Source organism: Cyclobacteriaceae bacterium (genome assembly GCA_030584025.1).
Lineage (GTDB): Bacteria > Bacteroidota > Bacteroidia > Cytophagales > Cyclobacteriaceae > UBA2336.
In genome coordinates this window covers 2,422,199-2,479,869 of the sequence record CP129487.1, presented here as the reverse complement: position 1 = coordinate 2,479,869, position 57,671 = coordinate 2,422,199, and the positions used below count along the sequence as shown (strand labels likewise).

Here is a 57,671-nt window from a genome sequence, read left to right as displayed (position 1 = left end):
CCTGCGCAAAGAAGGCCATCAGAATGGCGAAGTCGAGAATGGTGCGCAGCAACCCGATCTGTTCCAGATCGAGAAAACGTGGGTAGAGGTATAACACATTGATGTAACCCAACACAATGCCCGCATAAGAAATTACGGTGGTAAAAAAACTTTGTCGGATTACAATGCCCATGGTGTTAACTCCGGCTAATGCGTTTGATGCGATTGGGGTTGGCCTTTAAAAATCCTTCCCACGATTTTGATTTTGGTTTCAGGTTGCCTTGCTGAAAGTGATGACACAACGCCACGGCTAATGCATCGGTGGCATCCAGCAGTTTAGGAATTTCTTTTATTTGAAAAACCTGCATCAGCATTTTGGCTACTTGTTCCTTGGAGGCATTTCCGTTTCCGGTAACGGATTGCTTTACTTTTTTGGGCGCATACTCAACAATCGGTATTTCGCGCGAAAGCGCTGCCGACATGGCCACGCCCTGGGCGCGCCCCAGTTTTAACATCGATTGAACATTCTTGCCAAAGAAGGGAGCTTCCAACGCCACTTCATCCGGATGATATTCTTTTAATAGATCAATTACCTTATCGAAAATCTTTTTCAGCTTGAGTGCTTGTTCACCGGTTTTTCCTAATCGGATGATGCCGTACTGTACCAGTTCAACTCGGTTACCGGTTACACAAATGATTCCGTACCCGGTAATATTGGTTCCGGGATCCAGCCCTAAAATAATCTTTTCACGTGGTGCCTTGATCACGCCACAATATAGAGCAATGCAAATTTGTTTTCAACGCAAAGGTTTATACCGTAAAAATCACAACTTGCAGTATGTGGTGGCTTATGGTCATGGTTTTTGGTGTCTATTATGTGCTGTTGATGTTTTTGTGCATCGGATGGTGGAGGTCTGTAAAACCCAGACGCTATAATAATAAGCAGGTTGACAAACTTTTTATCTCGGTCATAATTCCAGCGCGTAATGAAGCTGACACCATTACACGTTTGCTAGACACCCTTTCGAAGCAGGATTATGCTGCTGAAAATTTTGAGGTAGTGGTAATTAATGATCACTCTTCAGATAAGACCGAAGAGGTAGTGAATGTCTGGACGAAGGAAAATCCGGAGATTTCATTAACACTTTTAAATCAGGCTGCTGAACATCGGGGAAAGAAGGCCGCTCTAACACGCGGTATTGGTCACGCAAAAGGTGAAATAGTAGTAACTACTGATGCCGACTGTATTGTTCAATCGGGTTGGTTAACTTCAATCACTGATGCATTTGATCGGGATGTTCAACTCGTGGTTGGGGCCGTTGGTCTTCGCGATAATCATTCCTTATTTAGTAAACTTCAGGTAGTGGAATTTGCTTCGCTCGTTGGAACGGGCGTTGCTACTTTGGGTTGGGGCATACCAACCATGTGCAACGGAGCCAACCTTGCTTTTCGGAAGTCGGTGTTCGAAGAGGTAAATGGCTATCAGGGGGCCGAGCATATCGCTTCTGGTGATGATGAATTTCTACTTAGAAAAGTAGCCGCGTGTTACCCGAAGGGTGTTCAATTTAATCCTTTACCAACTGGTGTAGTAGAAGCGAAGGCTGCGACTTCGCTAAGGGAATTTTTTCAGCAACGCATCCGGTGGGCCGGCAAATGGAAAGCCCATGGTATTGGATTCTCGTCAGCCCTGGCATTTTTCATTTTCATTTTTCATGCTTTAACCATTTTATTGCCTGTTCTGGCTGGCCTGCAATTCTTGTCGTGGACGGTTGCATTATCATTGTTGATAGGAAAGCTATTGTTGGAGGCAGCCTTCCTCTTTCCGATACTCCGATTTTGTACCGGAAGGTTTTATCCCCTGATTTTTTTGTTGCTGCAATTCATCTATCCTTTTTACGTTGTAGGTTTCGGCCTGGCGGCCAATTTTTTACGGACGGAATGGAAGGGAAGAAAAATTTAAGACGGAAAGAAATTGAATTAGCTGTAACTTTAACCCCATGTCGGAGGTATCGCTTAAAAGCCAGTATGAAATCAAAGAGTTGGAACTCAACTCGTTACTGGAAGTAACGCAGGCCATAAACAATAATGTGCCAGAGGAATACCTGTATAAAATCTACAACTTTACCCTTCGCTCAAACCTGAAAATCAGGAAACTGGCGCTTTTTGTTTTGGATGAAGTGTGGAATTGTAAAGTGAACTTTGGTACGCAGCAATCCTTTACCAAAACCCGTTTGCCGGATTGCTTTAAAGACGTTAAGACTGTTTGTAAGCTTCAGGATTTTGAAGAGACGCCCTTCAGCGAATTTGACATGGTGATGCCGGTGGCGCATAAAGAGAATACCTTGGCGTTGGTATTTATTGGCGATCATTCACACGAGTCATCACATGATGGCCTGAAATTTCTACAAGCGTTGAGCAACATCATCATTGTGGCCATCGAAAATAAAAAGCTGGCCAGAAAGCAACTGGAGCAAGAGGCCTTCCGCAAGGAACTTGAAATTGCCAGTGATGTGCAGCAGTTTTTGTTTCCTGAAAAATTACCCAACACCGATTTATTAAATGTGGAGGCCAGCTACCTGCCACACGATGTTATAGGCGGTGATTATTACGATTACATCCCCATCAATAAAAACCAATTTTTGCTTTGTATAGCCGATGTTAGCGGCAAGGGCATACCGGCTGCACTTATGATGTCGAATTTTCAGGCATCGTTACGCACGTTGTTACGCCAAACACCGAACTTACGCGATATTATTGAGGCATTGAATTTTCAAGTGCTGGAAAATGCAAAGGGTGAAAAGTTCATCACCTTTTTCGCCTGCATCTATGACATCAGCTTGAAAACTTTGGTGTACGTAAACTGCGGCCATAATCCTCCGATTTTATGCGATCGCAAAAACGGAATCCGGTTGCTGGAAGATGGATCAACTGTACTAGGTGCCATGCACCCGCTTCCATTTTTAAATGAAGGTTTCATTACCGACCTGGAGCAGTTCCGGCTCTTTTGTTATACCGATGGCCTAACCGAAACCATCAACGAAGCAGGGGAGGAGTTTGGCATGGAGCGCTTGATGAAATATTTCCATGATGACAGCACCCGCGTTAAAGACATGCGCACCATTCACAACGACATCATCGTTGAGTTGGATAATTTCAAAGGCCGTAACGGCTACCACGATGATATTACCATGGTTTCTTGTCGGGTAGGTTAACCGGTTCTGTGTTATGGTTTACCGAACACCATTTTTTCTTCCGCTGCTGTACCCAAAACTTACGTGGAGAATTCCAACGGATAAAAAATCCATTTACCTCACCTTTGATGATGGCCCCGTACCCGGTCCAACCGATTTTGTGCTGGATGTTCTAAAACGTTATAACCTGAAGGGCACTTTTTTTTGCATTGGGGATAACGTGCGAAAGCATCCGGATGTATTTAAGCGAATTATAGCAGAAGGACATGTTGTAGGTAATCATACTTATAATCATTTGAATGGATGGAATACTCCGATCGATAAATACATTGAAAATGTAAACTTATGTGATGCGATGGTTGCCGGATGCCAGTTACCAGTTACCGGTAACCCGCAACCGGAAACCTGCAACTATTTCCGTCCTCCTTATGGCCGAATCACATCAAAGCAGATTAATGCATTGAAAGCGAACTATAAAATTATTATGTGGGATGTGCTTACGCAGGATTATGATCAGCGTATTTCACAAAACAAATGCTTAAATGGATCGATAGGCGCAACACGTAACGGCTCCATAACTGTTTTTCACGATAGTTATAAAGCAGATCGCAATCTTTCATTTGTATTGCCGCGTTACATCGAGCATTTTTTGGAAAAGGGATATTCGTTTAATGTGATTCCACAATGAAACGGGTACTGGTGGCGCCACTCGATTGGGGGCTTGGCCATGCTACCCGGTGTATTCCCATTATCAAGGTATTGCTTGAGTCGGGGTACGAAGTAATTCTTGCCGGCTCCGGTGCTTCACTCGCTTTATTGAAAACCGAATTTCCGGAACTGAAAACCGAAGAGCTTCCCGGCTATAAGCCAACCTATCCTGCATCCGGTTCTATGATGATTAAGTTGGCTTTGCAGGCACCAAAGTTTCTTCGCGCTGTACTGAAAGAAAATTCAGCGACAGAAAAGTTGGTTGAGAAACATCAAATCAATTTTGTCATTTCTGATAACCGATATGGGTGCTATTCCCGCGATGTACCTTCTGTTTTCATCACGCATCAACTCAAACTCATTGCGCCTGCCGGGTGGAGGTGGCTCGCTGCTTTGGCCAATTATGTGACGCATATTTTTATCAAACGATTTTCAGCATGCTGGGTGCCTGACTTTCCTGGATCAATATTGAGCGGGAAACTATCCCGAACAGAAAATCAACAATTAAAATTTATTGGGCCACTTTCCCGCTTAAATAAATTTCCTCAAACCAATACGTTCGATTTGCTTGCCATTATCTCAGGCCCAGAACCGCAACGTACGCTGTTTGAGCAATTGGTCATTCGGGAAATAATAAAATCTGGAAAGAAGGCATTGGTTGTTCAAGGCGTAATCGGCACAGCGCGTAAAATGATTGCCGATGGTGTAGAGGTTGTGGATCATTTGAATAGTGAAAAGTTAAGTGAAGCAATGGCTGCTTCTAAAATGATTTTGTCGCGTTCCGGTTACAGCACCATCATGGATTTAGCCAGGCTTGGAAAGAAAGCCATCTTCGTACCTACTCCCGGACAAACCGAGCAGGAATACCTGGCGCAACGGTTCAAGGAAATGCAGGTAGCGTATTTCATGGATCAAAAATCATTTTCACTGACCGATGCATTAAGGGAGTCTGAAAATTATACCGGATTCCAAAACTATTTTAGTGATGATGATCGGTTGATGCAGGCTTTAGCTTCATATTTGCCATCATGAATTTCTGGACGGACACACACGCGCATATTTATCTGGAGGAATTTGATGCCGATCGTGCGGATATGTTAGCGCGGGCAAAGCAGTCAGGTGTTGAAAAAATTTATCTACCCAATATCGACTCCACGTCAATTGACCGGATGCTTGAGCTTGAGGATAAGACAAAGGACACTTGCTTTGCCATGATGGGTCTTCATCCGTGCTCGGTAAAGAAGGACTTTGAAAAGGAACTCTATATAGTTGAGTCGTGGCTTTCAAAAAGGTCATTTGTGGCAATCGGTGAAATGGGAACTGATCTGTACTGGGATAAAACATTTTGGGAACAGCAACAAGAAGCCTTTCGCATTCAAGCCAACTGGGCGAAGCAGTATAATGTTCCGATTGTCATTCACAGTCGGGAAAGCTTAGACCAAACCATTAAGCTGGTAGAAGAATTACAGGATGGAAAATTAACCGGAGTATTTCATTGTTTCACAGGAACGGTTGAGCATGCAGAGCGTATTGCGAAACTTGGTTTTTATTTGGGATTGGGTGGGGTGGCCACATTCAAGAAGGGCGGAATGGATGAGGTGATACCGGAAATGGATATTACAAAAATTGTCCTGGAAACAGACAGTCCGTACCTGGCTCCGGTTCCGCATCGCGGCAAGCGAAATGAACCTGCCTATATTCCGCTTATTGCTGCTAAAGTGGCTCAACTAAAAAATATATCTTTGGAAGAACTTCAACGGATCACATCCCAAAACGCAGCAGCACTTTTTAAATCAGATGAAGGTTAAGCAAATTCAGGTAAGCGGAGTCCAATCTCCCGAAACGGCACGCGCACGTGTGCTCATTATTTATACTGGTGGCACGTTTGGCATGACTCATGATGCATCAGGTGCCTTAATTCCTTTTGATTTTTCTTCTATTGTAGAGCATTTGCCCACCATCCGTAACCTGGGATTGGCCTTTACTGTGTTTTCATTTGAGAAACCAATCGACTCGTCTAACATTAGTCCTGATCACTGGAAGTTACTGGCAGAAGTTATTCATGAGCAATATGCTGCACATGATGGCTTTGTAATCTTACACGGTACAGATACCATGGCGTACACAGCATCGGCATTGAGTTTTATGTTGGAGGGGCTGAATAAACCCGTTATTCTTACCGGAGCACAGTTGCCGATCATCGATCCACGATCGGATGCGCGCGAAAATTTGATAACCGCGCTCGAGATTGCAGCGGCAAAGAAAGATGGTAATGCAATTGTTCCCGAAGTTTGCATTTATTTCGATTATGAATTGCTGCGCGGCAACCGTTCAAAGAAAGTGGAGAGCATGCAGTTCGATGCGTTTGATTCGGGTAATTATCCGGCATTGGCAAAGGCGGGAGTAAAAATTGACTATAATTACAGTGCCATTAGGAAAATTGATAAACATGAATTGGTGCTTCATACCAAACTGGATTCATCAATCGCCATTCTGAAATTATTCCCGGGTATTTCCGAGCAGGTAGTACAATCGGTGTTCAGCAATACTGCCTTAAAGGCTGTTATTCTTGAAACGTATGGCTCGGGAAATGCGCCCACCATCCCTTGGTTAATTACTTCTTTGGAGCAAGCGGTTAAACGAGGCGTCATTGTAGTCAATGTCTCACAATGCCCAGGCGGCATGGTGGTACAGGGCAAGTATGAAACCAGCAAGGAGCTGATGAAGGCTGGGGTTTTAAGTGGAGGAGATATGACCACCGAAGCAGCGCTGTCTAAGCTCATGGTGCTGTTGGGGACTTATGATATGGAGACCTGTAAAAGATTGGTTGAGCAAAACCTGGCGGGCGAACTTTCGTCCTGATTTATGACAGCTTGGAAAGCCTGTATTTTCTTGATTTATTTGCGTTCCATTTCAGCTGGAGAGGTGTCCGAGTGGTTGTCCGAAGGACTCCTTTGGAGAAGGAGCATGCCTGGAAAGTGTGTATACCGGAATCAGTATAGAGAGTACTTCTCATTCTCTATATTCTCAAAACTAAAGCATGATGCCTGTTTATTATGCTTATATCCTGAAAAGCCTTTCTCACGGTACGTACTACTATGGGTCTACGAGTGATGTTGCGAAACGTTTGAAAGACCATAATCTCGGTAAAGTCAAGTACACGAAGGGCAGACGCCCATGGGTAGTTCATTACACTGAAGCGTTTAATTCACGAAGTGAGGCGGTTGTACGTGAGCGATTTTTTAAATCAATAGATGGTTATCGTTATTTAAAAGAACAAGGAATTATTTAGCGAGTTAGACTAGTAAAGAGAATCACTGATCTACCTTTGGCAACCCTTTGTGCATCACCGAGGAGTTCTTCGGCTTGGAAAGGGTATATTTTCTTAATTTATTTGCATCCCATTTCAGCCGGAGAGGTGTCCGAGTGGTTGAAGGAGCACGCCTGGAAAGTGTGTATACCGGAAACGGTATCGAGGGTTCGAATCCCTCTCTCTCCGCATATCTTTTTTAACGATCATTTTCTCTCGTTACCGGAGACGGTATCGATGGTTCTGCCGAAGGCATCCCTTTCGGGAGAATCCCTCTCTCCGCATATCTTTTTTAACGATCATTTTCTCTCGTTACCGGAAACGGTATCGAGGTTCTGCCGCAGGCATCCTCCACAGGAGTTCTTTGGACCCTCGGGAGAATCCCTCTCTCTCCGCATCAAATGATCCCGTGTCGAACGGGATTTTTCATTTTAGGTGGTTTTCAATTAGTTAGGGTTGACAATATTAACAGGTCAGGGCCGTGACTTTATTTGGCAAAAACCATTATTCACCTAAATCGATAGAGGTTTTTGCCGCCAGCATAAAAATTTTTTAAAAAATATCGATAAATCGACAAAACGTTTAATTTTGGCCTTTCCAAATAGTATTTTAAACCTGAAACTATGAAAAAACAACTCGCTATTCTTGCATTCTTAGGGGTACTGGCGACCTCTACTCTTTTCGCTCAGGGAGCAACTGATACTACAGCTGCAGAACCTACCCCTGAGCCTCAAACAGAAGCTGTTCAGCCTGCTGCGGTTGAAACTGAAGCTGCTGTTGAAGACGAATCCATGCACCAGGTTCTTAAAAATAAGTTTATCGAAGGTGATGTGACATTCATGACCCCGGTACTTATCTGTTTGATCTTAGGTCTTGCATTCTCTATCGAAAGAATTATTACCCTAAACCTGGCCACTACGAATACCCGTAAGTTGCTCGGTCAGATTGAAGACTCACTGGCAAAAGGTGGTGTTAATGCAGCGCTCGAAGTTACCCGTAATACACGTGGCCCGGTTGCCTCTATCTTCACACAAGGTCTGTTGCGCTACTCTGAAGGCGTAGACATGGTTGAAAAATCTATCGTTTCTTATGGTGGCGTTGAAATGGGTAAACTTGAAAAAGGTCTTATCTGGATTTCATTGTTCATTGCGCTTGGTCCCATGCTTGGTTTCTTCGGAACGGTTGTGGGTATGGTGCAGGCATTTGCTGATATTGAAGCTGCCGGTGATATTTCTCCTAACATCGTTGCACAAGGTATGAAAGTGGCCTTGACAACAACCGTTGGTGGTCTTATCGTAGGTATGGTGCTACAAGTATTTTATAACTACCTGGTGTCTAAGATTGATTCACTGGTAAATGAAATGGAAGATGCTTCTATTTCATTGGTGGATATTCTGGTTAAGCACAAGTTAGTTTCTCAAAAATAATTGATCATGAAAGGATTTATAGTTGTACTTGCTGCGATTGTACTGTCAGTGTTAGCCATTTTCTCGGTTGATGCGGGATTGTATACATCGTATGCATTACTGGGCATTGCACTTGTTGCGGCCATAGTATTGCCCCTTATGAATGCTGGTAACTCACCAGGCGCACTTAAGAAAGGGCTTATTTTTGTTGTGGGTATGATTGTATTGTTTGGGATATCGTATGGTTTAGCTGGCTCGGAATTAAATGCCGACCAGGTAGCTAAAGGTATTACCGAGAATACGTCAAAACTTGTAGGAGCAGGTTTGATCATGTTCTACCTGACAGCCGTGATTGCTGTTGTAGGACTGATCTATTCTGAAATCAATAAAGCGTTAAAATAATGCCAAGAGCTACACCCGATATTCCGAATGCTTCCATGGCAGACATTGCCTTCCTGTTGCTGGTATTCTTTCTTGTAACCACAACAGTTGCCAATGACCGTGGATTGCAAATCCAACTTCCGCCACCACCCGAAGCTTTGCCTCCGGATATGGATATTAAAATTCAGGAGCGGAATCTGTTCAAAATACAGGTAAACTCATTTGATAATGTGCTGGTAGAAGGAAATCCTTTTACAGGTACACCTGAGGATTTATCAGAGATGATTCGGGAGTTTGTTTTAAATAATGGAGCTGACCCGAATTCATCAGATAGCCCTGAGAAGGCAATTGTTTCCTATAAGACTGACCGGGGTACTAGCCATAAAAAATTCATTGAAATTCTGGATGCGGCACAACAAGCCTATTATCAAATTTACGCTGATAATGCAGGGGTTTCAGTGAAACGTTGGCTTGAGTTATCTTCTGATCTTATGGATCCGGAAAACAGGAGATTGTATGACATTGGAAGAGGTAAACGCCCTGACGGAACCCCTGAATACCCAATGAACTTATCAATTGCAGAACCTACTAAAGCAGGAGGAAATTAATATGTCGAAGTTTAAGAAAAAGGCGAACGTTAAGCAGGACATTCCCACTTCATCAATGCCAGATGTGGTGTTCATGTTGCTTTTCTTTTTCATGGTAACCACACAGATGCGGGAAACCAGCATTAATGTGAAGCAACAGCTTCCTGAGGCAACCATGTTGAAGAAACTGGCGCGTAAATCGTTGGTGGCTTACATGTACATTGGGGAGCCTAAAAAGACTGAAGAGTTTGGTAAAGAACCCAAAATCCAGGTTAACGATGTATTCATTGAGCCCAAAGATGTAATCCAGTGGGTTAACCAGGAGAAAGCCAAACTTCAGGAATTTGAGCGCGATCAGATGACTGTTTCCATGAAAGTTGACGTTGATGCAAAGCGAGGCATCATCGCAGACGTTGAAACGGAACTGAGAAAGGCGAACGCCCGCCTGTTGCTTTATTCCACCCTGCAAAAGCGTGTTGAAAACTAATTTTGTTTTTTCATAGAAGTTAAAACCCCATTCATAGCGAAGAATGGGGTTTTTTATTTGCCTGCTTTATGGCCCTTGAACTGAATAATCCAAAAACGCTTCGTGCCTGGTACATGTATGATTGGGCTAACTCGGTGTACTCGCTGGTAATTACCTCAGCTATTTTTCCGGTGTATTATCAGGCGGTAGCGGTAACGGAAACCGGAAGCGATACAATCTCCTTCCTCGGATACCCTATTGTTAACTCCGTGTTGTATTCCTGGTCGTTATCCGCTTCATTTCTGATCATTACCCTTATTCTCCCACTTCTTTCAGGTATGGCCGACTATACGGGGCGCAAAAAGTTTTTCATGAAGATTTTTGTGTACTTGGGTGGATTGGCCTGTATGGGGTTGTATTTCTTTACTGGAGTCGAGACCATTGAACTGGCCATTTTATTCAGCATGCTGGCCAGTATAGGGTATGCTGGCAGCCTGGTTTTTTATGATGCATACTTACCTGAGATCGCATCACCCGATCGATATGACCGAACCAGTGCCAAAGGATATTCATGGGGATATTATGGAAGTATTATTCTTCTGATTTTCAATCTGGTGCAAATCACATTTTATGAGTGGTTTGGATTCGCAACCGCTGGACAAGCTACTCGTTTTTCGTTTTTGCTTGTAGGCCTGTGGTGGATTGGATTTTCGCAAATACCTTTTGCTGTTCTTCCTGCTAATCCATTTGGGAGAAAGCCTAAACTAAGTGCATTGATTGGTGGCTATCGGGAAATTTTAAAGGTTTGGAATGAGCTGAAGATTCAAACCAATATCAGGTTATACCTGGCCGCCTATTTCTTTTTTAACATGGGCGTGCAAACCGTTATGTATCTGGCGGCAACCTTTGGCTCCAAAGAGCTACAGTTGGCCGATGAAAAACTGATTATGACGGTATTGATCATTCAGGTTGTGGCTGCTTTTGGTGCGTATGGGTTTGCTCGTTTCTCAGAAAAACGAGGTAACAAGCTTTCTTTGATGACCATGATTGCTATCTGGATTGGCGTTTGTCTGGCAGCTTATTTTGTTTACAACGAATACCAGTTTTATGCGCTGGCTTTTACCGTGGGATTGGTGATGGGTGGAATTCAGTCTTTATCACGTGCTACGTATTCTAAAATCATCCCTTCTGATACAGTTGATCATGCCTCTTACTTCAGCTTTTTTGATGTTACCTTCAACCTTTCGATTGTGATGGGAACGTTCAGCTATGGTTTAATTGAACAACTAACTGGTAGCATGCGCAACAGTACCCTTGTGCTGATGTCGTTCTTTGTCATCGGCATGTTTTTGTTAAGCCGGGTGAAGATAAAAAGTATACGGTTGGGCACTTAGTAGCGCAGGTGTTTCACCGTCATGCCATTGTTGATTAGCTGCTTTAGGGAAGCGATACCAATCTTCAGATGCAGGTCAACAAAATTTTTTGTTACTGATTGATCACTGACATCGGTTTTTACACCTTCTGGCACCATGGGTTGATCTGAAACCAGGAGTAATGCTCCGGCAGGTATTTTATTGTAAAATGCCGTGGTGAAGATGGTGGCCGTTTCCATATCAATGGCCTGTGCACGGATCTTTCTTAGATATGCTTTAAAATCCTCATCCCATTCCCATACCCTGCGGTTGGTTGTGTATACGGTTCCCGACCAATAATCTTGATTATAATCACGAATGGTGGTGGAGATAGCTTTTTGCAAGGCGAATGCTGGCAGAGCCGGAACTTCGGGCGGGAAGTAATCGGTTGATGTTCCTTCTCCACGAATAGCCGCAATCGGTAAAATCAAATCACCGATATCATTCTTCTTTTTTAGTCCACCGCATTTACCTAGAAAAAGGGCGGCTTTTGGTTTTATGGCGCTCAGGCAGTCCATAACAGTTGCCGCATTGGGGCTGCCCATCCCGAAATTGATAATGGTGATCCCTTCAGCTGTTGCATTCCGCATAGGCTTATCCACGCCTACAACCGGCACGTTGTGCAATTCGGCAAACATCTTAACGTAGTTATCAAAGTTGGTGAGCAAAATGTACTCTCCGAATTTATCCAATGGCTGTCCGGTGTAGCGGGGCAGCCAGTTTTCAACAATTTCCTGTTTCGTCTTCATATCTTCAGTTACTTTACGGCATGATTAAACTCAACCTTCCTGCTTTTGATTACAAACTCAAGAAAGCTGATGGAAAAGTATGGATTTTTGACGGCATAAGAAAAAAGTATGTAGTGCTTACCCCCGAAGAGTGGGTGAGGCAACATGTTGTTCAGTATCTGTTGAATCGCCTGAACTATCCAAAATCATTGATTAAAGTAGAGGCTTCCCTTAGCTATAATACCTTGGAAAAACGTGCCGATGTAATTGTATTTGACCGGGAGGGCAAACCCTGGATGATTGTGGAGTGTAAGGCTCCCGATTTAAAGTTGACACAAGTGGTAGCCATGCAGGTAGCAACCTACAATAGATCGCTGCAGGCACCTTTTGTAGTCATTACAAATGGGATGCTGGTCTATTGTTTTGAAATTCAACCAGAGATTAAGTCTCTGGCTGAATTACCAGTTTTTTCTTAAAGGAATTTCTTCACGTCTGTGTAGGGCAGATTGAACGCATCAGCTACACCTTTGTACACTACCTCGCCAAACATCACATTCAGGCCATTACGAAGCTCATTACTTTCCTGACAAGCCTTTTGCCATCCCTGATTCGCCAGACGAATCGCATACGGAAGCGTTGCATTGGTCAAGGCAAGTGTTGATGTATACGGCACAGCACCCGGCATGTTGGCTACACAATAATGCACAACATCATCAATAATGAAGGTAGGATTTTCGTGTGTGGTAGGGGTGCAGGTTTCAATACAACCACCCTGATCAACAGCAACATCAACCAGCACCGTGCCGGGGCGCATGGATTTCAGCATATCGCGGGTGATCAGTTTCGGGGCTTTCGCTCCGGGAATCAGTACGGCACCCACAATCAGGTCATGATCTTTGATCATTTCACGAATGGTGTATTCGTTTGACACAACCGTGTGCACATTTTTAGGCATCACATCATCCAGGTAACGCAGGCGGTTCAGGTTAACATCAGCAATGGTAACATCAGCACCCATACCGGCAGCAATTTTAGCTGCGTTGGTTCCAACAACACCACCACCCAGAATTAACACCTTAGCCGGTTTAACACCGGGTACCCCACCCAATAAAATACCACGACCTTTTAGGGGTTTCTCCAGGTACTTCGCACCTTCCTGAATGGACATTCTACCGGCAACTTCCGACATCGGAATCAGCAACGGTAAGCTGCCATCTATCCGTTCAACGGTTTCGTACGCCAAACAAACCGCGCCACTGCTAATCATGGCCTTTGTAAGCGGTTCGTAGGAGGCGAAGTGAAAGTATGTGAAAACGAGTTGGTCTTTCTTAATCAGTTTGTATTCCTGCTCAATGGGTTCTTTTACTTTCATGATCATCTCGGCAATCGAGAAAACTTCCTCAGCAGTTTTTAACATTTTGGCGCCCGCTTTGGTATACTCATCATCCGAAAATCCGCTGCCTACTCCGGCCGAATTTTCAACATAAACGGTATGTCCACGCTTTACCAGTTCTTGTGTGCCTGCGGGAGTAAGCGCAACACGGTTTTCATTGTTTTTTATCTCTTTAGGAACGCCAATAATCATAATTTCAATCGTTTTAACAGGCTGCAAAGATAATCGGCAATTATCAATAGTCAACCTGATCTGACGCAAGTCAGGTTGGCATTTGCCACCCGATTGGCTATTTTTGAGCACGAAAATCCGAGCATTTATCCATCAAAACTGATTAATCGTGAGTACAGTTAAGGAATCGAAGGTGAAGTATTCGCAAGCCCGTGTGAAGGAGATTTTGGCAGATTACCGGCTGGCCTGTGAAAGCCGGGAAGCTAGTTTAATTGGCCGGAAAGAGGTGTTTATGGGCAAGGCAAAATTCGGCATTTTCGGTGATGGCAAGGAGGTTGCGCAATTGGCTATGGCCAAAGTGTTCCGCAAGGGTGATTTTCGTTCGGGATATTATCGTGACCAGACATTTATGTTCGCCATAGGTGAGCTGAGTATTCAACAATATTTCGCTCAACTGTATGCGCATACGGATGTAGAGGCTGAGCCTGCTTCAGCAGGAAGATTAATGAACGGCCATTTTGCCACACGCATGCTTGATGAAAACGGTAAACTGAAAAACCTGACGGAGCTCAAAAACAGCAGCGCTGATATTTCACCAACTGCCGGTCAGATGCCACGGTTACTCGGGTTGGCGTATGCATCAAAATTATTTCGGAATAATCCGGCACTGAATCAATACACCAATCTTTCGATTAACGGAAATGAAATTGCCTTTGGTACTATTGGAAATGCATCAACTTCCGAAGGTATGTTTTTTGAAACGATTAATGCAGCTGGTGTTTTGCAGGTTCCAATGTTGATGTCAGTCTGGGATGATGATTACGGCATTTCTGTTCCACAGGAATACCACACTACCAAGAAAAGTATTTCTAAAGCGTTGGCAGGCTTCGCACGCGATAAATCAGATAATGGATTTGAAATACTAACTGTAAAAGGTTGGGATTATCCAGCATTGATTGCTGCGTACGAAAAAGCTGAGAAGATTTGCCGTGAAGAACATGTACCCGTGTTGGTGCATGTAACAGAGGTAACACAACCGCAGGGACATTCTACATCCGGATCGCATGAGCGGTACAAGTCAAAGGAACGATTGGCCTGGGAGGCTGAGTTTGATTGCATTAAGCAAATGCGCAAGTGGATTGAAGAAGAAGTGCTGGTACTGCCTGAGGAAATCGACATAATTGAAAAGGAGGCAAAAGAAAGTGCCAGAAAAGCTCGCGAGAAAGCATGGAAAGCATTTACCTCCGATATTCAGAAAGATCAATCCGAACTGATTTTAATTTTAAAAAAGTTCGAGGATGAAAGCATTTCTGAAATAAAAACGGAATTGGAGAAGACAATCAATCCGGCACGATTGGATGCTGTTAAAGCGGCAAAGAAAGTGTTGATTGCCCTGCGCGGAAAAGATAGTGATGCCAAAAGCGAATTACGGAATTGGATTAAGCGGGTAACCGAAGATGCAGAAGATCGGTATAGTTCACATTTATACAGCCAGTCTGATGAGTCGGCATTGAATGTTGATATCGTAGAACCTGTGTATGCTGAAAACTCTCCGGTAGTTGATGGGCGTGAAGTATTGCAAGCTTGCTTTCACGCTGCACTCCAGCGCGATGCACGCGTGTTTGCCTTTGGTGAAGATGTTGGTAGGATTGGCGATGTAAACCAGGGCTTTGCCGGCTTACAAGAGAAATTTGGAGAGCTTCGGGTGACCGATACCGGCATTCGCGAATGTACGATCATCGGGCAGGGTATAGGCGCTGCCTTACGTGGCTTGCGCCCGATTGCTGAAATTCAATACCTCGATTACTTTATTTATGCGCTTCAAACCCTTTCGGATGATTTGGCTTGTTTGCAATACCGTACCAAGGGTGGTCAGAAGGCACCTTTAATCATTCGTACACGTGGCCATCGGTTGGAAGGTGTTTGGCATGCAGGCTCACCAATAGGAATGATTTTAAATAGTTTGCGTGGCATTTACCTGTTGGTACCCCGCAACATGACACAGGCTGCAGGATTTTACAATACATTACTAAGATCAGACGATCCGGCAGTGGTAATTGAGTGCCTGAACGGATACCGGCTGAAGGAGCAATTACCCGAAAATGTTGGTGAGTTCACCATTCCGCTTGGCGTTCCTGAAATTCTTCGTGCTGGAGATGATGTTACGGTTGTCACGTATGGATCCATGTGCCGGATTGTAATGGAGGCAGCCGATACGCTTGAACGTGCAGGTATTTCCTGTGAGGTAATTGATGTTCAATCATTACTTCCTTTTGATCGTAATCATACCATTGTTGAATCGGTTAAGAAGACTAACCGGGTTGTATTTGCTGATGAAGATGTGCCGGGTGGAGCCAGTGCTTACATGATGCAACAGGTGTTGGAAGTACAGCAAGCTTACCAATACCTTGACTCACGACCGATAACCATTACGGCCAAGGAGCACCGCCCGGCTTATGCCTCGGATGGGGATTATTTTTCTAAACCGAATCCGGAAGAGGTATTTGAAAAAATTTACGACTTGATGCGTGAGGCGGAGCCAAACAGGTTTATTAAGATATAGTGACTACTTAATTCACCCGAATATCCGATAGTGTAAACTCTCTAGTTCGGACTGAGTCTTTATTGAGAGCGCGGTCTTCTATAATTATATCCAATTTGAGAGTTTTTATACTAAAGGTTGTCTCTATTCCTGCAGATCTCATTGCCCATTTAATTGTTCCTTCACGTGCACCTTCTTGATCAGACAAGATCGGTAGACGGCCATTAAGCGTTCCTCCGCAATAATTGTCCTCCCAAATAAATTCTGAAAAACCAGATCCTGAACTTTGATAAAATCTTACTCTAGCATTATAGTGGTGCGGATTTCTAGAAAAATACAGGGTATCTTTCAATAAATAGTGTTTTAATCCATTAATAGTAATTGTGTCAGTAATGTTAAATGAAGTGTCAATACAATTCTTAGCAAGCTCTGACACAAGTAATAAGTCGGTTGTATAGGTGAAATTTTTACAGTTTAGGTCTGTATTTCTAAATATCGGTAAAAAGCTAAATTCTGGATTATTTTCCCGCGTTCTTTTACTAACTAACTTTCCTTCAGGAAAGGGCTCAGTTATTGTTGGGACATTAATTGTTATTGGTGGATCTCCAGCTTTTGCGGGAGGGAATGTAACTTTATTCACAATCGTTCCTACTGGGATAACCTTTGTTTGAGATAAATCAGCAAAGTAAAAATTAATTCTGTGGTAAGGTTCATTAAGAAAAAAATCACTTTGGCTATCAAATCCTATATCACCATCACCATCCCTGAAGTCAAGATAGACTATCAAAGTATCGGCATCAGTTGTATTAGGGGCACCTTTTTTGAATTCAATATCCTTAAACTCAATTTTAGGTCCTAGCTCAAATTCAGGTGGATCAAAACACGAACTCATGCCTGATGCTAAAAAACAAAACAAAACCAACCCCTTAAATGCCTTCATACTGTATTTTTGAACCCGGTCAAGTTACGTAACGCTTGGAAATAACTAAAAGTTTTGGCTCCAAATTATATACCCTTAACGAATCTGGTTTCGAGGATATTGCTTTGGAAATTTTTCGGTTCCAGGCTCAGGAGAACCCAATTTACAAGGCCTGGCTCAACAACCTCAATGTGAAATGGCGGGAGGTGAGCGCAGTGGACGAAATCCCCTTTTTGCCCATCTCATTCTTTAAATCATTGCCCCTAAAATCGGGTAACTGGCCTGATGTTACGGTATTTAAAAGCAGCACCACAACGGGAGGGGTACCGAGCGTTCATCATGTTCAAAATGTCGATTTTTACCGGGCTCATGCGCTGCGGTGCTTCGAATATTTTTTCGGTTCAGTTTCTGATTATCACTTTTTTGCGCTACTACCATCTTATTTGGAACAGGGCCACTCATCCCTGGTGGCTATGATGGATCATTTCATCCGACAGAGCAAATCTTCCTTCTCGGATTTTTACCGGACAGACACAAACCGATTGCTTCAGGATATTGCAGGGGCCAGAAAGGAGGGAGACCGAAAAATTATTGTTTGGGGTGTTACCTACGCATTATTGGATCTGGCTGAAGCCCACAATCCAAATCTATCAGATTGCCTTGTTTTTGAAACCGGTGGAATGAAGGGCAGGCGTAAGGAAATGACCAGGCTGGAACTCCATGACGCCCTTAAAAGCAGTTTTAAGGTTGATAAGATTTACTCAGAATATGGCATGACGGAGCTTTTTTCGCAGGCATATACAGCTGGAGGATCAGTTTTCCATTGCCCACCTTGGATGCGGGTTGTTATTCGTGAAATTGGAGACCCATTTGGCCGATTGGGGGCAAATAAATCGGGTGGAATAAACGTTATTGATCTGGCCAATTTCAGCACCATTAGTTTTATCGAAACTGAAGATGCTGGCCTGCTTCTTGCAAATGGTGGGTTTGAAGTATCCGGCCGTTTGGATAATTCGGACATCCGGGGGTGTAACCTCATGGTTGAATAGCCGTTTTTTGCCGTTAAGCGGCACTAATCCACGGTCGGGTTTGTTTTGTTGCGAAACTATTCTATTTTTGAGATGACGTTAAAGCCACTTCTAATGAAAAAGTTAGTTTTATTCCTTCTTTTAGCCGGTTTCATTTCTGCCTGCAGTCAGTACACATGCCCAACCTATACCAAGGTTGAGACGCCTGCCGCTAAGGAAGCCCCTGCTCAGAAAATCTGATTTTACAGGTATTTTTTGACGTCTTCTTCCGTGATGGTTTCGGCTGACATGATGATAAGCCGTTCAACCACGTTCCGTAATTCACGAATATTTCCAGTCCATTGATGCTTCTGTAATGCCGCAATTGCGGAATTGTCGATTTTCTTCTTTTTAGAGCCTTGTTCTTCTGCCAGATCATTCAGAAACTTCTCAACCAATAGCGGAATATCCTCAATGCGCTCATTGAGGGAGGGCACTTTTACTACGATCACACTAAGCCGGTGGTATAAATCCTCCCGAAACCTGCCTTCTGCAATTTCTTTCTTTAAGTCTTTGTTGGTGGCGGCCAAAACCCGCACGTTTACCAAAATCTCCTTTTCTCCGCCTACGCGTGTGATTTTATTTTCCTGCAGAGCGCGCAGCACTTTAGCCTGTGCGGAAAGGCTCATATCCCCGATTTCATCCAGGAACAACGTACCGCCTTCAGCTTGCTCAAATTTTCCAATGCGTTGCTTGATGGCAGAAGTAAACGATCCTTTTTCATGTCCGAATAATTCACTCTCAATAAGTTCGGAGGGTATGGCAGCACAGTTTACTTCAATCAGTGTTTTTTCTGAACGCTTACTTTTTTCATGAAGCTGGCGAGCGACCAGTTCCTTCCCACTGCCGTTCGGGCCGGTTATCAATACACGGGCATCGGTTGGCGCCACTTTTTCAATCATCTCTTTCACTTGCTTAATGGCTGATGATTCGCCCACCATTTCAGCGTCTTTGCTGATTTTCTTTTTTAATGTGCGATTCTCTTCGCGCAAGGAGTTTCTCTCCAGCACGTTGCGCAAATGAATAAGAATCGTTTCAATGCTTTCAAAAGGCTTTTGAATGAAAAAGTAAGCACCACGCTTAATGCTTTCCAGTGCTGTTTCTTTTGTACCATGTGCGGAAATCATGATGAAAGGTGTTCCGATGCCTTCCTTCTTCACGCGTTCCAATAATTCAATGCCATCAATCTTGGGCATCTTAATGTCGCAGAAGGCAACATCAAAATATTCCGATTGAAGTTTCTTGAGTGCTTCTTCACCGTCTTTTGCTTCTTCTACTTCATGCTTTTCTTCTTCGAGTATTTCACGAAGCGATGTGCGGATGGCCGCCATATCATCAACAACAAGTATTTTTCCCATAGCGTAAATTCTATTTTAAAATAAAAACCTTCAACGCATTATGCGAAGAAGGTTTAATCAGTTAAAAATTGCAAACCTGTAAGCCGGGTTTTGTATACTGACGGTTACCGTCAGTATCCTTATCATTTATCTGTTCCTGACGGTACCGTCAGGAATCAATCGATCTACCCACCCCGATGCTCCGATCAAGTCGAAGCAGAATCAGGTATTCATATCGGGGCCTATTTGATCTTTCAACTCGCAAGGTTTACCGTGCGTCCGAAATTACTTTACGGACCGGTGGGCTCTTACTCCACCTTTTCACTATCACCCCTTCCTGAAAATCCCGATAGCTATCGGGACAGGAGCGGGCTACTTGTTTTCTGTGGCACTTTCTGTTTTCCGTTGTTGAGACGGAACCCCTTGATTTTCTCAAGGTGCGATTCCTGAAGTTGCCCGGACTTTCCTCCCCCCGATAAATCGGAGAGCGATAAGGCAGTTTGCAACGCAAAGGTAAGCAAATTTCAGTGAATGTCTTTTCCGGTAAGCTTGTACTCGTATTGATCGGCCAACTGAGCAACCTCCTGAACCATAAATTTTATCTCCTCTTCAGAGGCAGCATCAGCCAGGCAAGTAGCCTCAACTTTCAAATGACCATCTTCGATCATGAATTTACTGTAGTCGAAATTGGCGTGTACCCGAAGTAATTCCTGTGCATCAATCCCGTTTACGGTATCGCTCACTTTTGAAATGAGTACCGCACGGGTTTTACCAGACACTTTACTTTTCTCAGTGTATGCCAATACAGTTTGAAACCGATTATCTTTCAAGGGAACAACAATGATGCATTTAACATCATCATACTCCGTAAATGTGCCACCAATCTGTTCGGCATATTTTTTAATAGTAGAGGTTAGGTTCATGGCTTGCTGATTTTAATAACCTTGAAGGTATAAAAACCAGCCGGAAAATGCAGGAGAGAAAATGTTTTTTTTAAAACTGAAGGACATTGAAGGATACATCTCCACCCGATAATTCAATGGCTGGGGCGGGCAGTTTAACCAGGTTTAGAATGTAGATGGCGGTGTTTAGTAGTTTTGAGCGTGACCGGATATGCGTCAGGTCAAAATCAAGCCCGATATAGAATTGCCGATTCGCACGGAAGCCGGCCATTTGATTTTGCTGGTCGGTGGCGTACACCATACCATCGGCTCCGTAACCGACCGCCAGGTTCAGCCATTTTGGAAACCGGATGAATTTGTCGGTATCAATAGACAGCCAATAGGTTTGACCATTATAATCTTTTACAAGTTCACTGATCAGCCCATTGCCAAGGGTATTATCATTTCGCAAGGCTGGGTAGGGTGTACGTTGAAAAGAAATTTTTGGATGCAACCTGACCTCATTCCACAAAACAGTTTGACCATGATAGAAAGCTGCCCCGCCTGCATTGGCTAGCACGTCAGTCGTGGAGGCACCATAATCGACAGAAAAGCCATCAAAGATTTCAATTGGCAGCAATATCAAGAATCCGGTAACCGATCCCCACAGGTGTGCTTTTTTTGTATTCACATCACACCACTGCAGGCTTTTGGATGTGGCCTGACTTAAATGAAATGCCGAATAGAAATGCCCGGCTTTATCAAGTTGTTTCCATTGTCTGCTGTCGTTGAAAAAGGTAAAAGATTGTTTGTCCGTGTTCTTATACCACAATTGATTCAATCCGACCATTGCAGCCGTGTAACCACTTCCGCCAATAATGATAAAAGATTTTAATCTTTTGGTGTTGGGTTGAGCAGGGATGCTGTCTGCCTGTGAAAAGCATGATGATACAAACAGCAACGCAACAGAAGTGACGAATGCCCTACTCGCCATCGTCTTCCTCTTTAGTTCCTTCGTCATTTAATTCCTCATCCTCTTCATCAGGAAGTGGTCGTCTGTTTTTTTCGCGACTAGATTTGAGCAAATCTTTAAATTCATTGAAACTTTGCGTGTGCATTAAGCTTACACCGGTAGTAATTATACTTTGGTTGTTAAAGGTATTAAGCAGTGGGTTAACATTTGTACGGCTGTACATCTTCACTTTGAATTTTCCATCAGGGGAAAGCAGGTAGTCCACTGTCCAGTCGCCAATGGCGGAGGCAACATCATTGCGTGTGTCCACACCCGCGGTTGGCTGTGCCTGATTACCGATGGTGCCATCGCGTGTGATGCGTAGCCGCCCATTCATAAACGTATATGACATACGCAACTGAAACGTGTTAAAGGCTTCCTGATCCATACTACCCAGGTCTACATCAATTTCCAGGTTCTCATCTACCTGGCTTAACCAATAGCTGAGTTGGTTGGAGAAGAGCTCACTCACACTGTTAACCAATGATCCGCTGGTGTTAAACGATTCGGGTGGAGAGAATCTTCTTAGCACGATCAAGCTGAATACCTGTCGTTTCAATTCCTGCTCATCGAGGCTGTTTTTGAAACGGGTAAACTCAAGGTCAAGGGCTACAGACCCTCGGTTCTCCACCGGAATTGATTTGGGAAGATCGCGTGAAGTGATATCAAAATTGATTAAAGGCGAAAGCATGGGGCCATCCAGTTTCAGTAGCACCTGAACAGGATATTTTCGTTTCACCTGCGGCACGTTCGCCAGTGTAGGATCATTTAAGATGGGGGCAAGGGAAGCCAGTTGGTTGTACGTGGCATCAATACGCATCGTGCCTTGATACGGATCGCCATACCAGGCAATTGAACTTCCGGGCTGAATCTGGAATTCTTTATTGATAATATCATACAAAGTAAAGTTGTACCAGCCTTCCGTAAATTCAATCGGCCCGAACATATTGAATTCGCCTTTCGTGTCGAGTTGAAGTTTTATTTTTCCATTTCCCCGTCCGCGGATGATATCACCTGCTTTTAAGTCGAAAATAATTTCACAATAGGCATCAGGTGTAACATCCAGATTAAAGTCAATGGTAACGCCAGTGAGTTTTATTTTTCTGGCTTCGTCAATGTTTTGAGAAACCTGGTAGGTTGAATCTTTAAAATTGACAAAGTTGATATAGTCTTTTTGTTCCACGGATGAACTTCCGCTGATGGGAATGTACATGCGTGTATTTTTTCGTGTGGATGCCGTTGCGCTGATAACCAGGTTATCAATCGGACCTCTGAAGTTTACGGTGCCTGAGGCATACGCCTGGCCGTAGAACAGTGAATTATCTTTTGCTGTTGTATTAAGCACCTGAAAATCATCAAACTGACCATTCAGGGCAATTCGCATATTTTTGAAGTTCTCATGGGTTATCGCCCCGCTCAACTTTCCTTTATTGCGGAGGGCATCCGTCAACTCAATTTCTTTGAAATAGATCGAGCTGGGGGTTAATCCCAATATACCTTTAAATTGATATACTGTTTTAAGGTAATTGATCATCATGGCACCATTTTCCAACTGTCCCTCGCCATTGAGCAATGGTTCTGCCAGCGTGCCTGAAACTTTGTAATCTCCTGTAAGCGTGCCTTGAAACTGACTGAAGATATCGTCAATGAAAGGTTCAAAAATTCTAAGATTAGCTTTGTTGAATGTAGCGGTAATGGAAAGGGGACTTTTCTTGTCGGTCGGATTGTAGAAGCCCCTGCAATTTACAATGCGGTTCTCCAGCCTGTCAATAAAGAATTCGAGATTAAAAATGCGTTTAACCGGATCCCACACGTTGTTGCCGGTAATGTTTCCAAAAAGAAAATCATCTACCAACAGATGTTTAACCGAAAGTGTGTTCTGTATATTTTGTTGCTTGTAAAAATTATTAAGGACAACAACTGAATTTAACTCACCCTCCAGCTGACGGATGATTAATGGGTTTATGGTGGTCAGATCGAAATTGGAAACCGAAAGCGTGAGCTGTTTGGATGAGTCGGCAGAAATTCTTCCATTTAATGTAATCGCTTGTTGAAGTTGTGTAAAACCAAAATTGTTGAAACGCCACTCTTTGCCTGAAATTTTTATGCTGTTATTCGGAATGACCTCCCATTTTTTTTCAAGCATGCTGATGGTGGAAGGGAGCAGTTGAATTCGTGTACTGTCATGAAAATCGATGATGCCTGAAAGGTCAATGCGGTTTGTTGTTTCTTGTTGTGCAATGCTGAGGTCTACGTCCATGTGGCTTTTATCCCACACCACCTCGCTGTATAAGTTACGGGTTTTAAGCCGCCCGATCTCCTGTTTGTTTGAAAATAGGTAGACCATGGCCAGGGCCTCGGTGCTGTCAGCGTCTTTGGAGGCGTGAAGGTCGAACTCGGTTTGGTAAAGAAAATTGTTGCCATATCGGATCGTGTCAATTTCAGTGAATGCTTGTACAGATGAGACTGGCCCGTTCAAAAATCTGCCTTCAATAAATGTATTTTTACTTACATCCAGATCAACGTTCAGTAACGTCATAATGGGTTTAATTTCCTTTATCGTAACCGTAAAATCGGCCGCATAGCGTTCAGGTATGTTTCTTTTCTGACTGTAGTATTGTGTTATGGCTTCATCATCGTTTTTAATGTTAAGTTGAAATTCTTTTATTAGTTGCGGAATATCCTTGAACAACCGCGATAAATAGAAGTTACCGGTTACGTTGGCATCAACGAGATTCGATCGTACTTTAACCTGACGTTGATTATTCGAATTTTTACTTTCAAGCCCAATCTCGTCAAGTGATAACTGTTGATCTTCGAATTGAACAAAAAGATCATTCAAGTCAGCTTTCCCAACAAGGCTGTCCAACGAAAATCCCTGGATGTCAACATCCAGCGTACTGCTTAAGAGAAGTTCTTTTTTCGTTAAGTAAAGTTTATGCAAGTAAGCCGTGTCCAGTTTTCCGGTAAGTTTAATCTCATTGATTTTATTCCGGAGATCGATTGACCCAGTCGCACGAAATTCAAGGTTAGGATCATTGATTTCAATTTTGCCACTAAAAAATTCAGCCGCAAAGCGTGCATTGGTTTTAATGTTGCTATACGTGTAATTGCGAATGCCCAATGATTCAACGGTGCCATCCAATTTAAAATCTGCAGTACTTTGGGTTAAACCTTTACCGCTGATTCTTCCATTCATGCTAACAGCCTGAAAGTTCAGGGTGTCATCGAGATACTTGCCGAGGTTAAAGTTGATGAGTTTAAGTTTACCCGCATAACTTGACCGATCAACTACTTGCTCATCTACTTTGAAGTTGATATCTGAAATGATGGTACCGATTTCACTGGAGAAAGTTCCGTTGGCTACAAAGTCTGTAGGGAAGCCAAGAAACTCGCCATAAACATTTAGTCGGCCAAGCGGTTGTAATCGTTTTGTTATTTTGTCATCGAACAGAAATCCAAGATCTGTGAAGCTTACCTGTGATTGTTTCAGGTTGAGTAAAATGAATGTTTCATTGATATCGGGCAGACCATCCATTTCAAGAGAGCCTTTCAGGTGAGTCTGGCTCCCCGCCCGGATATCCATATCGCTAAAACGGAAGCGATTTATTTTGCCTTTAAAAATTCCACTAACTGAAACCGGTTGCGACATGTTAGGCGGGAGGGGAGCGAAAACAGCAAGATCTTTTGGGTGTATAACCGTGTTGGTTAACGATGCAAATACATTTACCTGGTTTAGGAAGTCACCCAGGTCGCGTTGACTGGAATATTCAAACCGAACCGTATCGGATATTATACTTTCACCAGCTCGTGCCTTAATGCCCAAGAATTCCATCGATTGTTGGGATATCCGGTAGAATGTTGACAGCTCATGAATGGTGAAGTCATGTTTTGTTTCTGTGGCTGTTAAGCTTCTGACATTGAATTGGATCGTGTCACCTTGAATAAGAAAGTTTTGAAGCTCAATATCCGGTGCATCAATTGCAAAGTGATTCGGATCAAACCTTCGCGCCAGTGTATCGCGATCCGTGTTATATGTAAAAAGCGTGTTGGTAAGAATTGCTTCTCCTATCGAAATCACTCCGCCTCCACCACCTTTGCCGGAACCGGACATTTTATTTACCCCCTTCACAAAAACATTGATGTTCAGGTTGCGGCTTGTATCCGTTTCGGCAATCGTTTTAAAATTTACCTGAACACCATTCATGATTACTGCATCCAGGCTGATGTTTTTATCCTGAAATAAATCAGTGAACCGGTAATTCAGCCGAAGTTCCTCGACTCCAATCATGGTATTCCCTTCAGGGTCAACAATGGTCACACCTTCCATGTATATGCGATCGAACCAGTTTATGTCAATCCGCTCAACGCTGGATTTGAATCCCGTAACCTGGGAGAGTCTTTTAAGGAAGCGATTGGATAAGCTGCCTTGAACAGCCGGTATTTGAATAATAAAGAAGGAGGATATAATCAGAATTAAAAAAATGTACAATCCGTAAAGCGTTATGCTTTTCAGCCAATACAATATCCGATTTTTGATAACTTGCAGGTTCATGTTTCAACCCGTAGGTCCCGTCATACTTGCCATTGAATCATCGTGCGATGAAACATCTGCCGCGTTAATTAGAAACGGCAAGGTACTCAATAATATTATCGCTACACAGGCAGTGCATCAGAAATATGGGGGGGTGGTGCCTGAACTCGCATCACGTGCACACCAACGAAATATCGTTATGGTGGTTGAGGAGGCGCTGACTTCGGCTGGTGTATCTTTGGCTGAGATAGATGCCCTGGCATTTACCCGTGGGCCGGGGTTAATGGGTTCTTTACTGGTGGGTGTTTCTTTTGTGAAGGGCTTTGCGCTTGCACTGAATAAACCCCTGATAGAAGTAAACCACATGCGGGCTCACGTGTTGTCGCACTTTATCGATGAACCTAAACCAGCCTTTCCGTTCCTGTGTTTAACGGTAAGTGGCGGGCACACACAGTTGATTGTAGTGAAGGACTATCTGGATATGGAAGTAATAGGTGAAACGCAAGATGATGCTGTAGGGGAGGCCTTTGACAAAGCAGCAAAAATTATGGGGTTGCCTTATCCCGGTGGGCCGTTAATCGATAAATATGCACAGTCTGGAAATCCAAAAGCATATGCATTTTCTAAAACAAGTATGCCTGGCCTTGATTTTTCATTCAGCGGTATTAAAACAGCATTTCTGTATTTCATTCGTGATGAGCGCAAAAAGAACCCAGCTTTTGTTGAAGAAAACCTGAACGACATTTGTGCCAGCATTCAGCATCACTTGGTTACCATGCTTACGGAAAAGCTGGTACAGGCCAGCGAAGAAACAGGCATTAAACAAATTGCAATAGCGGGTGGTGTTTCAGCTAACTCTGGGCTAAGGAATGCATTAAAAGAACTGGCCGTGAATAATAATTGGGATTTGTTTATACCCGCGTTTGAATATTGCACAGATAATGCAGGCATGATTGCCATGGCTGCTCATTATCAATATCAAAAGGGAATATTCAGTACCTTGGAAGTTTCACCATTAGCCCGAATGCCCATTTAGTATGAAACAGATTTTTAAACCGGGTGATCAGAAAATCTATGAGCGTGTTGTTCAGGAGGGTGACATGGCAGCTTTCCATGGTGAGGTTGTGCATCCTGTTTGCTCAACGTTTGCATTGGCCCGCGACATTGAATGGTCTACCCGATTGTTTGTATTGGACATGCGGGAAGACGATGAAGAGGGTATCGGAACATTTTTGAGTGTGGAGCATAAATCTCCGGCATTCGTTAATGAAAAGCTTACCATTGAAGCAACAGTTGATCGCATTACTGGACATGAATTGATTTGCTCGTATATTGCCCGGGTTGGAGAACGGGTTGTAGCTACAGGTAAAACCGGGCAAAAAATTTTGAAACGGGAAAAAATTGCACGATTGTTTCAGCAATAGGTAACATGGCAAAGCGGTTTACAAATGATATTAACATACGGAACAAGCGCGCAGGCTTTGAGTTTGAGTTGCTGGATAAATACATTGCCGGCCTGGTATTAAAAGGAACGGAAATAAAATCCATTAAAGAAGGAAAGGTTAACCTACAGGATGGCTATTGTTACTTCAATAATGGCGAGCTGTTTGTAAAGGCAATTAACATTACCCCTTACGCACAAGGCACACATTATAATCACGAAGCCGGGCGAGAACGCAAACTGTTATTGAAGCGCACGGAACTTCGTAAATTGGAAGCCAAGGTTTCAGAAAAAGGATTGACGTTGGTTCCGGTCCGACTTTTTATTAATGATCGTGGCTTTGCTAAATTGGAGATTGCGCTTGCAAGAGGTAAGAAGGTACACGATAAGCGCGACAGCATTAAAGAGCGCGATATAAAACGGGAACTAAGCAGGGTTAAATTTTAATGGTGAATAACGGACTACCAGAATTCGGAGTATGCAGGCTGAGCATAGTGCCCATGCGGGCAGAACCTTCTCATCGCGCTGAGCAGGTTTCGCAATTGCTATTTGGGGATCATTATGAAGTGCATGAAATAAGCAAAGACAAACGCTGGCTTCGTATTCACATGTATTACGATCAGTGTGAAGGATGGATTGACTTTCGTCAGCATCATCCGATATCCAGGGAATACTATGATTACATCAACCGTGCTGATTTTAAGATTACCACGGATCCATCCTCTACCATTTTATACAACAAAAGTCCGTTGATGATTTTAATGGGAAGCATCATTCCCATCTCCGGTTCAGAGTTGTTTAAGATGGAGGAACAGTTTGCGTTTAATGGTGATTCAAAAAGCCTGGGTGTAAAACGCGAAGCTGATTACCTGAAAACGATCGCCATGAAATACCTAAACGCTCCCTATCAATGGGGTGGTAAATCATTGTTTGGTATTGATGATGCCGGATTGGTGCAGATGATCTTTAAGATTAGCGGGTATCGTTTAGGACGAACTGTTGCTGAGCAGGCCCGGTATGGAAAATCAGTGGCCAGCCTGGCAGATGCACAGCCCGGAGATTTAATTTTTTTGAATTCCGGAAAGGGAGAGCCAAATCATGTGGGTATATACCTGGAAAATGAACGGATCATTCATGCCTCGGGCAAAGTCAGAATTGACCACATCAATGAGGAGGGAATTTTAAACCTCGATACCAAAGTTTATACGCACAGCCTTAGGGAAATCCGTAGGGTTTTAGCTGAATAATTCTACCTGCTTTCAGCCATCCTGAGCTGCATCCGTCTTGCATCCTAAACAGAATGCACCTAAATTACCTGCATGAATAGCCGGGTTTTGGTACTTAATCAGGATTTTAGCCCGTTAATGGTTTGCTCCGTTCAACGCGCTTTTGTGCTGGTATACCTGAACAAAAGCGAAATGATACGACCCGCCAACGGGCATAAACTGCATTCGGTAACCCAAAGTTTTCCCATGCCTTCCGTTATTCGCCTAAACCGGTATGTTCGGGCCCCTTATAAGGGTGTGGCGCTTACGCGGCAAAATATTTTCAAGCGCGATAATTTTGAGTGCCAGTATTGTGGCACAAAAAGAGAACTTACGTTAGATCACATCATTCCGAGTTCAAAAGGCGGGCAGCACACCTGGGTAAACCTGGTGACTGCCTGTAAAAGTTGTAACGCGAAGAAAGGCGACTTTACCCCGGAGGAGGCCGGTATGCCGTTACGCAAAAAGCCACACAAACCTTCGTACTCGCTTTTCCTTCGCGAGCTCTCTACCCATCATGGAAATGAGTGGGATGAGTTTTTAGGGTGATTTAGAATCGCAGCGTAAACACCGTCTTTACATCTGGCTCCGATTCAACTGAAATGGAGCCGTTGTGCATTTGCATAATCTGCCGCGACAGGCTCAGGCCAATACCTGAGCCTGTGCGTTTGGTGGAGTAAAATGGCACAAATATCTTTTCAATCGCTTCTTTAATGATGCCCGCTCCGTTGTCGATTACTTCAATTTTCACAGAGCTCTCATCGTAAAGGCCGCGAAGTTCAAGAGTCGGATTTTTTGTTTCAGCCAATGCTTCTACCGCATTTTTCAATAAATTAATCAATACCTGCTCAATCATTTCCTCATCGGCCTGTATCGTCAAGTATTCGGAGGAGCACGTGTATGAAAAATTAATGTTGTGCTTCTTGATATCGGGCTTCATTAAGGTTGCCACCTTTTCGATGATGTCCTTCAGTCGAATGGATTTTAATTTCGGCTTTGGCAACGAAGTATATTCGCGATAAGCATCGATAAATTTTATAAGGCCTTTACTTCTGTTCTCAATGGTGTTCAGTCCTTCCTTTAAATCTTCTGCACCTTCAGTTTTTAATTCGTAGTGCCCATCTTTTTTTTGAAGATCGTATTCCAATACATCTTTAAGGGTAGAAGTGAGCGAGGAAATGGGTGTAATGGAATTCATGATTTCATGACGCAACACGCGCGTAAGATTTTGCCAGGCTTCAAGTTCCTGCTTTTGTAATTCCGGTTGAATGTTTTGTAAGGTAATCAGCCTTACATCGTTTCCGCGGATGCGAAGTTCAGTGGCTTGAATGGTTAAGTATAATTCATTGCCACCTTTGAACAACGTACTTTTTCCGGCTTCTGTTTCTACGATGGATTGATAGAGCTTAGGATTTATTTCTTTCAGGTCATGAATTTTTTTAATCGCTTGTATATTCATGAACTTTCGTGCGTTCGCATTGATTAGCTGAATGTTTCCCTCCGCATCGTAAGAAAGTAGCCCGGTGCGTACTTGTTGAACGATGGTGTTCAGGTATTGCCAATGCTCTTCTTTTTCTGAGCGTGCTCTGCGAAATGCTTCCAATACTTCATTGAAGGCAAGGTTAAGGTCTTTAAAACTTCTTCCGAGTTTATGATCGGCTGTAAAGCCAGAAATAAAATCGGAATATTTAACCGATTCGAGAAAACGGGTAAGCTTTCGGTTGGTTTGACTCACAAAACGAAAGAGCTCCACCAGTTGAAGAATGATAATCACGAAAGTGAGTATAGCCGCGAAAATCATATTTTCGTTTCCGAGCATGTATACAAACAGGCCCATGCTCAATCCGATCAGGATTACACGCAGAATGACGCGGGAACGAAAGTCGCTGAATACGTTATTCACAGGTTATGATGTATGTAAAAGTAAAGTTTCAATCCTCAACTTTATAGGTTGATCCTGAAACTTTTATGCCTAGAGCCCATGTTTTTCAAGTCTTCTGTATAGAGATGATCGGGTAAGCCCAAGTTCGGCAGCGGCCTGTGTAATGTTGCCGTTGTATTTTTTGAGCACTTTGCGGATCAGGAGTTTTTCCACTTCTTCCAGGTTGTACTGCTCCAAACTTAATTGCCCGTCTTCTTTCGGCCCTGAGGTTGACAGGTTAAAGTCTTCGGGCTGAAGAACCGGATTATTGCTGAGAATCACAGCGCGTTCAATTGCATGTTGCAGTTCCCGAATATTTCCGGGCCACGGATGTTTGTGCATCCGCACCGCGGCAGCATCACTTATTTTGCTGACTGTTTTGTTGTACTTCTCCGCGTAGTATTTTAAAAAGTGGTTCGCCAGTAACGGAATGTCTTCCAGGCGTTCGCGTAACGGAGGAATTTCAATTTCAATGGTGTTGATACGATAAAGTAGATCCTGCCGAAAGCGATTTTCTTTTACCATATCATACAGCGGCATGTTGGTGGCAGAAATCAGGCGAATATTAATTGGTGTCTCTTTATTTGCCCCCACACGACTAACCCTTCGGTTTTGAAGTACGGTTAACAACTTGGCTTGCAGGGGCATGGAGAGGTTTCCAATCTCATCTAAAAACAACGTGCCACCATTAGCCAGTTCAAATCTACCCGCGCGATCTTCTTTGGCATCGGTGAATGCGCCTTTTTTATGACCGAAAAGTTCGCTCTCAAAGAGTGTTTCGGTAATGGAACCTAAATCTACGCCAACAAAATTTTCGTGTGAGCGGGAGGAGTTTCTGTGAATGGCACGGGCAATCAATTCTTTACCGGTGCCGTTCTCACCCAATATCAAAACATTGGCATCCGTTTGTGCAACACGGTCAATGGTTTGAAAGATGCGTTGCATGGTTGTGCTTTGTCCGATGATTTCACTGAAGCGCTTGTTAAGCTCCTGGTTGATTTCCTGATTCTTGAATTTCAGGGTTTCAATCTGGTCGCGCGACTCGCGAAGCCGCATAGAGGAATAAAGCGTAGCCAGTAGCTTTTCATTTTCCCAAGGCTTCAGCACAAAATCAGTTGCACCCGCTTTGATCGCTTTAACGGCCATCTGCACATCGCCATAGGCCGTTATTAGAACCACAACGGCTGAAGGATCAAGCTCCAGAATCTTACCTAACCAATAGTACCCCTCGCTGCCACTACTCACATCTTTGGTGAAGTTCATGTCGAGCAGAATCACATCGTAATCTTCGTTATTCATTAAAGCCGGTATGGCCTCGGGGTTTTTCTCTATATCTACCTGTGCAAAATGTCTTTTTAAAAACATTTTGGCGGCTTTCAACAGGTCTTCGTTATCGTCAACAATCAGAATTTTGCCGTGCTTTTGTTCCATAGTCGATCAGTCTTTGTCCGGTAATGGTGCACACTTGGCAAAGTTGATACCGGATATGTGTTTCATGCAGATTTGGGCAATTTCGAAGAATAGGACCTGCAAATATAAAAGATAATGTCCGCATGCGGACAGACTCGTTCACATGTGAACGTAAAATAGGGCAGAATAAGGGCTTAATACGGGTTAATGACCAGTTTATGGCACTTGGCACACTTGTTGGCAACAGGCTGGTGTACTTTAATTTTTTGCATTGATGGATCGTCAGATTAAAAAGAAGACCTGGACATTAAAAAAGATAGCCACCTATGGCGGCATTGCCCTGTTTGTTGTATTTGTTGGATACCAATTATTGTTTGCCGACAGACGATCAACGCTGAAAGTTGAACGTGATAAAGTAACGATTTCTACTGTGAGCAATGGTGTATTTCAGGAGTTTATCCCTCAAACCGGAACAGTTGAGCCAAGCCGTACCGTATACCTTGATGCCGTTGAGGGTGGAACAATTAAAGCGGTTGTGGCTGAGAGTGGAGCCATGCTAAAAAAAGGAGATATAATTCTTGAATTAAGCAACCTTAACCGTGAATTGACAGTCTTGCAACAGGAAGCGCAATTGAACGAAAGTATTACCCGGCAGCGGGATACCCGTTTAGCGATTACGCGAAATGACCTGGAACAACGGCAAACGCTGGCGTTGATTGATAATCAATTACAGATTCTTGAGCCTCAGTATTTCAGGCAAAAGCAACTGTTTGAAAAGAAATTAATTTCAAAGCAGGAGTTTGAAAGAACTGAAGCAGACTATAAATACAACCTGGAACGCAGACGGATCACTTATGAAGTATATAAAAATGACTCCCTTGATCGGATCAGGCAATTGCGTGAACTTACTTTCCGTGAGCAAAAAATGACAGAAAGTTTGGAAGGCGTAAGCAAAATATTGGATAACCTGATTATTCGGGCACCCATTGATGGGCAACTTACGCGACCACAGCTTGACGCAGGCCAAAGTGTAAACCCGGGCCAGCGTTTAGGCCAGGTAGATGTGGTGGGTAGTTATAAAGTGCGTGTTGAAATTGATGAGATTTACTTGCCCCGCATTACAGAAGGGTTGAAAGGCACAACCAGTTTTGCGAATAACAACTATGAATTGGCGATAACGTATGTGTACCCCAACGTTACCAATGGAAGATTTCCGGTTGATATGAACTTTGTAGGAGAGACTCCTCAGGGTATCCGAAGAGGTTTGTCGTTGCGTTTGCGAATAGAACTGGGTCAATCATCGGAGGAATTATTGTTGCCGGTAGGTGGCTTTTATAAGGATACCGGTGGAAACTGGGTATATGTTTTGGAAGCTGACGGTAACCGGGCGGTTAAACGCAGCGTCAAACTGGGCAGAAAGAACACCGAGCACTTTGAAGTAATTGAAGGACTGCAACCAGGCGACCGTGTAATAACTTCATCGTATGAGAATTTTGGAAACAATGAGGTGCTGATTTTGAACTAAAAATCGAAAACATGTAACCTTTTGAAATAAAACGAGTAAGAGAAAACTAAATCCATATTTAAAACATCCTAACACTGAAAATAACCAAGCCATGATTAAACTAAAAAATCTTGAAAAAGTATACACTACCGAAGAGGTAGAGACTACTGCCCTGAGCAATATTAACCTGGAGATTAAAGATGGCGAGTTTGTAGCCATCATGGGCCCTTCCGGTTGCGGTAAATCAACCTTATTGAATATTCTGGGCTTGCTGGATAACCCCAGCAACGGAGAATACCATTTCGGTGAGCACGAAGTAGCCAAATACTCTGAGCGTCAGCGGGCACAGTTGCGTAAAGGTTCAATTGGTTTTGTATTTCAAAGCTTTAACCTCATTGATGAACTAACTGTGTTTGAAAACGTTGAGCTTCCATTGTTGTATATGAAAGTACCTGCAGCTGAGCGGAAGCAACGCGTAGAGGAAGTATTGGAGCGCATGAACATTATGCACCGGAAAAATCACTTCCCACAGCAACTTTCAGGTGGTCAGCAACAGCGTGTGGCTATTTCGCGTGCCATTGTAGCAAAGCCAAAAGTAATTCTGGCCGATGAACCTACTGGTAACCTGGATTCAGCTAATGGCGAAGAAGTAATGAAGCTTCTTTCTCAATTAAATGAAGAGGGAACAACCATCATCATGGTAACACACTCACCTTACGATGCCAACTACGCGCACCGCATTGTTAACCTGTTTGACGGTAAAGTGGTTACAGAGAACATCAAAGAACAATTTCATATATAGTCTCATAGGTTTAGGTTGTTTATTAAAAAGTCCGGACGATAGTTCGGACTTTTTTTATTTACCGAACACAGGGCTGTGCGAAAGTGAACAACTTACTTTTGTTAAACCTGTATTGAACGCTGGTAATGCGAAAAATTTCTTTGGCATTTCTTTGGCAGACATGCAACCTGTTTAGCCACAATTCAGTCTTATAGCGTAAACCATCTACCCTCGCATGATCAAAAATTATTTACTCATTACTTTCCGCAGCATGATGAAGAGCAAACTGTACATCTTCATCAATATACTAGGCATGGCTATTTCTATAGCCTGTTGCATTACCGCATATTATAACTGGGATTTCAACGCAAGTTTCGATAGCCACCATAAGCAGGCATCCGAAATCTATCGGGTAAATTCCATCCGGAGTTTCCAGGGACAGGCTACAGAATTCGGCCATGTTCCGGTACCATTAGGGGCAGTGGCGCGTGAAAACATTAAAGACGTAAAGGCCTTAACACGCTATTCGGGTACGTACGCTGAATTTAAAATTGAAGATGAGATTTTTGATTCCAACATGTCGTATGTCGATCCTGACTTTTTTGACATGTTTACCTACGAATTTCTATCAGGTTCACCATCTACAATTAAAAATAAAACCAGCGTATTGATTAGTGATGAACTTGCTCTTCGGTTATTTGGTGGCACGGATGTGCTCGGTAAGACCCTTACCCATATTTTGGGCGATGGGAAAACAAAGGAATATGAAATAGCAGCAGTTTACAAAACATCACCTATTAACACCAGCTTTAACGACCACGCTTTTGCTTTGTATGATAATTACTGGGATGTGGCTCCGGATCTACAACAAGGACTAAATTGGTATTACCGGAATACCTTGTTTTTGCAAATACCGGACCCAGCCCGCATTTCAAGTATTGAAACACAGCTTAAGCCATTCATAGAAAATAACAATAAGGTCAGGGAGGATTTCGTCATCACAGCATTCAAACTTGATTCATTTGTAGGTATGGCTGTTCGCGATACGTATTCCGAACGTCCAGGCTCCTGGACACGTGATGCTTCTCCTATAGCTGCGGTGGTAGGCGTTGCCGTTATGGGAATATTTGTGCTGTTGATTGCCTGCTTTAACCTCACCAATACATCCATCGCCATTTCATCCAGAAGGTTAAAGGAGATTGGCATCAGAAAAGTGATGGGCAGTATGCGCGCACAGCTCATCGTTCAATTTATTGGCGAAACCATGTTGGTTTGCTTTATCTCCCTGGTCTTTGGTATGTTGATAGCTGATTTCCTGTTGATTCCGGCCTTCAATTCACTCTGGCCATACATGAAGCTCACCACCAATTATTTTGGTGAGCCCGATTTTCTCTTTGTCATGATAGGCATACTGGCCTTTACCGGCTTATTGGCCGGAAGTTATCCTGCATTTTATATCAGCAAGTTTCAACCCACTACCATATTAAAAGGCAAACTGAAGTTTGGTGGAACAAATTATTTTACCCGGGTATTATTAACCCTCCAATTTGCTATTTCATTAGTCGGTATTGTGTGCAGTATTGCGTTTACCGAGAATGCCAAATACCAGCGCGATTTCGACCTGGGATTTAAGCAGAAGGAAGTACTGTTCACGTGGATCAACGGTGAAGCCGAGTTTAACGCTTTACGCGATATCATGCTTCAACATCCGGATGTAATTTCAGTGGCTGGGTCAGAGCATCACATTTTTGCCAGCATGTATAATGATCCCATCCGGCATGAAACAACTGAGATTGAAGTGGATATTATGCACGTAGGTACGGATTACCTCAAAACTGCAGGGCTTATATTAAAGAGTGGCCGCGACTTTGAACGAGATTCTGAAACCGACAAGAAGGAGTCGGTAATCATTACGGAAAAATTGGCGGCAAAGTTTGGCTGGGATCAACCGTTGGGTAAAGAAGTGGTGTGGATGGACACGGTTAAGTTGTATGTGGTTGGAGTAGTGAAAGATGTGTACACAAATGGGTTGTGGCGTGAGCATGAACCACTAATGATCCGTTATGGTGGCCCTGAAAAGTATCGCCACTTGTTGGTAAGCGCACCTTCCGATAAAATCGTGGCTGTAAATGAATACATGGAGGAGCGATGGAAGGAAGTTTATCCAAATCGCAAGTTTGCCAGCCGTTTTATGGACGATGAGAATGTCGAGGCCATTACCGTCAATACAAATATTGTGAAGATGTTTGTGTTTCTGGGAATCGTTGCCGTGTTGTTGTCAATTACCGGATTGTTTACACTGGTATCGTTAAACATCATTAAACGCATGAAAGAAATTGGAGTACGTAAAGTATTGGGTGCTTCCATTTCAAATATTTCGCGTGTTATCAATACGGAGTTCGCCATTATTTTGATTATTGCCTGTGGGCTGGGTGTTGCCGGTGGATATTATATGTCTGGCATGTTGATGAGCAGCATCTGGAAATTTTATCAAAATGCTACAGTAACCACCATGATCATTTCGTCTTTGATTATTCTGGTGGCTTCAGCACTTACGGTGGGCATGAAAACCTACAATACCGCCCGGATGAATCCGGTTAATGTATTGCGCGATGAGTAATTAAGATGAAAATTTTAAAGATTCTACGTCTTTGTCTGTAACCTGAAATTAGGATTAGCGTCTAAGTTCCAACCTTCCTGAACTTTTTGCTTCGTTCATTAAATCCTAATTCCATTTTGGTATGTTAAAAAACTACGTGGCCATTGCTGTACGGAATATTCTTAAGTACCAGGTATTCTCCTTTATCAACATTTTTGGTTTGGCTGTAGCCATGTCTATTTGTATGGCCATTATGATGCTGGTGGCCGATCAGATGATGCTTGATCGGCATAATCAATTTGCTGACCGTATTTACAGAATTACATCAATCCCTTACTGGGAAGAATTAAATGGAGCACCGGGTAAAGAGTTCGCCACCACTACCTTACCTATAAAGGATGAGCTATTAAACAATTACACCGGAGTTGAAAAGGCCGTGCGGATCATGCGCGGGTTTGGCAATCATTGGGTTGAAGTTGAACCCAGTCGCGATATAAATATTCCTGTCAGTGGTTTTTTTGCTGATCCTGAGATTCTGGACCTTTTTCAACATGAGCTATTATATGGTGATGCAGCCACTGCACTTCAGGAACCATACTCGGTAGTACTTACTGAAAAGACAGCGCGTAAACTTTTTAAAGTTGAAAACCCTGTAGGGGAATCTTTTAAAGTTGGGAAGCTGGGAACGTATAAAGTAACCGGTGTTATTAAGGAGACAGAACATCGGTCGCATATTGTGGCGGAAGCCTTTGCCAGTATGGCTACGGTTCAAAGTCTGGAGGCAACAGGTGTGTTGGGAAACGATCTGGACAACTGGCATAATTTCACACAGGGTTGGGTATATGTGTTGGTAGAAGAGGGTAAGACAATTAAAGATATTGAACCTCACCTTGCAAAAATCAGTGCCGATCATTTCAGTAACCTGATTGAACCCAATACAACGGAAGTTAAGTACAGTTATCAAAATCTGTTAGAGATCATTCCGGGTAAAATGTTAAATAACCCAATCGGGCCGTTTATGCCTTGGTTTATCGTTTATTTTTTGGCAGGCCTCGCGGGTGTCATCCTGATCACTTCGTGTTTCAACTTTACCAACCTGTCCATAGCTCGGTCACTTACCAGAGCACGTGAAATTGGCGTACGTAAGGTAACGGGGGCAACACGTTGGCAATTATTCACCCAATTCCTAAGCGAATCTGTAATCGTTTCCTTATTCGCTCTCGTCCTCGCCATCGGTATGATTTATTTTCTTAAGCCTTTTGTGGTTGATCTCGCGTTTGCCCGGTTTCTGAAGTGGAACTTATCCGCAAACTACGTTGTGTATGGCTTGTTTTTCATTTTGGCGATTGGGGTCGGTTTGCTGGCCGGATTGTTTCCGGCCGGTATCCTGTCCGGCTTTCAACCTGTAAAAGTATTGAAGAACCTGGGCAATACCCGATTGATGTCTAAGGTGGGTTTGCGCAAAACGTTATTGGTTGTACAGTTCTCTGTGGCTATGATTTTCATACTAACCGTGATTGTGATGTACAACCAGCTCAGTTTGTTCTCCCATCACGACAATGGATTTTCGTCTGAAAATAAAATAATCATTCAGAAGGGGGAGACATCAATTTTAAATCTAAAAACTGAACTGCTCAAGCAGGCCAATGTTCAGAACGTTTCAGCTGCCTCGCATATTCCATTAGCTGGTATTCAATATGGAGGAGATTTTTTGCGCTCATTGAGCGAAAAGGAAGGGAAGAGCCTGAGTTACTTTTCTGTGGATGAAGATTACCTGGCTAACATGGAGCTTACGTTAGCGGCAGGTAAATTCTTTGCTCCGGAAGCAGGGGAGTCAAATCGTAATTTTATTGTGTTGAATGAGACTGCACTAAAGGAATTTCATTTTAATTCTCCTGCAGAAGCTATTGGTGAAGTGTTGATTATGAAACGAGATTCCTCCGAAAAGCAAATCATTGGGGTAGTTAAAGATTATCATTTTGAACTTTTTGCTGAAAGCCTTGAACCGCTGGCGCTGATGTATAATCCTGATGAGTACAGATTACTTCAGGTAACATATTCCGGTAGTTTCGAAGATGTAACTAAAAGCGCTGAGCGTGCATGGTCGGTTGTTAACCCCGGGCTTAAGGTTGAGGTAAAGGATTTTGAAGCAGAGATGGGTAAGTTATTCGATATTGTTTTCGGTACCCTCATCAGGCTATTGGGCTTCATAGCCTTTATCGCCATTACCATTTCATGCCTCGGTCTGTTGGGAATGGCAACGTATTCATTGGAGTCGAGAAAGAAGGAAATTGCCATGCGTAAAATATTAGGCAGTTCAAACAGCGCCTTGGTGTTTACCTTGTCGAAAGGGTACATCGTCATATTGGTTATTGCCCTGGCCGTAGCTGTTCCTGCCGCTTATTTCCTAAACACGTTTTGGCTTGAAAACCTCGCTTACCACGTTACGGTAGATTTTATGACCATTGGTCTTGGGGTTTTTATCCTTGCCTTTTTTGCCCTGTTTACCATCGGCTCTCAAACTCTTCAGGCCATTTTTATTAACCCGGTTGAAAATCTTAAAAGTGAGTAAGCAACCTTTTGAAAATAATCAGCATCCTAACTGCATAACCCAAAATCCATATGATCCGCAACTATATCCTTGTAGCGCTGCGTAATATTCGCAAACACAAGTTTTTTGCCGCCATTAATATTTCAGGCTTAACCGTTGGGTTAACGGCCTGCTTATTCATTTTCGTTTACATTAAAGACGAATTGAGTTACGACCGGTTCCATAAGGATGCCGAATCGATTTACAGAATCGGATTAACCGGCCGAATGGCGGGGCAGGAGTTCAACACAACCAGCTCAAGTTATCCGGTTGGCCTTGCCATGAAGGAAGAGATTCCGGGCATTACTGATTATACCCGTATTTGGCCGGCATCAAACACGGTGGTATTCGCGTACGAGGATAAGTCGTTTAGTGAAAAGAAGATCTTCTATGCGGATTCAAATTTCTTTTCATTTTTCTCTTTCGAGTTGCTTGAAGGCGATATTCAAAATGTACTGAGAGAACCCAATTCGGTGGTACTTACCGAACAGATAGCCAATAAATATTTTGAGCAGGGTACTACACTTGGAAAACTGATAAGCATTGGACCTGACAAGCGAGCATATAAAGTAACAGGCATTGCCCGTGAAACTCCTCACAATTCACATTTTCAGTTTAGTGCCCTATTGTCGTTGAGTTCTGTAGACAACATCATGTACAAGGGTTGGACGGGCAACTCCATGCAAACCTATGTTAAAAAAGATGATCAGACTTCCGCTAGTGTGATTAATGCAAAACTTGAGGAGTTGGTCGAAAAGCATGTCGGGCCAGAAGTGGAACAATTGGGTTTAACATTCGAGGAATTCAAAAAGCAGGGCGGTATTTATAGTTATGTGATTTACCCGTTGGTTGATTCTCATCTGCGAAATGTATTTCCAGATGATTACGAACCAGCGAGCGATATCAAGTATGTATACATTTTTATAGCGGTGGGTGTATTCATTCTGTTGATTGCCTGTATCAATTTTATGAACCTGTCTACAGCCCGTTCGGCTGGCAGGGCAAAGGAAGTTGGCCTTAGAAAAACGCTGGGTTCTTTTCGCAGGCAATTGGTAACACAATTCTTAGCTGAGTCATTTGTTTACAGTGTTCTGGCTATCGTATTGGCGCTTGTACTCACCTATGTGTTAATGCCATCGTTCAACCTGCTATCCGGTAAACAGTTGTCTGTAACTTCATTAATGGATCCGCTATTTGTGTTGGTTGCGGTTGGACTCGTATTTTTTATAGCCTTTATGGCAGGCAGTTATCCGGCCTTGTATTTAACCTCTTTCAATCCGGTTGAAGTATTAAAAGGCAAGTTGCGTTCGGGAATGAAAACCAAGGGCATTCGAAGTGCGCTGGTTGTGGTTCAGTTCAGTGTGTCTATTTTTTTAATTGCGGCAACATTGGTTGTTTTTCAGCAACTGAATTTTATGCAAAGTAAAAATCTGGGTATTGATAAGAATCGGGTAATTACTGTTCAAAACATGCGGAACCTCAGTGATAACCGCAAAGCATTTAAAGACCGTGTCGATCAGCTTGCTGGAATTTCCGCGTCATCTTATACCAATAATTTGTTTCCGGGTATTAATAATATTAATGTTTTTCGGATAGCCGGTTCTGAGCAAGATCATTTGCTTGCATCGTACTTCGCAGATTGGGATCATCAGAACGTAATGAAATTTGGTATTAAAGACGGCCGATTCTTTTCGAGAGATATTGCTTCGGATTCATCGGCCTGTTTAATCAATGAATCAGCGGTTCGTGAATTGGGCTGGACGATGGAAAATGCTATCGGATCTGAAATTACGGATTTCAGTGGGAGCAGTGCCAAAAAATTAACTGTGATCGGAGTCATTCAGGATTTTAATTACGAATCGTTAAAAAATGAAATCCGTCCACTGATCATGCAACTAACGGATATTTCACGGCAACTTATGGTTCGTTACTCTGGCAATCCAACAGATGCCATTGCCAGCATGGAAAACCTGTGGAAGGAAATGGCACCCGGTGTTCCCTTCGAATATTCCTTTATGGATCAGGATTTTGATGCCTTATTCCGTGCCGAGATGCGTATGCGCGATTTATTTATGGTGTTCTCATCGTTGGCTATTTTTATCTCATGTTTAGGATTGTTCGCTTTGGCAGCTTTCCTTACCGAACAACGAACCAAAGAGATTGGAATACGCAAAGCTTTAGGAGCCTCTACACAAGGCTTGGTTTACACCTTGTCTAAAGAGTTTATGTTATTGGTTGGAATCTCGTTTATTCTGGCAGTTGTACCGGCCTGGTATTTTATGGGTGAGTGGCTGGCGGACTTTGCTTACCGGATTGACCTGAGTTTTGTGGTTTTTATGATTGCAGGCTTACTGGCGTTTTTGATTGCCACCCTAACCATCGGATTTCAGGCATTAAAAGCTGCCCGGTCGAATCCGGTTAATTCTCTTCGTTACGAATAGATTTTGTAAAGCGCTCATTTTGAGCGCTTTTCTCTTTTCAATATTAAATTATTGTTAACAGAGTTAAGGTTTTGGCAACATTCGCTACCTTCAATGCTTAATCAATAGCGGATTATGAATAAGGTAAAAGCGTTAAAAAAGGACTTAAAAGGTAAGTTTTCTGGCGTATTGAAAGATGCCGTTGCACAAGAAGATTCCAAACCATCTAAAAAAGTAAAGAAGCTTATCAACAAGTCTTCTAAGAAACTTGCATCTGCGGTAGTAAAAGATACAAAGCGGGCAGAGAAGGAAGCTGCAAAACTTGAAAAGAAGGTTGCCAAGGCCGAAAAAAAGGCTGCTAAGTCGAACGGACTTAAGCCGAAAAAGGAGAAGCAATTAAAGAGTGCTGAGGTTGTGGAGTAGTTCACAACAAACAAGCCAATTAATTTATATAGTCCTGCGGAAGATCAGCCGCGGGATTTTTTTTGTAGCTCTTCCAGTATAACTACATTCATCAGAATGAGCAACATTCCATAAAACGTGTCTTCGAAAGGAATGGTGCCCATACGCAGCCCTAAATTCTCGGCATCATTGTACCACACTACCTGTTCGTCAATAAACGATCCGGTTAAAATGCCATTAACCAGGAAGAACGGAATGAGAATGAAGAAATAGGCTACATAAAATCTTCCCAGGTAATTTACTTTCAGACCATAAATCAGGAATAGCAGGAAGAGCGCCAGTGAGAAAAAAGTAACTGCTGTATACCAGTTTGAATAATGTAAGGCACCAATGGTCACCAGCAATCCAACCAGAAATATGGTGATTGATTTTTGGTACGGGCCCAGGTAATCTTTTTTAATGAGGTAGTTCAAGGCATGATAGGTGAATACACATGCATACGGAATGCAAATGAAGAAAAGGACTTCTTCCAAAGGCAAGCTGCCCAGGTATATGCCGGTTAAATAGCGCGGGTTAAAACCCCAAATACCCATTTGGGTAAACCATTCGTCCCACACAATAAAAAGAATGGCCGGAATTAAAATGGCTATCCACAAGTGTTTCCATTTTTTATAGAATGGGGACGGAGAATAGAAACTGAATATAAGCGGTAAGCTTATCGAAAATATATCGAGGGCGAGATAAAGATACCGTTCGTTGAACACACCTTATTGGGTTGCTTGTCTTTCTTTCTTAAACACGAAATTTTTGGGTTCGTATTTTTTAGGAGCATACAAAAAACCAAAAGCTTCACAACCTTCTTTAGTATGCTTGGCATGATGCACATAGTGTGCATGGATCATGCGTTGCAGGTATTTGCTTCGCTTAGCGGGACGCCATTTGATGCGTTGGTGTACAATCACATCATGAAAAATCAGGTAAAACAATCCGTAGCATAAAATGCCAAGGGCAACGGCAAATAGGTATGGGTTTGATGTGGTTGATGAGTACCAGAATAGTGCAATGGAGGGTAAGCTGAAGACAACAGCAAACCAATCATTTTTTTCAAGCGTGTGATCATGTACGGTGTGGTGTGACTTGTGCCATACCCAAAGTACACCATGCATGATGTACTTATGTGTAAACCAGGCAACAAACTCCCAGAACAGAAAGGTAGCAACGGTTATCAGTGCGCAAACTAAAATGGTAATCAAACTCATGCGGCTTTAAGCTTCTGTTTTGTAAAGTACGATTCAAGTACGTTGTAGCGGTGTTCAAAAATACGATTTACTTCACGTGCAACAAACAACCAGTTCGCCAAACGCCCCAGGATGCCAAGTGGAATAGCGTAATTCACCTCATCTGTCATTTCAACACCACCGTCAACTTCTTTAAAGTGATGCTGGTGATGCCACAAGGCGTACGGTCCGAAGCGTTGTTCATCCACAAAATAGTAGGGCTCCTGAACATGGGTAATTTCAGTCATCCAGTTCATGGGTATGCCTGGCAACCCGTAAACAATGTACCGGATAACCTGCCCGGGATACATTTTCGGTCCACCCGACATGTACAGAATTTTAAAGCCCATATGTTCAGGCGTAATTTTCGATAGATTGGCCGGGCTTGAGAAAAATTCCCAGGCTTCCTTGATTGAAATGGGCAAAAATTGAGTCCTTTTCAGGTTGTAGATTTTCATACAACCCTACAACAACTAAACCCGCACTATGTTCCGGATCATACCGGGGAAAATAAGTCCGTGAAAAGGCAGCACGGTATACCAATACAACCGGCCCCACAAGCCCAATGGCCGGAAGGTGGCGGTTTGATGGAGGACGTTATCCTGAATTTTAAACTCAAGCCACGCATCACCGGGGAGTTTCATTTCGGCATACAGTAATAGCCTGCCCGACTTTTTATCGGCCAACAGTACGCGCCAAAAATCCAATGCATCACCAACTTTCAGGTCGTTGGGGCTTCTTCTTCCACGTCTTAGACCAACCCCACCAAAAATTTTGTCAATGAACCCACGGATTCGCCACATCCAGTTTCCATAATACCAGCCTCTGTTGCCACCAATGCACCAGATGTTTTCGATAACTTCTTCTTTGGGTCTTTTGAATTCAATTGTTCGCTTGTCATGAAAGCACCCGTGTGTGGGCACTTCAATGTAATTCAAAAAATTATGGTCGATGGTGTTGTGGTGAATCGCGTCTTTCCAACTGGAGATGACGTAACGCTGTTGAATGCGATCGAGCGTGAGGCGTAAGGTTTCTTCATAGGTTAGCAGCTTGATGGGAACCAGGGATTGAATGCGGCTATCCTGACAGATTACCTCGTTTTTTAAGCTACTCACCAGACTCTTGGCCAATGAAAAGGAAGTAGAAGTAACAAAATACAACCAATGCGAAGAAAGTTGTGGAGAAAGAACTGGTACCGGAATAATCAGTCGCTTAAGACCACGAACTTTTGCGTACCCCATCAGCATATCATGATAACTCAGTACATCTGGCCCGCCAATATCAAAGGATTGATTGTACGTTTCCTCTTTCATCATAACCCCAATCAGGTATTCCACCACGTTTCGGATGCCAATTGGCTGGCATCGGCTTTTCAACCATTTAGGTGCAATCATTACCGGTAACTTCTCCACCAAATCGCGAATGATTTCAAATGAAGCACTTCCTGATCCGATAATGATAGCAGCACGCAGTACGGTTAGTGCAGCGTTAGATTGCCTGAGAATATCCTCAACATTTTTTCTTGAACTTAAATGTTTTGAAAGAGAACTATCATTAACGATACCACTTAAGTAAATGATTTGCCGGGCTGTAGTGCGATTAATGTATTGAATGAAATTTTCAGCAGATTTTCTTTCCAAGTCATGAAAATCTTCAGAAGCGCTCATGGAGTGTACCAGGTAAAATGCAAGGTCTATCGAAAAGGGAAGGTTGTTCAATGTTTCTGGCTCCAGAAGGTCGGCTTCAAGTACAGTGATTTGCTTTTGGTGTTCTTCTGTAAAATCTTCTAAATCAAATCTACGCTTGTCCCGAACCAAACAGATGATGTGATGACCTTGCTCCAATAATATGGGTAATAGACGTCTGCCGATGTACCCTGTTGAACCGGTGAGTAGGATATTCAGGCTTTTTCATGAGCGGATGATTTTCTTTTTCTTCAGCAACGCAAGCGAAAGTGGTTTGCCGGGGTTGAGATTTTTATACGCTACTACATCACACAAGGTACACCAATGATCGCCACCATCCAGCCAATCTAATACACGTAGGTGAAGATAGGCGAGCGAATGCGAAAGGTATGCGAAGGTTTCGTTGTATAGTTCAACCGGCTCCTTGATCTTCTCGATTTTATTCATGTGAAAGCCACTCTTTTTGCCTAACAGGTTAACCAGTTTAAACTGATCCTCAGTTAAAAACTGTAACAGAAATTGAGGGTTCTGCTCTATGAGTGCCAAGGTTTTTGTGTTTTTATAAATGGCAACAATGTATCGTTTCGGCTTCATGGAAACCGGAGTCACGTATGAGCAGATGTTCATATTTGTAACCCCGTTATGCGCACTTGAAATGCTGTACACGGGTTGGTCAACACGATTCCAGGGCTTTTTTCGAATTGAACTCATACCAATGCGTTTAAGAAGCGTTCAGCCGCATTGAATAAGCGTTCTTTCTTTTGTGTGTCCATTTTTTCCAATTGCTTTACCATCATGCTCATTCTTGGATTTTTGATGAATGCCGATTGATGTTTAGCAATAAATCGCCAATATAATCCGTCCCACACCTCGCACCACGGAGCCCTTTTATAATGACTCATTTTTAAAATGTAATTCGAACTGCTGATGTACGGTTTGGTGGCCATCAAGCCGCCATCAGCAAACTGACTCATGCCGTAAACGTTCGGAACCATTACCCAATCATACGCATCAATAAATAACTCCATGAACCAACGGTAGATGTCGTCTGGATCAAATTCACAGAGCAACATAAAGTTGCCCAGTATCATCAGTCGCTCGATGTGATTCGCATACCCGGTTTGCAGTATGCGTTTAATAACATTGTCAACGGGCTCTATGCCGGTTATACCAGCATAAAAGGCCAGTGGAATTTTTCGTTTATGTTTAAAATAATTGGTGGTATGTTCCTTAACGCCTTCTCGTATGTAAACTGCGCGGATAAATTCACGCCATCCTAATACCTGGCGAATAAAACCTTCTGCTGAATTGATTGGAATGTTGTAGTTGATAAAACAGGTTTCCGCTTTTTTAAGAATTCCTTCCGGATTAAGTAAGCCAATATTTAGCGCTGGTGTGAGCACCGAATGAAACAGAGCCGATTGATCTTGTACAATAGCATCCTGATAAATGCCGTAATGTTCAAAACGGTATTTTAGAAAATTATCAAGAGCAAGTTCGGCATTCTTAAAGGTTATGGGATAATTAAATCCTTCTAACGATCCGTAATTTTCAGGAAAGTTGTTGTTCACATAAACGATGGCTTCCTGAGCAAATTGATTTCTCTCAAAGACTGGTAAGGCAGGAGGTTTTACTTCCTTGGGCATCTTCTGTCGGTTCAGGGTATCGTAAGTCCAGTCTCCACCTTTGGGTTGATCACCTTCTATCAAAATCTGATGCTGCTTGCGTAGCTCGATGTAAAATTCCGTCTGGAAGTAGCGTTTCTTTTTGGCGAAGAATGAGTTGATGAATTCTTCTGAACAGATAAAATTTGGATTCTCATATTGAATCAACTTCAGGTTTTCTTGTTCGCAATACCGCAACAATCTTCTGGTCAATAAATAATCGACAGGATCAACAACATGCACCGAAGCTATTCCTTTTTGTTTGAGTTTCTGAAATACGGCCTTTAATGATTTAGCCTCCGCATGATCCAGGTATTCAACATGGAACCCATTATGAACAAGGTAATCTGCATAGACTTTCATTGACGCCCGATGCAGAACAAGTTTTTGTTTGTGGAAGGCATACTGACTGAAGAAGAGGTCATCTTCAAGCATCAAAACCTTTCGGCCTTGCTTGAGTGCAGGGTGATTTTTGTAAAGTTGATTCGGGAAGACAAGTGAGATTTCCACTTAGAAGAAACACATAAGCTGGTTTTATGTTTACCGTTTCTTCCGACAGGATTCACTGCAGTATTTTACCTCATCCCAAACGCGTTCCCACTTTTTACGCCAGGTAAACGGTCGGTTGCAAACCGGACAGACCTTCTCCGGTAAATGTTGTTTTTTAACGCCTCGCATGGTCAGGATTCTAACGCGACCTTATAGGCAGCTAATACACGTTCGCGGGCAAATGCATGGTCGACAATCGGTTGAGGATAGTCGGGTGTACCCATTTCAGGAACCCAGCGCTTGATGTACGTTCGTTCAGGATCAAATTTTTCCGTTTGGATGTAGGGGTTGAACACACGAAAGTACGGAGCGGCATCGCAACCCGATCCTGCAGCCCATTGCCAGCCACCGTTGTTTGCAGCCAGATCAAAATCAAGAAGCTTTTTGGCAAAGTAGGCTTCACCCCATCGCCAGTCGATCAACAAATGCTTGGTAAGAAAACTGGCAACAATCATGCGTACACGGTTGTGCATGTAACCAGTTTCATTAAGTTCACGCATGCCTGCATCTACGATGGGGTATCCGGTTTTTCCTTCGCACCACGCCTTGAATTCAACAGGGTCATTGCGCCATTCAATCTGATCATAAGCCGGTTTGAATGCTTTTGATACCACATGTGGGAAATGCCAGAGAATCATGTGGTAGAAATCGCGCCAGATTAATTCATTCAACCACTTTTCATTTTTCTTCAGTGCAACCTGAACCAGCCTGCGAATGCTTACCGTGCCAAACCGGAGGTGAACACTCAATCGGGAAGTTCCTTCAATGCCAGGAATATCGCGTTGCAGGTGGTACTTCTCAATGATTGCTTGTTTAATTTTTCTTTCCGGAAAGGCGATGCCTGATTTTGAAAATCCAATTTCTTCCAACTTCGGAAAGGGGAGTGGTTTTAATTTCAGGAGACTATCGAAGTATTTTTCAACAGGATACGATTTGGTGTAGAATTTAGTTAAAGCTGCCTTCCACTTTTTGCTGTAGGGCGTGTACACGGTATACGGACTTCCATCATCTTTAACGATTTCATCTTTTTCAAAAATGACAATGTCTTTGAATGAATAGAAAGCGCTTCCTTTTTCTTCCAGTATTCTCTTTACATGTTCATCACGTTTATTGCCGTACGATTCGTAATCGTGATTGGTGTATACCGCTTTTGGATTAAGTGTTTTGAAAATTTCAATTGGGTTTCCATGTAAAACAGCTAGCGAACAGCCCAATGCCTCAAGTTCGCTTTTTATTTGCTGAATCGTTTGATGAATAAACTCAACGCGAGCGTCTTTTTCATCTTCAAGCTTATCGCGGATTTCGGTATCGAAAATGAAAATTGGTAAAACGTTAGCGTTTTCTTTTAGGGCGTGATACAGTCCAGCGTTATCCTGAATACGCAAATCTCTTCTGAACCAAAAGAGCGTGGTGTTCTTGTTTATAGCGGATTCCGCAGGTTTATTTTCGAAGCGCTTCAATTTCTTTTTCCAGTTTATCGATAGCTTCCATTTTAACTGCGTACAATTTAAGGTCGCCTGAGCGTTGGATGTGCATGGCTTCTTCCAGGAGCTTTTTTCGCCTGGTTTCCAGCTTTTTTATGGGATCACTTTTCAAAAATCCGAACATGGCAATAAAACAATCAGGTGCCTGATTGGTTTTCAAGTTCGTGTTTTTTGGTTTAGAAATTTGCCTGTAACTGAAGGCGAAGGAGGCTTCCTTCCTGGAAATTTACCGGATTCACGGCATCTTCAAACCGCCTTTTGGAAATGGTGTACATGGCCACCAACTCAAAGTTTTTAATGGGCTGCCATTCAACGCCTATTTCGAGCTCATTTACCGAGTAGGAGCGTGCATCCAATTCATGTTTCTTGCCTCCATCATAGTAATGGTAGCGCGTAAAGGGGATAAGAAACTGGTTGTTAAAGCGCGCCATATAGGAAGCCATCACGTAACCGCCCTTTAATTTTCGTTGTTCAATGACGTTGGTTGCCGGGTTATATTCCGGGCCGGTGCCAATGTTATATTCTGCGGTTAGTCCAAAGGGTTGCGGGTACACCACCAGCGTGGCGGCAACGCGCTGATCATCATAAATGAAGTCTTCTGTGCCTGTTACCCCAGTTGTCGCTGCCGATGTACCGGCCACTTTATTCTTTCCGGTATAGGCTTGTATTCCCGGCTCAATAAATTGTTTAGTGCCAACTAAAAATGGGTAAGAAATTCGGGCAACTGTATGCGGAGTGGAATTTCCTTCAGGACGATTGGCCGTCTGGCCGTTGTGTACACCAAAACCAATAACACCATAATCACCCGAACCCTTCAGGCCTGAGCTGACAAGTTCCGAAAAACGTTCGCGGATTTTTTGTGGAGCCCAGTAAAAGAAAATTCCAATATCGCGCTCATTGGCCACCGCACTGTTTATGCCATCGTTACGATCTAGCGGGATACGGTTTTGACTGGACTGTAAGTTCTCAAACCCAAACGGAACCTTGCTTTGCCCGATACGAAAACGAAATTCATTTTTCTTGTCGATGCCTACATCAAAGTACGCATCGCGTATTTGCCCGAATTGTAAATTCCGTCCATCAGGTGAAGAAGCAAAGTCGGGTTGGATGTACACGAATACACGTTCATGCACCTGGCCATAAAAAATGATCCGAATCCTTCGGAAGAAAAAGCCATTGTCGCCACCCCAGGATTTATCGCACTGCTCACACTTCAAATCCGGGTTGGTCTCAAAAAGCTTGTTGTACCGAACCTGTGCATAGCCACGGATTTTTAGCCGCTGGTACCATTCAATTGTTGGTGTAGGAGGCGGGCTATCTTGCTGTGCAAGCGATAGACTGATAACGAACAGGAATGTGACTGACAGGGTTGCGCGGAGCAATCGATTCATTGAAAATGTGGTTGCTTTTCGGGGGCAAAACTATTGAAAGCAGGTATGCAAAAAGCAGTTGAAATCCTGTTGCCGACCAATGCCACGTTCTTAACATTGGCTTAACATGGCATCTTAAACGGGTCAAAATCGATTGATAAACACCCCGAAAACCGCTACAGGAAATCGTATGAAGGAATTATTAATCTAATGTTACGTACTTCCAAATGTTTGGAAATTGATTCAAAAACGCATTCGTTGGAAACATTGAATTAACAATAAATTAATATTGAAAACAGGGTCAGCCCCATCATTCTATCAAAACAGGTCGAAAAATGTGATTCACTTTCGTTTAGCCTTAAAAGTTCCATTTGGTTGAATGGCTACCATTTCCGTCACTTTCCCGGCCTCCAGGGTGAACCGGAACGTGAAGCCATCGGCTGCCTTTAATTTAAACTCGTGCTCTTTAACAGGCATTAGCTCATAGTCGGGTTGGCCTGGAACGAATAGCATCAACGTTTGTTCTCCCCGCAGGTAAACTTTAGCTACCTGCCCACCAAAATCGTATTCGCCTACATAAGTTTGAAGTTGTGAGATGCTGACATCTTTCACAACCAGCTTGCGTGCGAAAACAAGGTCTTTAACAGCAGGCTCAAGCTTGGCGTGGAGCTCATGGATTTCACCAGCCTTGTTGGTAATGAAACTTACTTTTTCACCTTTGAAATAACGCGGCCCTGTTCCTTCAAAAATATCGTAATGATAATGGCGTAAACCGGAGGACAGCCCATGAAAATCTATACGCAATGAGTCTTTTTCTGCCTTCACAGCGATCACGCCATACGCTGGATGTTCAAACTCACCCACATAATCTTCAAGTTTGTGCGATGGCGTAGTATTTTTTACCTGTGCTTCATCGCTTTCTTTTTTATTTTTTTCCTGATTCTCTTTGGCTTTTTTAACATCAGCCAAGGCACGTCCATTCCAATCAACCGGTGTTAACCCCAACAGGCGGTCAATAATGTTATTTCGGATGAGGGCCGTTGAAGGCGTGCCATTCATATTGGTGAGTACCACAATGCCAATGGAATCCTTTGGCATAAACGCAACGTTTGCGGAGAACCCGTCAATATTTCCGCCATGTTGAACAAGGGTTTTACCGCGATACGGGTTGATGAACCAACCCAATCCATACGTGCCGTAACCCACTTCATCATATTGCAGCGGAACGGAAGCCGGAAGCGAGATCACTGGCGTCTGCACAGCACGAATGGTTGATTCTTTCAATACCTGGTTTCCTTTAAACTTTCCTCCATTAATCAAGGCAATAACCCAATTAGACATTTCCATAACCGTTGAGTTGATGGATCCGGCTGGACCAATCGCATCAATATTCCGGTAAGGCGTAACTTCTACTTTTTCATTTAGTTCTATATATCCCAGCGAACTGTTGGCTCCCTTCGCCATTTGGTCTACAGAGAAGTTAGTTACTTTCATTTCAAGCGGATCAAAAATTCTTTCTTTTGTAAAGGCTTCCCATGTTTTTCCGCTCAGTTCTTCAATCACTACACCGGCTGTCAGGTACATCAGGTTTTGATATTCCCAGCGCTCACGAAAACTTTTGTTGAATTCGAGGTGCCGGAGTGAGTTAAACAGTTCCTTACGGGAAAGCGTGCTGCCATACCAAACCAAATCATGGCGCGGTAAGCCCGACCGGTGGGAAAGCAGATCGCGCGCTGTCATCTTTTCGGTGGCGTAGGCATCGTGTAGCTTGAATGTGGGCAGGTAGTTGATAATGGGCTTGTCCAGCTCAAGTTTCCCGTCCTCTTGTAGCAGGCAGATGCCGGCAGCCGTAAACGCTTTTGAACTTGAGCCGATGGCAAAAAGTGTTTCGGGTGTTACAGGAAGTTTTTTATCCACATCGCGATAGCCGAAGCCTTTGGCAAACACGACTTTATCTTTTTGGATAATGGCCACGGCTACGCCTTGAACTTTCCAGTCTTTACGAATTTGCTCAATATAGGCATCAAGGCCTTTTAGTTTTTTGTCAAGATCTTTGGATTGACCGAATGCAGGAAGCCACAGGGCTAAAAGCAGGATGGGTAATATGTAGCGTTTCATAACGTATTGGGGTTGGGGCCAATAAGTTATGGATTTGCCTTAACTCTGCACAGGAATTAACGCGTTGATTTCCGGATGGCTGAGGATAAGTTTAAACCAGTGTGTGAATTCACCTGGATTTTCCTGCATTTCGTGTTTCAATTGAGCAATTGACGCATAGCGCCAATCCGATGCTTCATTACGGTTAAGTTCAGGCTCGCCCTCAAAATGCCCAATGAGCACATGATCCAATTCATGTTCGATCAGACCACCATCAAGATTCACTTTGTAGATGAAGGTATAGAGGAGTTCAACATCAACCTTTATCCCCATCTCTTCCTGGAGTCTCCGCGTAGCGGCATCTGATAAGGTTTCTTCAGGGCGCGGGTGACTGCAGCAGGTGTTGGTCCATAAACCCGCGCTATGATATTTTCCAGCAGATCGTTTTTGAATAAGCAGTTCGCCTTTCGAATTGAAAAGCAACACGGAGAATGCCCTGTGAAGCACACCTTTCTGATGCGCCTCCATTTTTTCCATGGTTCCAATGGCGCGATCGTGCTCGTCAACTAAAATTACGTGCTCCATCAAATCAGGTTGAGCTGGTGTTTAACATACGAATACGCGAGCAACGTTGCCTTATGCCGGTTACGAATTCGTATTCGACTTTCCAATACGCGCTCACAAGGTGTGTTTTTTATTTTGTTGAAGAGGGCAAGGTAGTAAACATAGGCCACATACACGCCAAAGCGTGAACTGCGCGGCAGCATTTTAATGCCTTTAAGTCCTTCATCGAAATCGTACCGGATGCTTTCTTCAATTTCTTTTTTCTTTTCTTCGTTGAATTGATCCAGGTCGAGATCCGGGAAATAGGAGCGACCCATGTGAATGTAATCGGCCTGAAGATCGCGAAGGAAATTGATTTTTTGAAAAGCCGAGCCAAGGCTCATCGCATAAGGTTTAAGTTGATGGTACAGGTTGTCGTCACCTTTTACGAATACACGTAAGCACATTAACCCAACCACTTCAGCAGAGCCTAGTATGTATTGCTTTAACCCATCGTTATCGTACGACTTCAGTTCAAGATCCATCTCCATGCTTCGCAAAAACAAATCGATGGAGGAGCGATCAATGTTGTATTGCTTAACGGTCGCTTGAAAACTGTGCAGGATCGGATTCAGGCTTATGCCATCTTCAAGCGCTTTATATGTCTCTGTTTTAAAACGCTCAAGAAGTTCACGTTTGTTGTAATCATAAAACGTATCGACAATTTCATCGGCAAAGCGTACAAAGCCATAAATGCTGTAGATGGGATTACGCAGTTCTTTACGCAGGCATAGAATACCCAATGAGAACGAAGTGCTGTAAGCACGCGTGGTGAGTTTGCTGCATCGTAAGGCTACCTGGTCGTAAAGCGCTTTCATAAGTTTAGGGTTTCGTTACTGATTTTCTGTCCCGCTTCACCAACTCACCTGCCACCACCTGTCCGGAAATCAAGGACGGTGGAACACCCGGTCCGGGAACTGTCAGCTGACCCGTATAAAACAAGTTATTAATCTTTTTGTTTATGATGCTTGGTTTCAGGTTGGCCGTTTGCATCAACGTGTTCGCCAACCCATAGGCATTGCCTTTAAAGGCATTGTAATCTGAAATGAAATTATTGTGTGCATAGCTGCGCTTGAACACGATGTTGCTCCTGATAGATTGTCCGGTCATCTGTTCAAACCGATCAACCACCATATTGAAGTAACGTTCGCGGGTTTCTTCATCGTCTTTTAATCCCGGGGCCACGGGAATCAGGAAGAAAACATTCTCATGACCGGCAGGTGCAACCGTAGGATCTGTTTTTGACGGACAACTGATATAGAATTGCGGCTGTGTGGGCCACTGCGGCTTCTCGTAAATCTCTTCCGCGTGTTTAATAAAATCCTGATCGAAGAAAAGGGTATGGTGAAGCACGCCCTCAATTTTTTTGTTCAGTCCAACATAAAAGATGAGGCTTGATGGAGCCATTGTTCTTTTTTGCCAATAATCTTCCGAATAGGTTCGGTATCCTTCCGGGATTAATTGCTGTTCCACATGATGATAATCGGCACCGGCTACAATGTAATCGAAAGGACGGAAGGTATCGTTGACAATAATCCCTTTGGCTTTAATGGCATTTAGTTCAAGCTTTTTAACCGAGCTGTTGAATTCAAACGTAACACCAAGTTCGGTGGCCAACTGAACCATGCCTTCAATAATCTTGTGCATGCCACCTTGCGGATACCAGGTGCCCAACGCCATGTCGGCATAATTCATTAAGCTGTAAAGTGCTGGTGTGTTTTGTGGTGTTGCACCCAAAAACAACACGGGGAATTCCAGCAACTGAATTAATTTTTTCTCTTTGAAGTACTTCCGTATGTAGGTTGATATCGATTGAAATACATGAAGCTTGAAAACTCCAGTCATCAATTTTGTGTCGGCCAGTTCCAGCAAGGATAAACCGGGTTTATACACCAGTTCATTTATGCCGATGTTGTATTTGTACTTTCCTTCCTCCAGGAACTTGAGCAAATTTTTACTGCTTCCAGGTTCCAGTTGATCGAACATATCGCAAAGACCCTCAATGCTGGCGGGAATATCCAATACATCATCCTTGGAATAGTAAATTCGATAAGATGGACTTAAACGTTCAAGCGTGTAATAGTCGGATGGCTTTTTACCAAATGCGGCAAAGTATCGTTCAAACACATCGGGCATCCAATACCAGCTTGGCCCCATATCGAAGGTGAACCCTTGTGCTTCAAATTTTCTAGCCCGACCGCCAGCAGAAGAATTCTTTTCAAAAACCGTAACTGCGTATCCTTCCCGCGCAAGGTGGCTTGCAGCCGATAAACCGGCAAAGCCTGAACCAATGACAGCGACTTTTTTCATGCGGGGTGGGAGTGTGTTACAGTGTTAGTAAATACAAGATACTCAATACCCCGCCAACTTGCTTTGAATTTCTTTGCGTGCATGAAATATGCGGTTTTTAACCGTTCCAATCGGTATGTTCAAGTGCTCCGCAATTTCATGGTACTTGTAACCCGATGTATGCATTTTAAACGGAATCAGTAATTCTTCGCGTAAGCTGTTTACATGATTCCAGATGTCTTTGTATTCATATTGTGAGCCAGGCGAGCTGAACGTGTGGGTGTCCTCCACATTCAGGTAGTACAACTCCTTGGTATCATCATGCGATGTTTTGGCACGCTGATTTTTTCGGTAGTTGTTGATGAACGTGTTACGCATAATGGTGAACAACCAGCCTTTCAGGTTGGTGTCTTCCCGAAACTTGTTGCGGTAGGTGAGCGCCTTCAGGATGGTGTCTTGCACCAGGTCGTGCGACTCTTCCCTGTCGTTAGTAAACCTGCGTGTGAAGGTCTTTAACGTTGACCTCAAACTGGCAATCTGGTAGTCGAATTCTAGTGCTGTCATGGTCTTGTCTGTTTTGTTTAACAAATTTAGTTAAAGATTGAACAAAAACAAGATATATACACGAATACCACATAAAATGTTTAATAAATTTTATTAAATATTAAACAGAATGAGTTGAGGTTTAGCCTAATAAAGCCTTGAGATCCAGCGCATTGTGAAAAATTTCAATGTTTTTGAAATTTTTTCTGTTCAGGAAGCGGGTTTGGTACCCGGAAACCAGAACGCGTTGGTTGGAGAAGGTATCAGACAACTGATTCAGGAAATCGTCAATCTTAATACCGAAAGGGGAACTGATAATGCTTGTGATAAGGATATCGGGTTGGTGAACATTGACTACACTTACTACATCCTTCATGGGAACACTTTGGCCCAGGTAAATGGTTTTGTACCCGTCTTTGCGCACGAGATAATGAAAGAAAAGCAAGCCTAATTCATGCCATTCGTTTTCTGGCAGGAACAGCAACACCCGCTCAGTACGATTGGGTTTTGTGGACAGCCCATCGATAGCTACAATAAGTTTTTGGCGGATCAGATGAGATATAAAATGTTCCTGGGCAGGGGTAATGTTTTCGGTTTGCCAAAGCACCCCGATTTTCTCCATAAATGGATAAACGATGTCCGTAATCGTTTTTTCGAAGCCGAACCGCAGAAACAGACTTGAAAGCACTTTTTCAAAGCGCTCCTCGTCCAGGTCAACCATGGCCACAATCAACTGGTCGATGAAGATGGTGGTGTCCGATTTCTGCTCGCTGAGTTCAACAATCTTACGGTTAATCTCCTCGTGGGTCATATCGGCTATGCGGGAGATTTTGATGCCGTGATTATTGAGTAGGGAGACGTTGATGATCTTTTTCAGGTCCTCATCTGAATAAAGACGAATATTGGTGTCGGTACGCCCAGGCTCAACGATGTGATGGCGTTTTTCCCAAATACGTATGGTATGGGCCTTTATGCCCGAAAGTTTCTCAAGTTCTTTAATAGAGTATTGCCCCATAGCCGGTTCAATTTCAAAAATAAACACACGATCGGTTATAATGTTTACAATTTTGATTTTTTAAACCGGATGTTGGGTTAACTTAATTCTCATGTCTCAACCACTGTTTGCCCCGGCCGAAACCTGGTTCAGCGAAAAAGGCTGGAAGCCCTTTCCGTTTCAACATGAAACCTGGCAAGCTTATTTATCAGGCAAGAGTGGTTTGGTTAATGCTCCAACAGGCAGCGGTAAAACCTATTCCCTTGTTGTGCCGATTCTACTGGAGTTTATCCATCAGCATACGGATTACCGAACAAAAAGGAACAATGGCCTGCAGGCCATCTGGATAACACCCATACGGGCATTGGCAAAGGAAATTGAATTGTCGGCCAACCGTGCCATTGAGGGGCTCGGACTTCAATGGAAAGTTGGTGTTCGTTCTGGCGATACTTCGGGCAAGCAGCGGGAGCAGCAAAAATCAAAGCCTCCCGAATTTCTCATCATCACTCCGGAAAGTCTGCATTTATTACTCGCCCAAAAAGGTTTACCCGATTTTTTCAAGAACCTGAAAGTTGTGGTGGCCGATGAGTGGCATGAGTTAATGGGTTCGAAGCGTGGCGTTCAGGTTGAACTTGCCTTGTCAAGGTTGAGTGCGCTTTCACCCGCATTGAAGGTGTGGGGGATTTCCGCCACCATTGGTAATATGGAGCAGGCCAGGGAAATACTGTTACCACGCACCCCCTTGTTTCCCCCCTCAAG

The 57,671-nt window shown here is 43.3% G+C and carries 53 protein-coding genes, 1 tRNA gene and 1 other RNA gene (2 of these 55 running past the window's edge); 27 read left to right on the top strand and 28 right to left on the bottom strand.

Annotated features, from left to right (window positions below):
* Positions 1 to 172, bottom strand: partial view of an oligosaccharide flippase family protein gene (locus QY309_11070; protein ID WKZ58409.1) — the 5' end (the start) only. 1,322 nt of this gene lie to the left of the window's left edge; only the first 172 of its 1,494 coding nucleotides appear in the window; it begins with the start codon at positions 170 to 172; the stop codon falls past the left edge of the window.
* 4 nt (positions 173 to 176) lie between these two features.
* The gene (gene ruvC / locus QY309_11065) at positions 177 to 743 is read right to left on the bottom strand and encodes a crossover junction endodeoxyribonuclease RuvC (GenBank protein WKZ61698.1); all 567 of its coding nucleotides are present in this window, start codon (positions 741 to 743) and stop codon (positions 177 to 179) included.
* A 74-nt stretch (positions 744 to 817) separates the two neighbouring features.
* Between ruvC and QY309_11060 the strand changes: the two genes are divergently transcribed.
* From QY309_11060 to QY309_11005, 12 genes are all read left to right on the top strand, one after another.
* The gene (locus QY309_11060) at positions 818 to 1,939 is read left to right on the top strand and encodes a glycosyltransferase (protein ID WKZ58408.1); all 1,122 of its coding nucleotides are present in this window, start codon (positions 818 to 820) and stop codon (positions 1,937 to 1,939) included.
* 37 nt (positions 1,940 to 1,976) lie between these two features.
* Positions 1,977 to 3,191: a PP2C family protein-serine/threonine phosphatase gene (locus QY309_11055; GenBank protein WKZ58407.1), complete on the top strand. Its 1,215-nt coding sequence runs from the start codon at positions 1,977 to 1,979 to the stop codon at positions 3,189 to 3,191.
* Between the two features lie 13 nt (positions 3,192 to 3,204).
* On the top strand, positions 3,205 to 3,858 hold the full coding sequence (locus QY309_11050) for a polysaccharide deacetylase family protein (GenBank protein WKZ58406.1): 654 nt from the start codon (positions 3,205 to 3,207) through the stop codon (positions 3,856 to 3,858).
* Entirely contained in the window at positions 3,855 to 4,910 is a 1,056-nt protein-coding gene (locus QY309_11045; GenBank protein WKZ58405.1) for a glycosyltransferase, read from the top strand. Before QY309_11050 ends, QY309_11045 begins: the two co-directional genes overlap by 4 nt.
* A complete protein-coding gene (locus QY309_11040; protein WKZ58404.1) occupies positions 4,907 to 5,686 on the top strand; it encodes a TatD family hydrolase in 780 nt (259 codons plus the stop codon). Before QY309_11045 ends, QY309_11040 begins: the two co-directional genes overlap by 4 nt.
* Positions 5,676 to 6,740 carry an asparaginase gene (locus QY309_11035; protein WKZ58403.1) on the top strand — a complete coding sequence of 355 codons (1,065 nt, stop codon included), beginning with the start codon at positions 5,676 to 5,678 and terminating at the stop codon, positions 6,738 to 6,740. The genes QY309_11040 and QY309_11035 overlap by 11 nt, the downstream gene beginning before the upstream one ends.
* A gap of 550 nt (positions 6,741 to 7,290) precedes the next feature.
* Positions 7,291 to 7,377 (top strand) — tRNA-Ser (locus QY309_11030).
* Positions 7,378 to 7,811: 434 nt separating this feature from the next.
* Positions 7,812 to 8,615, top strand: coding sequence for a MotA/TolQ/ExbB proton channel family protein (locus QY309_11025; GenBank protein ID WKZ58402.1), 804 nt, complete (start codon positions 7,812 to 7,814; stop codon positions 8,613 to 8,615).
* Positions 8,616 to 8,621: 6 nt separating this feature from the next.
* A complete protein-coding gene (locus tag QY309_11020) occupies positions 8,622 to 8,996 on the top strand; it encodes a hypothetical protein (GenBank protein ID WKZ58401.1) in 375 nt (124 codons plus the stop codon).
* Entirely contained in the window at positions 8,996 to 9,583 is a 588-nt protein-coding gene (locus QY309_11015) for a biopolymer transporter ExbD (protein WKZ58400.1), read from the top strand. The genes QY309_11020 and QY309_11015 overlap by 1 nt, the downstream gene beginning before the upstream one ends.
* 1 nt (position 9,584) lies before the next feature.
* Entirely contained in the window at positions 9,585 to 10,049 is a 465-nt protein-coding gene (locus QY309_11010; protein WKZ58399.1) for a biopolymer transporter ExbD, read from the top strand.
* A 68-nt stretch (positions 10,050 to 10,117) separates the two neighbouring features.
* The gene (locus QY309_11005) at positions 10,118 to 11,422 is read left to right on the top strand and encodes an MFS transporter (GenBank protein WKZ58398.1); all 1,305 of its coding nucleotides are present in this window, start codon (positions 10,118 to 10,120) and stop codon (positions 11,420 to 11,422) included.
* Here the strand turns inward: QY309_11005 and QY309_11000 are convergent.
* Positions 11,419 to 12,189, bottom strand: a complete 771-nt coding sequence (locus QY309_11000; protein WKZ58397.1) for an AMP nucleosidase — start codon at positions 12,187 to 12,189, stop codon at positions 11,419 to 11,421. The genes QY309_11005 and QY309_11000 overlap by 4 nt on opposite strands.
* A gap of 20 nt (positions 12,190 to 12,209) precedes the next feature.
* On the opposite strand from QY309_11000, the gene QY309_10995 reads away from it, so the two are divergent.
* Positions 12,210 to 12,644 (top strand): type I restriction enzyme HsdR N-terminal domain-containing protein, encoded by a 435-nt coding sequence (locus QY309_10995; protein ID WKZ58396.1) that lies wholly within the window; start codon positions 12,210 to 12,212, stop codon positions 12,642 to 12,644.
* Here the strand turns inward: QY309_10995 and ald are convergent.
* The gene (gene ald, locus QY309_10990; protein ID WKZ58395.1) at positions 12,641 to 13,753 is read right to left on the bottom strand and encodes an alanine dehydrogenase; all 1,113 of its coding nucleotides are present in this window, start codon (positions 13,751 to 13,753) and stop codon (positions 12,641 to 12,643) included. The two genes, QY309_10995 and ald, sit on opposite strands and share 4 nt — an antisense overlap.
* Before the next feature lie 148 nt (positions 13,754 to 13,901).
* On the opposite strand from ald, the gene QY309_10985 reads away from it, so the two are divergent.
* Positions 13,902 to 16,295 carry a thiamine pyrophosphate-dependent enzyme gene (locus QY309_10985; protein WKZ58394.1) on the top strand — a complete coding sequence of 798 codons (2,394 nt, stop codon included), beginning with the start codon at positions 13,902 to 13,904 and terminating at the stop codon, positions 16,293 to 16,295.
* Positions 16,296 to 16,302: 7 nt separating this feature from the next.
* Here QY309_10985 and QY309_10980 read toward each other — a convergent pair whose 3' ends face one another.
* Positions 16,303 to 17,214: a hypothetical protein gene (locus QY309_10980; GenBank protein WKZ58393.1), complete on the bottom strand. Its 912-nt coding sequence runs from the start codon at positions 17,212 to 17,214 to the stop codon at positions 16,303 to 16,305.
* A gap of 35 nt (positions 17,215 to 17,249) precedes the next feature.
* Between QY309_10980 and QY309_10975 the strand changes: the two genes are divergently transcribed.
* On the top strand, positions 17,250 to 18,242 hold the full coding sequence (locus QY309_10975; GenBank protein WKZ58392.1) for an acyl transferase: 993 nt from the start codon (positions 17,250 to 17,252) through the stop codon (positions 18,240 to 18,242).
* Positions 18,243 to 18,463: 221 nt separating this feature from the next.
* Here QY309_10975 and QY309_10970 read toward each other — a convergent pair whose 3' ends face one another.
* The 5 genes from QY309_10970 to QY309_10950 form a co-directional block, all read right to left on the bottom strand.
* The gene (locus QY309_10970) at positions 18,464 to 19,618 is read right to left on the bottom strand and encodes a sigma-54 dependent transcriptional regulator (GenBank protein ID WKZ58391.1); all 1,155 of its coding nucleotides are present in this window, start codon (positions 19,616 to 19,618) and stop codon (positions 18,464 to 18,466) included.
* Positions 19,619 to 19,681: 63 nt separating this feature from the next.
* Positions 19,682 to 20,104, bottom strand: an RNA gene (rnpB, locus tag QY309_10965) — RNase P RNA component class A.
* A 17-nt stretch (positions 20,105 to 20,121) separates the two neighbouring features.
* Entirely contained in the window at positions 20,122 to 20,520 is a 399-nt protein-coding gene (locus tag QY309_10960; GenBank protein ID WKZ58390.1) for a hypothetical protein, read from the bottom strand.
* 70 nt (positions 20,521 to 20,590) lie between these two features.
* Positions 20,591 to 21,472 carry a DUF2279 domain-containing protein gene (locus QY309_10955; protein WKZ58389.1) on the bottom strand — a complete coding sequence of 294 codons (882 nt, stop codon included), beginning with the start codon at positions 21,470 to 21,472 and terminating at the stop codon, positions 20,591 to 20,593.
* Entirely contained in the window at positions 21,462 to 26,045 is a 4,584-nt protein-coding gene (locus QY309_10950; protein ID WKZ58388.1) for a translocation/assembly module TamB domain-containing protein, read from the bottom strand. Before QY309_10950 ends, QY309_10955 begins: the two co-directional genes overlap by 11 nt.
* Here QY309_10950 and tsaD point away from each other — a divergent pair.
* The 5 genes from tsaD (at position 26,044) to QY309_10925 (ending at position 29,279) form a co-directional block, all read left to right on the top strand.
* The gene (tsaD, locus tag QY309_10945) at positions 26,044 to 27,060 is read left to right on the top strand and encodes a tRNA (adenosine(37)-N6)-threonylcarbamoyltransferase complex transferase subunit TsaD (GenBank protein WKZ58387.1); all 1,017 of its coding nucleotides are present in this window, start codon (positions 26,044 to 26,046) and stop codon (positions 27,058 to 27,060) included. The two genes, QY309_10950 and tsaD, sit on opposite strands and share 2 nt — an antisense overlap.
* A 1-nt stretch (position 27,061) precedes the next feature.
* Positions 27,062 to 27,448, top strand: coding sequence for a hypothetical protein (locus tag QY309_10940; protein WKZ58386.1), 387 nt, complete (start codon positions 27,062 to 27,064; stop codon positions 27,446 to 27,448).
* A 5-nt stretch (positions 27,449 to 27,453) separates the two neighbouring features.
* Positions 27,454 to 27,912 (top strand): SsrA-binding protein SmpB, encoded by a 459-nt coding sequence (smpB, locus tag QY309_10935; protein WKZ58385.1) that lies wholly within the window; start codon positions 27,454 to 27,456, stop codon positions 27,910 to 27,912.
* The gene (locus QY309_10930; GenBank protein ID WKZ58384.1) at positions 27,912 to 28,712 is read left to right on the top strand and encodes a C40 family peptidase; all 801 of its coding nucleotides are present in this window, start codon (positions 27,912 to 27,914) and stop codon (positions 28,710 to 28,712) included. Before smpB ends, QY309_10930 begins: the two co-directional genes overlap by 1 nt.
* Positions 28,713 to 28,784: 72 nt before the next feature.
* Positions 28,785 to 29,279, top strand: a complete 495-nt coding sequence (locus QY309_10925) for an HNH endonuclease (protein ID WKZ58383.1) — start codon at positions 28,785 to 28,787, stop codon at positions 29,277 to 29,279.
* A gap of 1 nt (position 29,280) precedes the next feature.
* On the opposite strand, the gene QY309_10920 is transcribed toward QY309_10925, so the two are convergent.
* Together QY309_10920 and QY309_10915 are read right to left on the bottom strand one after the other, a co-directional pair.
* Positions 29,281 to 30,633 (bottom strand): ATP-binding protein, encoded by a 1,353-nt coding sequence (locus QY309_10920; protein WKZ58382.1) that lies wholly within the window; start codon positions 30,631 to 30,633, stop codon positions 29,281 to 29,283.
* 69 nt (positions 30,634 to 30,702) lie between these two features.
* Positions 30,703 to 32,082: a sigma-54 dependent transcriptional regulator gene (locus tag QY309_10915; protein ID WKZ58381.1), complete on the bottom strand. Its 1,380-nt coding sequence runs from the start codon at positions 32,080 to 32,082 to the stop codon at positions 30,703 to 30,705.
* 253 nt (positions 32,083 to 32,335) lie between these two features.
* Here QY309_10915 and QY309_10910 point away from each other — a divergent pair, with 253 nt between their 5' ends.
* The 6 genes from QY309_10910 (at position 32,336) to QY309_10885 (ending at position 42,378) form a co-directional block, all read left to right on the top strand.
* On the top strand, positions 32,336 to 33,586 hold the full coding sequence (locus QY309_10910) for an HlyD family efflux transporter periplasmic adaptor subunit (protein ID WKZ58380.1): 1,251 nt from the start codon (positions 32,336 to 32,338) through the stop codon (positions 33,584 to 33,586).
* A gap of 91 nt (positions 33,587 to 33,677) precedes the next feature.
* On the top strand, positions 33,678 to 34,367 hold the full coding sequence (locus QY309_10905; GenBank protein ID WKZ58379.1) for an ABC transporter ATP-binding protein: 690 nt from the start codon (positions 33,678 to 33,680) through the stop codon (positions 34,365 to 34,367).
* Between the two features lie 214 nt (positions 34,368 to 34,581).
* Positions 34,582 to 36,966: an ABC transporter permease gene (locus tag QY309_10900; GenBank protein WKZ58378.1), complete on the top strand. Its 2,385-nt coding sequence runs from the start codon at positions 34,582 to 34,584 to the stop codon at positions 36,964 to 36,966.
* 121 nt (positions 36,967 to 37,087) lie between these two features.
* On the top strand, positions 37,088 to 39,517 hold the full coding sequence (locus tag QY309_10895) for an ABC transporter permease (protein WKZ58377.1): 2,430 nt from the start codon (positions 37,088 to 37,090) through the stop codon (positions 39,515 to 39,517).
* Positions 39,518 to 39,567: 50 nt separating this feature from the next.
* The gene (locus QY309_10890) at positions 39,568 to 41,976 is read left to right on the top strand and encodes an ABC transporter permease (GenBank protein ID WKZ58376.1); all 2,409 of its coding nucleotides are present in this window, start codon (positions 39,568 to 39,570) and stop codon (positions 41,974 to 41,976) included.
* Between the two features lie 114 nt (positions 41,977 to 42,090).
* The gene (locus QY309_10885; protein ID WKZ58375.1) at positions 42,091 to 42,378 is read left to right on the top strand and encodes a hypothetical protein; all 288 of its coding nucleotides are present in this window, start codon (positions 42,091 to 42,093) and stop codon (positions 42,376 to 42,378) included.
* A gap of 44 nt (positions 42,379 to 42,422) precedes the next feature.
* Here QY309_10885 and QY309_10880 read toward each other — a convergent pair whose 3' ends face one another.
* From QY309_10880 to QY309_10805, 16 genes are all read right to left on the bottom strand, one after another.
* Complete coding sequence (locus tag QY309_10880; GenBank protein ID WKZ58374.1) at positions 42,423 to 43,121, bottom strand: lycopene cyclase domain-containing protein; 699 nt, start codon at positions 43,119 to 43,121, stop codon at positions 42,423 to 42,425.
* Positions 43,122 to 43,124: 3 nt separating this feature from the next.
* On the bottom strand, positions 43,125 to 43,616 hold the full coding sequence (locus QY309_10875; protein WKZ58373.1) for a sterol desaturase family protein: 492 nt from the start codon (positions 43,614 to 43,616) through the stop codon (positions 43,125 to 43,127).
* Positions 43,613 to 44,092 (bottom strand): SRPBCC family protein, encoded by a 480-nt coding sequence (locus QY309_10870; GenBank protein ID WKZ58372.1) that lies wholly within the window; start codon positions 44,090 to 44,092, stop codon positions 43,613 to 43,615. The genes QY309_10875 and QY309_10870 overlap by 4 nt, the downstream gene beginning before the upstream one ends.
* Before the next feature lie 15 nt (positions 44,093 to 44,107).
* Complete coding sequence (locus QY309_10865) at positions 44,108 to 45,538, bottom strand: SDR family oxidoreductase (protein WKZ61697.1); 1,431 nt, start codon at positions 45,536 to 45,538, stop codon at positions 44,108 to 44,110.
* A 6-nt stretch (positions 45,539 to 45,544) separates the two neighbouring features.
* Positions 45,545 to 46,030 carry a flavin reductase gene (locus QY309_10860; GenBank protein WKZ58371.1) on the bottom strand — a complete coding sequence of 162 codons (486 nt, stop codon included), beginning with the start codon at positions 46,028 to 46,030 and terminating at the stop codon, positions 45,545 to 45,547.
* Positions 46,027 to 47,493 (bottom strand): cryptochrome/photolyase family protein, encoded by a 1,467-nt coding sequence (locus tag QY309_10855; protein ID WKZ58370.1) that lies wholly within the window; start codon positions 47,491 to 47,493, stop codon positions 46,027 to 46,029. Before QY309_10855 ends, QY309_10860 begins: the two co-directional genes overlap by 4 nt.
* A 30-nt stretch (positions 47,494 to 47,523) precedes the next feature.
* Positions 47,524 to 47,661: a DUF2256 domain-containing protein gene (locus QY309_10850; GenBank protein ID WKZ58369.1), complete on the bottom strand. Its 138-nt coding sequence runs from the start codon at positions 47,659 to 47,661 to the stop codon at positions 47,524 to 47,526.
* Between the two features lie 2 nt (positions 47,662 to 47,663).
* Entirely contained in the window at positions 47,664 to 48,992 is a 1,329-nt protein-coding gene (locus QY309_10845) for a deoxyribodipyrimidine photo-lyase (GenBank protein ID WKZ58368.1), read from the bottom strand.
* Positions 48,973 to 49,176, bottom strand: a complete 204-nt coding sequence (locus QY309_10840) for a DUF6435 family protein (GenBank protein WKZ58367.1) — start codon at positions 49,174 to 49,176, stop codon at positions 48,973 to 48,975. Before QY309_10840 ends, QY309_10845 begins: the two co-directional genes overlap by 20 nt.
* 16 nt (positions 49,177 to 49,192) lie before the next feature.
* Complete coding sequence (locus tag QY309_10835; GenBank protein WKZ58366.1) at positions 49,193 to 50,407, bottom strand: porin; 1,215 nt, start codon at positions 50,405 to 50,407, stop codon at positions 49,193 to 49,195.
* A gap of 321 nt (positions 50,408 to 50,728) precedes the next feature.
* Positions 50,729 to 52,504, bottom strand: a complete 1,776-nt coding sequence (locus QY309_10830) for a serine hydrolase (GenBank protein ID WKZ58365.1) — start codon at positions 52,502 to 52,504, stop codon at positions 50,729 to 50,731.
* A gap of 39 nt (positions 52,505 to 52,543) precedes the next feature.
* On the bottom strand, positions 52,544 to 53,068 hold the full coding sequence (gene idi, locus QY309_10825) for an isopentenyl-diphosphate Delta-isomerase (protein ID WKZ58364.1): 525 nt from the start codon (positions 53,066 to 53,068) through the stop codon (positions 52,544 to 52,546).
* A complete protein-coding gene (locus QY309_10820) occupies positions 53,068 to 53,904 on the bottom strand; it encodes a phytoene/squalene synthase family protein (protein ID WKZ58363.1) in 837 nt (278 codons plus the stop codon). The genes idi and QY309_10820 overlap by 1 nt, the downstream gene beginning before the upstream one ends.
* A gap of 4 nt (positions 53,905 to 53,908) precedes the next feature.
* A complete protein-coding gene (crtI, locus tag QY309_10815) occupies positions 53,909 to 55,396 on the bottom strand; it encodes a phytoene desaturase family protein (protein WKZ58362.1) in 1,488 nt (495 codons plus the stop codon).
* Positions 55,397 to 55,438: 42 nt separating this feature from the next.
* On the bottom strand, positions 55,439 to 55,939 hold the full coding sequence (locus QY309_10810; GenBank protein WKZ58361.1) for a sigma-70 family RNA polymerase sigma factor: 501 nt from the start codon (positions 55,937 to 55,939) through the stop codon (positions 55,439 to 55,441).
* Positions 55,940 to 56,060: 121 nt separating this feature from the next.
* On the bottom strand, positions 56,061 to 56,960 hold the full coding sequence (locus QY309_10805) for a MerR family transcriptional regulator (protein WKZ58360.1): 900 nt from the start codon (positions 56,958 to 56,960) through the stop codon (positions 56,061 to 56,063).
* Positions 56,961 to 57,024: 64 nt separating this feature from the next.
* On the opposite strand from QY309_10805, the gene QY309_10800 reads away from it, so the two are divergent.
* Positions 57,025 to 57,671, top strand: partial view of a ligase-associated DNA damage response DEXH box helicase gene (locus tag QY309_10800; protein WKZ58359.1) — the 5' end (the start) only. It continues 1,828 nt past the right edge of the window; the window shows 647 of its 2,475 coding nt (coding positions 1–647); the start codon lies at positions 57,025 to 57,027; the stop codon falls past the right edge of the window.

Coding starts and splice junctions, on each gene's coding strand:
- QY309_11060 (WKZ58408.1), top strand. CDS start 818: ATGTGGTGGCTTATGGTCATGGTTTTTGGTGTCTATTATGTGCTGTTG.
- QY309_11055 (WKZ58407.1), top strand. CDS start 1,977: ATGTCGGAGGTATCGCTTAAAAGCCAGTATGAAATCAAAGAGTTGGAA.
- QY309_11050 (WKZ58406.1), top strand. CDS start 3,205: ATGGTTTACCGAACACCATTTTTTCTTCCGCTGCTGTACCCAAAACTT.
- QY309_11045 (WKZ58405.1), top strand. CDS start 3,855: ATGAAACGGGTACTGGTGGCGCCACTCGATTGGGGGCTTGGCCATGCT.
- QY309_11040 (WKZ58404.1), top strand. CDS start 4,907: ATGAATTTCTGGACGGACACACACGCGCATATTTATCTGGAGGAATTT.
- QY309_11035 (WKZ58403.1), top strand. CDS start 5,676: ATGAAGGTTAAGCAAATTCAGGTAAGCGGAGTCCAATCTCCCGAAACG.
- QY309_11025 (WKZ58402.1), top strand. CDS start 7,812: ATGAAAAAACAACTCGCTATTCTTGCATTCTTAGGGGTACTGGCGACC.
- QY309_11020 (WKZ58401.1), top strand. CDS start 8,622: ATGAAAGGATTTATAGTTGTACTTGCTGCGATTGTACTGTCAGTGTTA.
- QY309_11015 (WKZ58400.1), top strand. CDS start 8,996: ATGCCAAGAGCTACACCCGATATTCCGAATGCTTCCATGGCAGACATT.
- QY309_11010 (WKZ58399.1), top strand. CDS start 9,585: ATGTCGAAGTTTAAGAAAAAGGCGAACGTTAAGCAGGACATTCCCACT.
- QY309_11005 (WKZ58398.1), top strand. CDS start 10,118: ATGGCCCTTGAACTGAATAATCCAAAAACGCTTCGTGCCTGGTACATG.
- QY309_11000 (WKZ58397.1), bottom strand. CDS start 12,189: ATGAAGACGAAACAGGAAATTGTTGAAAACTGGCTGCCCCGCTACACC.
- QY309_10995 (WKZ58396.1), top strand. CDS start 12,210: ATGATTAAACTCAACCTTCCTGCTTTTGATTACAAACTCAAGAAAGCT.
- ald (WKZ58395.1), bottom strand. CDS start 13,753: ATGATTATTGGCGTTCCTAAAGAGATAAAAAACAATGAAAACCGTGTT.
- QY309_10980 (WKZ58393.1), bottom strand. CDS start 17,214: ATGAAGGCATTTAAGGGGTTGGTTTTGTTTTGTTTTTTAGCATCAGGC.
- QY309_10970 (WKZ58391.1), bottom strand. CDS start 19,618: ATGGGAAAAATACTTGTTGTTGATGATATGGCGGCCATCCGCACATCG.
- QY309_10960 (WKZ58390.1), bottom strand. CDS start 20,520: ATGAACCTAACCTCTACTATTAAAAAATATGCCGAACAGATTGGTGGC.
- QY309_10955 (WKZ58389.1), bottom strand. CDS start 21,472: ATGGCGAGTAGGGCATTCGTCACTTCTGTTGCGTTGCTGTTTGTATCA.
- tsaD (WKZ58387.1), top strand. CDS start 26,044: ATGTTTCAACCCGTAGGTCCCGTCATACTTGCCATTGAATCATCGTGC.
- QY309_10950 (WKZ58388.1), bottom strand. CDS start 26,045: ATGAACCTGCAAGTTATCAAAAATCGGATATTGTATTGGCTGAAAAGC.
- QY309_10940 (WKZ58386.1), top strand. CDS start 27,062: ATGAAACAGATTTTTAAACCGGGTGATCAGAAAATCTATGAGCGTGTT.
- smpB (WKZ58385.1), top strand. CDS start 27,454: ATGGCAAAGCGGTTTACAAATGATATTAACATACGGAACAAGCGCGCA.
- QY309_10930 (WKZ58384.1), top strand. CDS start 27,912: ATGGTGAATAACGGACTACCAGAATTCGGAGTATGCAGGCTGAGCATA.
- QY309_10925 (WKZ58383.1), top strand. CDS start 28,785: ATGAATAGCCGGGTTTTGGTACTTAATCAGGATTTTAGCCCGTTAATG.
- QY309_10915 (WKZ58381.1), bottom strand. CDS start 32,082: ATGGAACAAAAGCACGGCAAAATTCTGATTGTTGACGATAACGAAGAC.
- QY309_10910 (WKZ58380.1), top strand. CDS start 32,336: ATGGATCGTCAGATTAAAAAGAAGACCTGGACATTAAAAAAGATAGCC.
- QY309_10905 (WKZ58379.1), top strand. CDS start 33,678: ATGATTAAACTAAAAAATCTTGAAAAAGTATACACTACCGAAGAGGTA.
- QY309_10900 (WKZ58378.1), top strand. CDS start 34,582: ATGATCAAAAATTATTTACTCATTACTTTCCGCAGCATGATGAAGAGC.
- QY309_10895 (WKZ58377.1), top strand. CDS start 37,088: ATGTTAAAAAACTACGTGGCCATTGCTGTACGGAATATTCTTAAGTAC.
- QY309_10890 (WKZ58376.1), top strand. CDS start 39,568: ATGATCCGCAACTATATCCTTGTAGCGCTGCGTAATATTCGCAAACAC.
- QY309_10885 (WKZ58375.1), top strand. CDS start 42,091: ATGAATAAGGTAAAAGCGTTAAAAAAGGACTTAAAAGGTAAGTTTTCT.
- QY309_10875 (WKZ58373.1), bottom strand. CDS start 43,616: ATGAGTTTGATTACCATTTTAGTTTGCGCACTGATAACCGTTGCTACC.
- QY309_10870 (WKZ58372.1), bottom strand. CDS start 44,092: ATGAAAATCTACAACCTGAAAAGGACTCAATTTTTGCCCATTTCAATC.
- QY309_10860 (WKZ58371.1), bottom strand. CDS start 46,030: ATGAGTTCAATTCGAAAAAAGCCCTGGAATCGTGTTGACCAACCCGTG.
- QY309_10850 (WKZ58369.1), bottom strand. CDS start 47,661: ATGCGAGGCGTTAAAAAACAACATTTACCGGAGAAGGTCTGTCCGGTT.
- QY309_10835 (WKZ58366.1), bottom strand. CDS start 50,407: ATGAATCGATTGCTCCGCGCAACCCTGTCAGTCACATTCCTGTTCGTT.
- QY309_10830 (WKZ58365.1), bottom strand. CDS start 52,504: ATGAAACGCTACATATTACCCATCCTGCTTTTAGCCCTGTGGCTTCCT.
- idi (WKZ58364.1), bottom strand. CDS start 53,068: ATGGAGCACGTAATTTTAGTTGACGAGCACGATCGCGCCATTGGAACC.
- QY309_10820 (WKZ58363.1), bottom strand. CDS start 53,904: ATGAAAGCGCTTTACGACCAGGTAGCCTTACGATGCAGCAAACTCACC.
- crtI (WKZ58362.1), bottom strand. CDS start 55,396: ATGAAAAAAGTCGCTGTCATTGGTTCAGGCTTTGCCGGTTTATCGGCT.
- QY309_10810 (WKZ58361.1), bottom strand. CDS start 55,939: ATGACAGCACTAGAATTCGACTACCAGATTGCCAGTTTGAGGTCAACG.